This window comes from Pseudotabrizicola sp., from assembly GCF_030684215.1.
Taxonomy (GTDB): domain Bacteria; phylum Pseudomonadota; class Alphaproteobacteria; order Rhodobacterales; family Rhodobacteraceae; genus Pseudotabrizicola.
Genome location: NZ_JAUXOV010000021.1, coordinates 1 through 54,353, shown reverse-complemented (window position 1 = coordinate 54,353; position 54,353 = coordinate 1). Strand labels below are relative to the sequence as shown.

The following is a 54,353-nucleotide window of genomic DNA, read 5'->3' as shown; positions in this document are numbered from 1 at the left end:
TTGTCGATCCGTCGATCACCCTTGCCACCTTGGCACCCTTTACGCGGGTCGAGGCGGGAACGCTGGTCGGCACCGTCAAGATCATCAGTTATGGCGTGGCCGCAACGGCCCTGAGCCGTGCCTGCGATCTGGCGCGGGCGGCGGTGCGGGTCTGTCCGGTGGTGCGTCCCGATGCCAGTCTGATCCTGACGCAAGTGCCGGGCCTGCCGGAAAAGCTGGCGATCAAAGGGCGCGAGGCGGTAGAGGGTCGACTGCGCGCACTGGGGATGCGGCTGGCCGATTGCGTGACTGTGCCCCATACTGAAGCGGCGATAGCGGCGGCGGTGGTACAGGCGCGGGGGGCGATGGTGCTGATCCTGACCGGATCGGCCACGTCTGATCTTTATGACACCGCCCCGCAAGCCTTGCGCCGGGCGGGCGGCCATGTGGCGCGGTTCGGGATGCCCGTTGATCCGGGCAATCTGCTGTTTTACGGAAATTTTGGTGACCGCCCGGTGATTGGCATGCCGGGTTGTGCACGCAGCCCGGCGCTGAACGGTGCCGATTGGGTGCTGGAACGGCTGGCCTGCGGGCTGGTGGTGAGCGATGCCGACATCGCGGCCATGGGGGTAGGAGGGCTACTGAAGGAAATTCCGATCCGCCCGCAGCCACGCGAACCCCGTCGCCAGACATGAAAACGGGGGCCGATTGGCCCCCGCATGTGGTCTGCAAAGATCTGCACCTTATTTCGGGCCGATCATCATCACCATCTGACGGCCCTCAAGCCGTGGCATCGATTCGACTTTTCCATTGTCGCCCACATCAGCGGCAACACGGTTCAGCAGTTCCAGACCAAGCCCCTGGTGGGCCATTTCGCGGCCCCGGAAGCGCAGGGTGATCTTGACCTTGTCGCCTTCTTCCAGAAACTTCAGGACCGAGCGCATTTTAACGTCATAGTCATGCGTATCAGTACCGGGACGGAATTTGATTTCCTTGATCTCGATGATCTTTTGCTTCTTGCGCGCTTCGGCTTCGCGCTTTTGCGTCTCATACTTGAACTTGCCGAAGTCCATGATCTTGCAAACCGGGGGTTCGGCGTTCGGGCTGATCTCGACCAGATCGAGACCCGCCTCCTCCGCCAGAGCCATCGCGCGGGCTGGCGTCACGACGCCGACGTTTTCGCCATCTGCGCCGATCAAGCGGATTTCCGGGCTGCGAATGCGATCATTGATACGCGGGCCGGTGTCACGTTGCGGCGGGGCGTTGTGGGGTCTGCGGGCTATGGTGTGCGTCCTTTTGTGGTTTACTCAAGCGCTGGCACGATAATCCTGTCGGGCTTTGGGTTCAATGCCATTCCGCGCCATTCGATGCCAATTCGGTGCCATTCTGTGCCTGAGCGGCAAGGAAAAGCGCTCACTTTTCCACCAAATTCATGCTGCGATGCGGCATTAGTCTTTTCAATCGGGTTGTCAAATGCCATATGCACGGTTCAGCCGGGCGGGACACCCGGATATGGGAGTAATAGAAATGAACAAAACAGTCATCGTTGGTGCCGTTGTAGTCTTGCTGGCAGCTGGTGGATATTACCAATTCAGCTATTTGCCTGCGCAGCAAGCAGCTGAACAAGCCGCAGCAACCGCTGCCGCCGAAGCAAAAGCTGCTGAAGAGGCTGCTGCTGCAGCTGCTGCCGAGGCTGAAGCAGCTGCCGTTGCCGCCGCTGAAGAAGCCGCTGCCGCCGCAGCAGAAGCAGCCGCAACCGTTACGGATGCAGTTGACGAAGCCGTTGTCGCAGCTGAAGAAGCTGCTGCTGCTGCGACCGATGCGGCACAGGAAGCGGCCGCCGCTGCTGCCGACGCTGTAGAAGGTGCTGCCGAGGCTGCAACCGATGCTGCTGCTGAGGCTGCCAACGAAGCCACCGCTGCTGCCGAAGCTGCTGCTGATGCGGCAAATGAGGCTGCGGCAAGCGCTGCAACCGCTGCTGCTGCTGCACTGGACCCGTCAAACTTTAACGCTGATGCGGTCAAAGGTCTGATCAACGGCTCGTCGCTGGATATCGCCACCAAAACCACGCTGAACTCGGCTGTGGATGCGGCCGCGTCCAACCCGGAGTTGCTTGAGGGCGTGATCGCTCAGGTCAAAGCAGCGCTTGGTCTGTAATCTGACCCCATGAATCGAAAAAGGCCGCGCAGTCAGCGCGGCCTTTTTTGTTTTGGGGCAGGCGGTTCAGATGCCGTCGCCGACAAAGGCCTTTTCCACCACATATTCCCGAGGCTCGGAATTGGCACCCTCACGCAGGCCAAACCCTTCGAGGATGGCTTTGACATCGACGTTGAATGCCAGCGAACCGCAGACCATGGCGCGGTCTGTTGCCGGGTCCATCGGCGGCAGGCCAAGGTCGGCAAAGACCTTGCCCGACGAAAGATTGTCGGTCACGCGGCCCATGCGGGGGAAAGCCTCGCGGGTGGTGGTGGGGTAATACAGCAGCTTGTCGCCCACCAACTCGCCGATCAGCGGGTCATCGGGCAACGCCTCGACCAATTGGCGACCGTATTCCAGTTCGGTCACCTCGCGGCAGGTGTGCATCATGATCACCTGATCATATTTCTCATAGGTGTCAGGCTCGCGCATCAGCGACGCAAAGGGTGCAATTCCGGTGCCGGTGGCCAGAAGCCACAGACGCTTGCCGGGCAGCAGTGCGTCATGCACCAAGGTTCCCACAGGTTTGGGGCGCAGGATGATCTCATCCCCCACCGTGATATGCTGCAAACGGCTGGTCAGCGGGCCATCCGGCACCTTGATCGAGTAAAACTCCAGCTCTTCATCCCATGCAGGTGAGGCGATGGAATATGCGCGCAACAGCGGTTTGCCCGTGTCGCCCATCAGGCCGATCATCACGAACTCGCCCGACCGGAACCGCAAGGTGCGCGGGCGCTCGACGCGGAACGAAAACAGACGGTCAGTCCAATGCGTGACCGAAGTCACCTTTGCCGCATCGGGCAGGTGGGGTTTTGCGGTCGGGGCGGCGGCGGGCTGTGCGTCTGTCATCAGGGTCACTTCGGTCATGAGATTTGTGTCCGGCAGTAAACCGGCATCTTCCTTCTAGCTATGATCCAGATCAGTGGAAAGCGGCGGAAAGTCTCAGGCGCGCAGGCGGGCCTGATAGTGATGGGCCTGCCAATCGGCGCGGAACACCCATTGATCGGCAGGTTGGCGCGCGGCCAGGTCGTCTGGAATTTCTACGCTGTCAAAGCCCACCCGACGGGCCATGGCGTATTGATCGGCAATCACCGGGCCGGTGGCGCGCAATTCGCCCGCATAGCCAAACATCCGCAACCGCCGCGCGACCGTAAAGGCGCGGCCATCGCTGAAGGCGGGGAAAGAAATGCGGATCAGGTGCAGGCCGTCCAGATGCGGCTGAACCGCTGCCGGATCATCGGTATGGGTCAGATCCAGCACGCCCTGATGGCTTGCAATATCCGCAAACGTGACCCCTGCAAGGGGGCTGGCGGGCGCAAAGCCCGTATCGGTGACGATCACGCTCATGCGGCGGTGTCCTTTGTAATGCGAACCGGCTTGCCATCAATGAAATGGATACCGCATTCGGTTTTTTGCGTTCCGCGCCAACGGCCTGCACGCGGGTCTTCACCTGGTTTCACTGGGCTGGTGCAAGGCGCGCAGCCAATGCTGGGATAGCCCTTGGCCACCAGAGGGTGACGCGGCAGGCGGTTGTTGACGATGTATTCTTCAAGGTCTTCGCGGCCCCAATGCGCCAGCGGGTTGACCTTGATCCGGGTGTCGCCTTCGGCCTCGAAGAAATCGACGGTGCCGCGTGTGTTGCTTTGAAACCGCTTGCGCCCGGTGATCCAGCCATCAAAGCCCGACAGCGCGCGCTCCAGCGGTTCCACCTTTCGCACGGCGCAGCAGGCATCGGTGTTGAACTGGTGCAAGGTGCCATCGGGGTCTTCAAAGGCCACACGCGGTTGCGCCGCACGGATGGTGCGCACGTCGCACAGCGGCAGCTTGTCGGCCAATTCGCGCTGATACTCCAGCGTCTCATTGAACAGCATCCGGGTGTCGATGAACAAAACCGGGGTTTCGGGGGCGATCACCGAAACCAGATGCAGCAGCACCACCGATTCTGCACCAAAGGACGACACCAGCGCCACATGGCCCAGATCATCGTCCTTCAGGCTGTGTTCCAGCACGGCGGTCGCAGAGTGGTGCTTGTAGCGCGCGTTCAGCGCCGCCACCCGCTCTGCCACCGGGCCAGAGTGCAGATCACGCGGCATCCTGTGCGCCTTCGGTTTCATAAAGCGCGGCCTTGAACGGGTCCATCCCCAGACGGCGGAAGGTTTGCAGGAAGGTTTCTTCCTGCGTGTCGCGCACCGAAAGATAGGCGCGCACGATGCGTTCAACTGCGGGCACAATCTCGTCATAGGCAAAGCCCGGACCGGTCTTGTCGCCAATCGCGGCTGTTTCCGACCCGTCACCGCCAAGGGTGATCTGGTAGTTTTCCACGCCGGCGCGGTCCAGCCCCAGAATGCCGATGTGGCCAACATGGTGATGCCCGCAAGCGTTGATGCAGCCAGAAATCTTGATCTTCAGCGGGCCGATCTCATGCTCCAGATCCAGTGCCTTGAAGCGGTCTGCGATCTGGGTGGCAATCGGAATCGAGCGGGCGGTGGCCAGCGCACAGTAATCCATGCCGGGGCAGGCGATGATGTCAGAGATCAGGCCGACATTGGCCGTCGCCAGGCCAACCTGCGCAAGCGTCGCGTGAATTGCGGGCAGGTCGGATTTGTGAACATGCGGCAGGATCACGTTCTGCTCATGGCTGATGCGCAGATCGTTGTGACCATAGCGCTCGGCCAGATCGGCCATCACGCGCATCTGGTCGGACGACGCATCACCCGGCGTCTGGCCATGGGCTTTGACGCTGATGGTCACGATGGCGTATTGGTCATTGCGATGTGCGGCAAGGTTGGTATCGGCCCAGGCGCGGAACACGGGGTCTGCCTTGTAGAACGCGTCATAGGCTTCCACGGACGCGTTGCGAAACGCGGGGGGGGCAAAGGCCGCGCGGATATCATCCAGCAATGCCTGATCCGCGCCGCCAAACAGCGGGCGCAGTTCAGCGAAACGATCCTCGATCATCCGGGAAATCTCTTCTTTCCCAGTCTCATGCACGGTGATCTTGATGCGCGCCTTATACTTGTTATCGCGCCGCCCAAGGGTGTTATAGACGCTCAGAACCGCCTCGACATAGGGCAAAAGGTCAGCCGCGGGCAGGAAATCGCGCACGGTATGGGCGATCATCGGCGTGCGGCCAAGGCCACCGCCCACCATCACCTCAAACCCGGAGTCGCCTACGGCATTCTTCACCATGCGCAGGCCAATATCATGCGCGCGCGTTACGGCACGGTCATTGGGCGCGCCGGTGATGGCGATCTTGAACTTGCGCGGCAGGAACTGAAACTCCGGGTGGTCGGTGGACCATTGGCGCAACAGCTCGGCATAGGGGCGGGGGTCTTCGATCTCATCCGCGGCGGCCCCGGCAAAATGGTCGGCGGTGACGTTGCGCACGCAGTTGCCAGAGGTCTGGATGGCATGCATTTCCACATCGGCCAAAGCCGACAGGATCGCAGGCACGTCGGGCAGCTTGGGCCAGTTGAACTGGATGTTCTGCCGGGTGGTAAAGTGGCCATAGCCTTTGTCGTAGGTGTCGGCAATCATTGCCAGTTGCCGCATCTGGTGCGGGCTGATCGTGCCATAGGGAATGGCCACGCGCAGCATATAAGCGTGCAGTTGCAGATAAAGACCGTTCATCAGACGCAGAGGCCGGAACTCCTCCTCGGTCAGTGACCCGTCAAGGCGGCGCTCCACCTGATCGGTGAACTGGGCAACGCGGGCGCGGACAAAGGATTCGTCAAAATCGGAATAGGAATACATCTTATGCCCTCAGGTCTGCTTGCTTGCCGTGGTCATAGTTCGACGGGCCACGCGTGCGGAACGCCTCGCGGAAATGCACAGGCTCCGGTCCGTTTGGTCCAGCCTTTGCATCGGCCAGATAGGCGCCGACGATCAGCAACTTCTGGGCTGACGCGTGCAAAAGGCGCATTTGCGCGTGGGCCTCATCTTCGATCAGCTCGGCCTCATGGTGATGCTGGGTCCATTGGTCATCAGCGGTAAGGTAGACCACATCCCCTTCGCGCAGGCGGTTGGCGGTGACGACTTTGGCGGTGAAACGGCGGCTCATGGTCAGGCTTCTTTCAAATGGGAAAGGGAGTGGCGGGCCGCACGAGGGGCCAGGCCGAACAGAATGACGGCAGGCCCGTCACAGATGGCAATCGCTTCGGGCAAATGGGCCAGCGTGGTGCCGATGATGCGCTGATCAGGGCGGCTGACGTTTTCGACGATGGTAACATCGGTGCCCGGCGCGGTGCCATGCATCATCAGACGGCCCTGAATAAAGCGTGCGGACTTCTTGCCCATATAGATCGCGGCAACCTCGCCGGGCCGGGCCATGCCGCGCCAGTCCTGTTCGGCAAAACCGGCCATGTCATGCCCGGTGAGAATACGAAGCGACGCATTGCGCCCGCGTTTAGTCAGGCTTTGGCCGATTTGCGCGGCAGCCACAGTGGCCGAGGTCAGGCCGGGCAGGATGCGGAACGTGATCCCGGCGTCGGTAAGCGCGTCCATTTCCTCATCCAGCCGCCCGAAGATCCCGCAATCGCCGCCCTTGAGCCGGACGACCCGCGCCCCGGTCATCGCATGGGCCACAAGTGTTGCGTTGATAGCGCTTTGCGGGGTTGTGGGGCCGAACCCCTCTTTGCCCGCATCCACCCGCAGGGCGGTTGCCGGAATCAGGGCCAGCACCTCATCACCGACCAGACGGTCATGGATCACCACATCCGCCTCTTGCATCGCACGGTAAGCCCCCAGCGTCAGATGTTCAGCCGCACCGGGACCGGCGCCGATAAAAGCGACGACGGGCAGCGTTGGCTGATGCAGTTGGGTCATGGCAAAGTCCTGTCTCTGGCTGGGTACAATATAGGATATTTTCCTGCCTTTGGGCCATGGGGGCTTGCAGATAAGGATGTTTGTTCCAATACTGCGCCAAAGCGGGGCCGGGGTTCTGCAAAACAAGGGAAATGGCGAATGGCGGCCCAACTGGACGAACTGGACCGGAAAATCCTTGGTGAATTGCAGTTGGATGCTAGCCAGTCGCTGGATGAAATCGCGCGCAAGGTGGGGTCATCGAAGACCCCGGTCTGGAACCGTATCCGCCGGATGCGCGAGCAAGGCGTCATCACGCGCCAGACCGCCATTCTGGATGCCGAAGCTTTGGGGCTGGAGGCGTGTTTCTTCGTCTTGATCCGCACCTCTGAGCATGAGGCCGAATGGCAGCGCAAGTTCCTGAAAACCCTGCGCGACCGCCCCGAGGTGCTCGAGGCGCATCGGCTGGCGGGCGATATCGACTATATCCTGAAAGTCCGCGTAAAGAACGCCCGCGCCTATGACCAGTTCTATCAGGCGCTGATTTCCGAGGTGAAGATCTATAACGTCACAGCACTCCTGAGCATGGAAGAAATCAAATCCACCACGATTCTGCCGCTCTGACGTCGCCCTTGCCCATCAGAAGTGGTCGCGCGTTCTGGCATTGCTGCTTTGCAAATACTCCCGCCGGAGGCGTCAACAGCGCAGCTTGCGTCCGGCGTGCAGAAAAGGATCAGCGCGCCAGCACCAGCCGTTCCAGCCCGTGAAAATGATACACATCGCCATAGCGCGGCGGTTCGGCCAGATGCAGGCCGGGCAGGCGACGGAACAGTATCGGCAGGGCGATTTGCAGCTCCAGCCGGGCCAATGGTGCGCCGACACAAAAATGCAGCCCCGCGCCAAAGGTCAGGTTGGGCTTGTCGGGGCGCTCTGGCAGGAACTGATCGGGGCGGTCCCACATTTGCGGGTCGCGGTTGGTGGCCGCCAGAAGCAGCCCCACCTGATCGCCGCGCCGAAAGGTGTGGCCCATCACCTCCACCGTTTCATAGGCGGTGCGGGTGAACATGTGCAGCGCGGGGTCAAAGCGCAGGATTTCCTCGACCACGCGCGGAACGGTGTCGGGCGACAGGATCTGCGCCACCGACCCGGTTTCCAGCAGCGTCTTCACGCCATTGCCGATGGTATGCACCGTCGCCTCATGGCCCGCGTTCAAGAGCAGGATACAGGTGGTGATCAGCTCATCGGTTGACAGCCGCTCGCCTTCGGATTCTGCCGCAATCAACTGGGTGATCAGGTCATCGGCGGGGGCTTTGCGGCGCTGTTCGACATAGCCGCGCAGGAAATCGGCAAAGTCGCGCGCGGCGTCGCTGGCGGCCAGTTCCATCGCATAGGTGCGGCGGGCCTGATACATGCCGACCATGGCGTTTGACCAGCGCAAGAGTTGTCCCGCCATGTCTTCGGGCACTCCCAGAAGCCGCGCGATGATGATCACGGGCAGGGGTTGGGCAAAGCCGGTGATCAGGTCAAAGTCACCCTCGGGCAGGGCGTCAATCAGGCTGTGGCTGAGGCTTTCGACATCGCCATGCAGCCCGGCAATCCGGCGCGAGGTAAAGGCGCGTAGCACCAGTGAGCGCAGCCTTGTATGGCGGGGCGGTTCCAGTTCCAGCATCGAATGCGCCTCGACCGCATAAAACGACGCGGTGTGCGGTGCGATGGGGCGCGCAAGTTCGGACGGCACCTCACGGCCAAACCGGCGGTCGCGAAAGATGGCGTTGGCGGCCGCCGCGCGCGGCGTGCAGATCAGATCATAGTCCTGCCAGTGAAAAAACGGCCCCGCCGCGCGGGCACGTTCATAAAACGGATAGGGGTTCTGCACGAAGGCGGGGTCGGTCGGGGATTGGGTAAGGCTTTGCATGGCCAAAGGCTTAGCCGCGCGTGCGGGCCGGGTGCAAGAGCCCTTGTGCAATCATTACCCCCAGCACCACAAGGGCGGCGCCAAACACCTGATGCCAAAGCCACGGTCCCCCCACGGCAAACAGGATCAGCATGACATAGAACGGGGTAGCGTTGATGTGCAGGGACGCAAGGCCGATGCCCAGCCGGCCAACCGAGATGATCCACAACAGTTGCGACAGGGCCAGTGCGGCGAAGGCATAGACCAACATCGCCCCGGCCTCGGGCAGCCCAAGCGAGTCCCAGTCGGGTGCAGGCAGGCCAAAGGCGCTGGCCAAAGCCAACATGACCAGCGATGCAAGCGCTCCGCCGCACAGGGTGATCGTGGTGCGGCCCAACGGCGAAAGCCCCGGATAGGCGGTGACGGTCAGGCGGGAGCCAAAGGTGAAAATCACGATTGACCCAAAGGCCAGAAGCGCGCCCAGTACTGTGCCACGACCCGCCGCGCCCCCGTCCAGCGCGATCAGCCCTCCCAGCAGGCTAAGCCCGATCCCAAGGATCAGCGCCGGAGTGATCCGGCGGCCGTCGAACACCACCTCGATGCCCATGCCAACGATGGGCATGACCGCAGAGATGATGGCGACGGTCACGGCGTCAGAGCGGGCTTGTCCAAGGATCAGCCCAAAGGCCCCAAGGCTGTTGACCGCCCCGATCAGCAGCCCGATGCCCCAGGCCGCACCCAGCACCGCGCGCGACCCGTCGATCAGCCACCACAACGGCAGCAGCGCAGCCGCCGCCAGCCCCATGCGGGCGGCGGTCAGGGTCAGCGCGGGCATATGCGGGATCAACAGATCGGCGGCAGGCAATCCCGCCGCCCAGACCAGCATGGACGCAGCACAGGCCAGATGCGCCAATGGCAGGGACGAAGGCGGCAGAGTGGCGGGGGTGACTGTCATTCCCCCTTGATGCCCGTTGATCCACCTGCGGGCTTGTCCGACTGCGACGGCGCGGATGCCGCTATCAGGCGGCGGACAATGCCGCGACAATCGCCCCGAAGTCAGCCGCTTTCAGACTGGCACCGCCGACAAGCGCGCCATCGACATGTGGCACCGCGAAAATTTCGGCTGCATTTGATGGCTTGACCGACCCGCCATACAGCAGCCGCACGCTGTCTGCTTGCGCGCCGATCCGGGCGGTCAGGCGGGCGCGGATAAAGGCATGCACCTCGGCAATCTCGTCGATCGTGGGCGTGCGCCCGGTGCCGATGGCCCAGACCGGTTCGTAGGCCACGACCAGATTGGCGGCGGTCGATGCGTCCGGCACAGACCCGGCAAGCTGGCGACCGATCACATCCAGCGTGTCGCCCGCGTCGCGCTCACCTTCGGTTTCACCAATGCAGACCACCGCGACCAGCCCGGCCACCTGTGCCGCCTGTGCCTTTGCCAGCACCTGTGCATCCGTTTCGGCGTGGTCGGTGCGGCGCTCTGAGTGGCCCACGATCACATGGCTGGCCCCGGCATCGGCCAACATGCCCGCCGACAGATCGCCCGTATGCGCGCCGCTGATATTGGCGTGGCAATCCTGCCCGCCGACATGCAAGGCGCTGCCCTTGGCCAGATCGGCCATCTGCGCCAGCAAGGTTGCAGGCGGGCACAACAGCATCTCGCAGCCCGGAGCCGGATGTGCCTTCAAAAGCGTCACCACCTCTGACAGGCTGGCACCCGTCCCGTTCATTTTCCAGTTTCCAGCCGCCAGCTTGCGCATGTCCTGTCTCCTTGGTTCGCATGTGTCGGGCGCGATCATAGAAGCGGGGCCCTCTGATACAAGCGTCAATCACGCACCCAAAGGCTGTCAGAGCGCGCAGGCGACTGGTCGATTGAATAATGTAAAAATGTTTTACATCACCTCTTGAACGGCAGGCAGGCCATGCGCATCTTGCATCATGTGAAGGGTATTCACATCGTGTCATTCAGGCACGTTGCCGCCGAGATGGAGAGACGCTTATGACTTATTCCCCTAATACGACCGCCAAAGCGCCAGCGCTCGGCGGCCTGACGTCCCGACTGTATTCTGCCGAAGACTGGCTTGATTCCAAAGGTCGTGGCGCGTGGATCGCTGCCATGGTGCTGGGCTTTGTCTTCTTCTGGCCAGTCGGGCTCGCACTCGTAGCCTATATGACTTACGCAAATAAATGGAGCAAAAGCATGTTCAAAGGGAAATTCTGCGCCAGTCGTCGTGAGGGTGGCCATAACGGTGGCATGAACCGCCACAGCGCATGGCGGACTTCGGGCAACTCTGCCTTTGATGCCTACAAGGCCGACACGCTGCGCCGTCTGGAAGATGAACAAGGCGCGTTTGAATCCTTCCTGCAACGTCTGCGCGATGCCAAGGACAAGCAGGAATTCGACAGCTTCATGGAAGACCGCGCCAAGGGTGCGGCCCGCCCTGCAGGCTCTGCCGAAGACCAGCCACGCGGCGAATACTAAACCAAAGGCGACAGCGGTCCCTTATGGGGGCCGCTGTCGCTGCCTTGGTATTATCTTTCAAGATCCCTTGTTTCAGGACCACGCCCATGCGCACTGTTTCACCGATGATGATGTCTGATATGCAACCCGACCCCGAACGTCATGCCGCGTTTTACGAAGGCGTCTTGCCAAAGCGACTTTTGGCATGGGTGATTGATCTTGTGCTGATTGGCCTGGTCACCGCGCTGATTGTGCCATTCACTGCCTTTACCGCTTTGTTTTTCCTGCCGTTCCTGTTTCTTGTGGTGGGCTTTGTCTACCGTTGGTTCACCCTGAGCGGGCGCTCGGCCACATGGGGGATGCGGCTGATGAACATCGAATTTCTGGACCGCAACGGCCAGCGGTTTGATAGTGCCACTGCGCTGTTGCACACGCTGGGGTATACGGTGTCGATGGCCTTTGTGATGCCGCAGGTGCTGTCGGTGGTCCTGATGCTGACCTCATCGCGGGGGCAGGGGCTGAGTGATCTGGTGCTTGGGTCGGTCGTAATCAACAGCCCGGCCTCGCGCTGACTTTAGTGTGATTGGCAAGGTTTGGCCCGCGTCAAATGCCACCTTGGCGTCTGGCGCGCGGCTTGCTAACGTATGTCATCCTTTCCCAACCTGACAGCCATGCGCCACACCCTTCCCATAGCGCCCCAGTTTTACGTGACGGCTCCGCAGCCCTGTCCCTATCTTGAGGGACGGATGGAACGAAAGCTGTTCACCGCACTTCAGGGCGAACATGCGCAGCGGTTGAATGATACGCTTTCAAAGCAGGGGTTCCGGCGCAGTCAGAACGTGCTGTATCGCCCGTCCTGTTCCGAATGCTCGGCCTGCATGTCGGCGCGGATCCGGGTGGCCGATTTTCAGCCCAGCCGCACGCAGCGCCGGATCATGCGCAAAACCGGGCAAATACGGCGCAATGCGACAAGCCCTTGGGCCACCGAAGATCAGTTCGCCTTGTTCCGCCGGTATCTGGATGCCCGCCACGCCGATGGCGGCATGGCCGATATGGATATCTTCGAATTTGCCGCGATGATCGAGGAGACCCCGATCAAAAGCCGGGTCATCGAATACAGCCGTCCGCGCATGCCGGGTGAGCGGGCAGGCAGTCTTGCCGCCGTTTGCCTGACCGATGTGTTCGATGACGGGCTGTCGATGGTCTACAGCTTTTACGACCCCGATCTGGTCGATCTGTCGCTTGGCACGCATATCATCCTTGACCATATCGCCATCGCGCGTGAGGCGGGCTTGCCCTATGTCTACCTTGGCTATTGGGTGCCGGGCAGCCGCAAAATGGGTTACAAGGCCGGGTTCTCGGCGCTGGAGATCTATAAGGGCGGGCAATGGCAGGACTTGGGCGATCCCGCCGCACACCGGGCCGAATTGCACCCGCTGTCGATGGACCCGATTGCCGAACAGGTCGCCCGCATCAGCCTGCCCGAAGCCCGCCCGCACCGGGATTGAATCGGGCCGCTGCGCGTGCGTTTGGGCAACGCCACTGGACGGGGCGGGTGGGATTCCCTATATAATCTCTCAACAACTCCTGATGAGGCCGGAATGAACAGCGAAGCACAGATCGAGGGCACCCCGCTTATCAAGCCCTCCAGCACCGATCATCCTTTGTATGACAGCGTGGTCGATGCCTGCCGCACGGTGTTTGACCCGGAAATCCCGGTGAATATCTTTGATCTGGGGCTGATCTATACCGTAGAGATTGATACCGAAAACGCAGTCAACATCACCATGACCCTGACAGCCCCCGGATGTCCCGTCGCGGGCGAGATGCCGGGCTGGGTTGCCGATGCGGTAGAGCCGCTGGCGGGCGTCAAGCAGGTGGATGTGCAGATGACCTTTGATCCGCCGTGGGGGATGGAGATGATGAGCGACGAGGCCCGGCTGGAACTGGGCTTTATGTAAGCCACCCCTCCGTGGCGTGTCATTGATGCAAACCTTTTGGCTTGCATTTTTCATTTGCAGGCCATTTGACTTGCAATTTTTAAATGCAAGCCTTACGGCTTGCGCTATGGCCCAATTGCACGCAGTCCTGACCGGCGATCTGATCCACTCCACCCGCGGCACGCCTGCGCAGGTGGATGACACCATGGCGTTGATCGAGGCAGCGGCGCACCGGTTCAGCGATGAAGCCCGCTTTCACCGCTATCGCGGCGATGGCTGGCAGGTTTATGTGGGCGCGGCGGGGCGGGGGCTTGGTGCCATGATCTACATTGCCGCCCGACTGATCCAGGACGAAGGATTGGCCAGCCGCATTGCGCTGGGCATTGGTGATGCGCAGGGTCTGGCAGAGCCTACGCTTGCCAGTGCTGGTGGCGGGGCCTTTGTGGCCTCTGGCCGGGCGCTTGACGCGATGACGGGTGGGCGGCGTCTGGCGCTTGCGGGGGCCGTGTTTGATCCGTTGCACCACGCGCTGATGGCCAGTCTTGATGCTCAGGTTCAAGGATGGTCGCCGCAACAGGCCGAAGCGGTGGCGTGGACATTGACGCCCGGACTTGATGTGCCGCAACAGGCACTTGCCGACATGCTTGGCATTTCGCGTCAGGCCTTTGCCGCACGGCTGAACGCGGCGGGGTTTGCCCTGATCGAACAGGCGATCCGCGCCTTTGCCACCCATTTCACCGCAGAGGCTTCCCATGGCTGAAACCCTTGCCCTGCTGTTGTTGGCACATGTGCTGGCCGATTTCGTGCTGCAACCGGGTCGCATGGCGCAGGCCAAGGCCGCGGGGCATCCGGGCTGGATGCTGGCGCATGTCGGGATTGTGGGCGCGGTGACGGCGGTGTTGCTTGGCGTGCAGACCGCTGAGGCTGCGTGGGTTGTGGCGGGGCTGACGCTGGCGCATCTGGTGATCGACGCGGCCAAGGTGGGGTTAAGCGCGCGCCTGTCCGGCATCGCGGGGTTTGTCGCCGATCAGGTGGCACATCTGGTCACGCTGCTGCTGGTTGCGGGCCTGTGGCCGCAGATGTGGGCGAATGGCCTTTGGGCCGCACATGCGCCGCTCTGGCTGCCTGCCGCCGTGGCGCTCATGGCGGGGGCGGTGCTGGCCACACGGGCCGGTGGCTTTGCCCTTGGCCTGCTGATGCGGCCTTGGGGAGAGGTGGGTCTGGATGGCCTGCCGGGTGGGGGCCGCATCATCGGGATGCTGGAGCGTGGGATCATCTTTCTTTTGATCCTTGCCGGAGAACCGGGCGGCATCGGCTTTCTGATCGCGGCCAAATCGGTGCTGCGCTTTGGCGCGGTCAAGGAAGAGTCGCGGCTGTCGGAATATGTCATCATCGGCACCCTCGCGTCCTTTGGTTGGGCGATGCTGATGGCGATCGGCACAGTAATGCTGCTTTCCGCACTGCCACCGCTTGGAATTCCCGACCTTTCACCCTAGATTGGAAAAAGACACAGGAGAACCACATGTTTGGCATCCCCGGCAAAGCCGCCGTCACCCTGACCCCCCTTGCCGTCCGGCAGATTGCCCGGCTGATGGAAAAAGATGGCCGTCAAGGCTTGCGCATCGGTGTGAAAAAGGGCGGCTGTGCGGGGATGGAATACACCATGGATTATGTGTCCGAGGTCAATCCGCTGGACGAGATCGTGGAACAGGACGGCGCACGGGTGATGATCGCACCGATGGCGCAGATGTTCTTGATCGGCACCGAGATCGATTACGAGGTGGATTTGCTGCACGCCGGGTTCAAATTCCGTAATCCCAACGTGTCCGAGGCCTGCGGTTGTGGCGAGTCGATCAAGTTCAAAGACGCTTCGGCAGCCTGACTGCCCCAGACCGGGCGCCAACAATCAAGACAGCGGAGCGGCTGACGCCGCAGTGTTTTTCAGTCGCCTCTGGCCTGCGGCCAACCGGCTCCGCCGCGCCTCCGGCGGGAGTATTTTAGAACCAGCAATTCCAGCTTTCTTGGATTTCATCGTGGCCGAAATACGCCTGGGGAGCAGAAGGCGGGGGCGGAGCCCCCAGCGTGGTTTGACTTATGCAAGCGGTGTCAGGAATTGACGATGGCTGCGACCTTGGTCAAAGCTTGCGCCATGATGACAGATTTTTCAGCGCGGCTGACCCGAACTCCGCTTCCCTATGACCGTGCCTGTGGCGATGAGGTGTGCGCGGCTTTTGCCGATGTGGGGCCCGCGGTCGCAGGGCTTTTGGCGGCCGTCGCTGGGTGCAGCCCCTATCTGAAAGGGCTGATGTCGCGCGAGGACGCGTGGTTGCGCGCAGCCTTGGCACAGAGCCCTGAGGCTGCATTGGCGGCAGAGTTTGCGCGGATTGAGGCGTTGACGCTAGAGGATCTGGGGCCGGGGCTGCGGCAGGCCAAGCGCCGGATTGCCCTGCTGACCGCGCTGTGTGATCTGGGTGGGGTTTGGCCTCTGGAGACCGTGACGGGGGCCTTGACGGGCCTTGCCGACCGCGCGGTGCATCTGGCGATGGTGCGGCTGGTCGCCGACGAGATCCGCCGCGGCAAGATCCCCGGCGCAGTGCCTGAAGATGCGGCGACGGCTGCGGGCATGGTCAGTCTTGCCATGGGCAAGATGGGGGCGGGGGAGTTGAATTACTCGTCCGACATCGACCTGATCTGTCTGTTTGACGAGACCCGCTATCCTGGGGTCGAGCAAGAGGCGCGGGCGGCGTTCATTCGCGTGACGCGCAAGATGACAGCGATTCTGTCGGATCTGACTGGTGAGGGCTATGTGTTTCGCACCGATTTGCGGTTGCGCCCCGATGCTTCGGTCACTCCGGTGTGTTTGTCTATGGCGGCGGCTGAGTCCTACTATGAAAGTGTGGGCCGTACATGGGAGCGCGCGGCCTATATCAAGGCGCGGCCCTGTGGTGGGGATCTGGCGGCGGGGGAGCGGTTTCTCAAGACATTGGTGCCGTTTGTCTGGCGCAAGCATCTGGATTTCGCCGCCATTCAGGATGCGCATGACATGCGGTTGCGTATCCGTGAGCATCGCGGGTTGAATGGCCGGGTCACGGTTGAAGGCCACAACATGAAGCTGGGTCAGGGTGGCATCCGTGAGATCGAGTTTTTTACCCAGACCCGCCAGTTGATTGCGGGCGGGCGCGATCCGCACTTGCGCGACCGGACCACGGTGGGCGGGCTTTCGGTTCTTGCTGCCAAGGGCTGGGTGCCACCGGAAGTGGCGGCAGAGTTGACCACGCTTTACCGCGCGCATCGCGAGCTGGAGCATCGCTTGCAAATGGTGGGGGATGCACAGACCCACAACCTGCCGGTGACGGCGGAAGGGGTGGCGCGGATTGCCGCGTTTTGTGGCGAGAGTGAAGCCGCGTTCCGCACCGGGCTGTTGGAGCGGATCGCCCGCGTGGACACGCTGACCGATGGGTTCTTTGCGCCCGCAGAGGCAGAGGCGGGGCCGGAGTTGTCTGAGGCGGCGGCCAAGATCGTGGCGGGGTGGATTCACTATCCGGCATTGCGATCCGAACGGGCGCAGGCGATTTTCCGGCGGTTGCGTCCTCAGTTGCTCAAGCAGTTGGACCGGGCGGCGAATGCGGATGAAGCCTTGCGCGCGCTGGATGGTTTTCTTGCGGGGCTGCCTGCGGGGGTGCAGATATTCTCACTTTTCGAGGCCAATCCGACGCTGATTGAGTTGATCATCGATATTGCGGGTACTTCGCCCGGCCTCGCGCGGCACTTGTCGCGCAATGCGGGCGTGCTGGATGCGGTGATCGGGGGCAGTTTCTGGACGGCCTGGCCGGGGACGGCATCGTTGCGGGCCGATCTGGTCAAGGCGCTGGATGAGGTGCCCGATTACGAGAAAAAGCTCGATACGGCCCGGCGTTGGGTAAAGGAATGGCATTTCCGGGTTGGTGTGCATCATTTGCGCGGGCTGGTCGATGCCTTTGAAGCCGGGAAATCCTACGCCGATCTGGCCGATGCGGTGGTGGGTGCGCTGTGGCCTGTTGTGGTGGCAGAATTTGCGCGCAAATACGGGCCGATGCCGGGGCGGGGGGCGGTGCTGATCGGCATGGGGTCGATGGGGGCGCAGCGGTTGAATGCGGGGTCTGATTTGGACCTGATCATGGTTTATGATGCGGCGGGGGTGGAAGACTCTGCCGGGCCAAAGCCGCTGGCGACGCGCCCCTATTATGCGCGGCTTACGCAGGCGATGGTAACGGCGCTGACCGCGCAGATGCCAGAGGGGCGGCTGTATGAGGTGGACATGCGGCTGCGGCCCTCGGGTCGGCAGGGGCCGGTGGCGACCAGTTTGCAAAGCTTTACCAGCTATCAGGAAGATGAGGCCTGGACATGGGAGCATCTGGCGCTGACCCGCGCGCGGGTGCTGGCGGGGGATCCTGATCTGGCGGGCGAGGTCGAGGCGTTCCGCCGTGATCTGTTGCAGCGCAAGGGCAAGGGGTCGACGGTGCGCGCAGATGTGGCCTCTATGCGTGAGCGGCTGCAGGCGGCCAAACCCGCCAAGGGCAGTTGGGAGGCCAAGAACGGTGCCGGGCGGCTGATGGATGTGGAGTTGTGCGCGCAGATGGCCGCGCTGATCGCGGGCAGCCCGGCGCGTGGGGTGGAACGCCAGATTGCGGCGGGCGCGGTGGCTGGTCTGTCGCAATCGGATCAGACGGCGCTGCTGGATGCCTACAGGTTGCTCTGGCGCCTGCAATGCGGGGCGCGGCTTTTGACCGAAGGCCCGCTGGAGATGGACAGCCTGGGCGAAGGCGGGCGGGCGTTCTTGCTGCGTGAGACGGGTGAGCCAAGTGCCGAGGCGCTGACAGCGCGGCTGGAAACGGTGACGGGCCTTGCCGAGGCCGTGATCGCAGCCCAGATGGAACAGGAGGCGTGAATGGGGAGACGCATGATGCGGCTGGATGAAGCAGACCCCAAGGGGCTGGTGCGCGAAAGCTACAGGATCGACGGGATCTCCGGGGGCGAATGCCGGTCAATTTTCATTGACTGGGCGCTGAGCCTGAAGCCGGGGGTGGAAAGCGACGAGGCGTTACGTGTGGTTCTGGCGGAATACGCTATGGCCGCACCTGACCATCCGATGACGAAGGTTCTGACCGAGGCACTGGTCCGGCCAGAGCCGCCACGGCGTCGTGGCGGGCGGGCGGCGCGGCTGGGGGCCTGAGGGCCTTTGGCGAATGCGACCTGTCTCTTGGATGTTGTTCGGCCTTAGGCTAGGAATTGGGACAAAGCCATGGTCTTGTGTGTCGCCCGCATCGGTTGGCATTGGCCAAGGGGTAACGTTCCTTAGGCGGGAGAGCAGACAGTGCAAACCTATCATGATGCGCTTCGGACCGTGCTTGCGCATGGCACGCGGTCAACTGACCGTACCGGAACCGGCACGATTTCACATTTCGGGATGCAATGCCGCTATCCGCTGGCCGACGGCTTTCCGCTGATGACCACCAAAAAGCTGCATCTGCGGTCCATCGTGTATGAGCTGTTGTGGTTCCTGTCGGGCAGCACCAACATTCGTTACTTGACAGAAAACGGCGTCTCTATCTGGAATGAGTGGGCCGATGAGAATGGCGAGTTGGGGCCGGTTTACGGCCATCAATGGCGGCATTTCCCGGTGGTGCGCGAGGCTGATGGCCGCGTCGTCACCGGCGAGATTGACCAGATCGCTGAACTGGTGCGGCGGATGCGTGACACACCAGACTCGCGCAGACTGATCGTCTCGGCATGGAATCCGGGAGAGGTGGACCAGATGGCCCTGCCGCCCTGTCATACGCTGTGGCAGGTGCGTTTGCAGGATGGAAAGCTGCATCTGCAACTCTATCAGCGCTCTGCCGACATGTTTCTGGGGGTGCCGTTCAACATCGCGTCTTATGCGCTGCTGGCGCATATGCTGGCCCATGTCAGCGGCCATACTCCCGGCGATTTCATCCACACCATGGGGGATGCCCATATCTATCTGAACCATATGGATCAGGTAGAGACCCAGCTAGCGCGCGCGCCAAAGCCGTTGCCACGCTTGGAGATCACGCGGCAGGTCAGTTCGATCTTTGACTTCCGCTATGAGGATTTCAACTTCGTGGGCTATGATCCAGACCCTGCCATCAAGGCCCCGGTGGCGGTATGATCACGCTGGTTGTGGCGCGCGCCCGCAATGGAGCGATTGGCAAGGACAATCAGATTCCATGGCATGTCCCCGCAGATCTGAAGCTGTTTCAGCGCGAGACGATGGGCGGGGCCATCATCATGGGGCGCAAAACATGGGAAAGCCTGCCGGTCAAGCCGTTGAAAAACCGGCTTAACATCGTTGTGTCGCGCGATACGGGGGTGGCGGACCATGTTGTGGCATCTTTGGATGAGGCGATTGCCCTTGCCCAGTCACAGGGTCATTGCCGGATTTACGGGATAGGCGGCCAGCAGATCTATACCCAGATGCTTGGCGCGGCCCACCGCTTGCTGATCACCGAGGTTGATCTGGACATCCCGGAGGCCGACGCTTTCTTTCCAAGGGTCGATGAAGCGCAATGGCGGGAAATTGCACGGCTGGACCTGCCAAGCGACGGCCCCGCCTGCACGGCGCGCGAATTGCTCCGGCGCTGACGCGTGGGAGCCAGCCCGATAGCGTTGGTTTATTGCGTTCAACAGGGCAGAATGCCGGAACTGGGATGTCCCAGCGGCGTTGCCGGATATGCCGTTGAAAATACAGCGCATGACATGTTGGAGTGCCCCCTGAATTGACCCAAGCTCAAATCCTGTTGTTTGCTTTGTTCGCGGCCATTGTTGTGCTGATGGTGTGGGGCCGGTTGCGCCATGACATCGTGGCCTTTGGCGGGGTGATTGCGGGCACGCTTTTGGGTGTTGTTCCGGTTGAGGAGACGTTTTCCGGCTTTGCGCATCCAGCAGTGATCACGGTGGCGCTGGTTCTGGTCGTCTCGGCCGGGCTGATCCGTACAGGGGCGATCAATGCGCTGGCGCGGGTGTTGTCTGATCCTGATCTGCCGGTGTCCTTGCATGTGTTGCGGCTGGGGCTGGTGGGGGCACTGTTGTCTGCGGTGATGAACAACGTGACCGCATTGGCGCTACTGATGCCGGTGGATGTGGCAACCGCGCGCAAGGCGGGGCGGGCGGCCGGGTTGACGCTGATGGCCTTGGCCTTTGCGACCATTCTGGGCGGGATGTTGACGCTGATTGGCACGCCGCCCAACCTGATCGTTTCCAGCTTCCGCGCCGAAGCCATGGGGGCGCCCTTTGGCTTTTTCGATTTTGCCTATGCGGGTGGGATCGTGGCCGTGTCGGGGCTGTTGTTTGTGGCTTTTGTCGGCTGGCGCTTTGTGCCGCAGCGCGATGACAGCGGGGTGGCCGAAGATGCCGAGGCGCGGATGCGCGATTACGTGGCCGAACTGGTGGTGCCAGACGATTCCAAGAGCATCGACAAGACCAAGGCCGACATGCGCAAGGCTATCGAAAAGCTGGGGGCCAGTCTGGTGGCGGTCAAGCGCCGGGGGCGGCGGGTCTACGGCGCGCCTGCCGGTATTGTGCTTGTGGTGGGGGATATTCTGCTGATCGAGGCCACGCCGACCCTGCTGGAAGAGGTCAGGGTCGAGATGCAATTGGCCTATCCTGACGGGCTGTCGGCCGACGCGCCCCGGATTTCACTGGCCGGTGAGGCGATGGTGGAATTTGTGGTCACAGACAACTCACGCATTGTCGGACGCACGGCGCGGCAGGCGCGGCTGGCGGTGGACCACGATTCGGTGCTGCTGGGCATTTTGCGGCGCGACCGGACGCTGACCGACAACCTGCGTGACACACGGATTTTGGCGGGCGACATCCTTTTGGTGCTGATCCCCGAGACCGCCGAGGAAAGCATCGCCGACGCGCTGCGCTTGCTGCCGTTGAACAGGCGCGAGTCGGTGACGATGGAAAAGCGCGCGCTGGGCGCTGTGGTGATGTTCGCGCTGGCGATTGCGGCGGTTAGTCTGGGGCTGGTGACTATGCCGGTTGCCTTGGGTGCGGTGGTGGTGGGCTACGTTCTGACGCGCGTGCTGGGGATCGAGGATCTGTATGAACACATTGACTGGCCGGTGATCGTGCTGCTGGCCGCGTTGATCCCATTGGGTATGGCGATGGACAGCACCGGGGCCTCGGGTCTGGTGGCCGTGGCGCTGGCGCAGGCGACCGAGGGTCTGCCGGCCTGGGTCGGGCTGTTGGTGCTTATGGTGTCCACCATGTTCATCTCGGATGTGCTGAACAACAACGCCACCGCCATTCTGGCGGCTCCGGTGGGGATCCGGCTGGCCGAAACCACAGGCACCAACCCCGACGCCTATCTGATGGGAGTGGCGATTGCGGCATCCTGCGCGTTTCTGACCCCGATCGGGCATCAGAACAACACCATCGTGATGGGGCCAGGGTCGTATCGGTTCTCGGACTATTGGCGAATGGGGCTGCCGCTGGAGGCGATTGTGGTCGCAGTCGGGCTGCCTGCGATCTTGGTGTTCTGGCCGTTGTAACTGCAGTTGCCCTGGCTGAACCATATGCGCGACATTGCTGATTTCATGCAACCTTTGGCCCGGTCGTGGCGTTGTCGGTGGATGTCATAGTTTACGACAGCCGGACAAGCGCGCGACAGCCGCGTTTGCCGCATGTCCCGGAGACCGCTGATGAGCGACCAAGCGCCAGACCCGATACGCGACCCAGAGGCGGCCCCCCCGCTTGCCATCGTGCTGGCCGGTGGCCGGGGTGCGCGGTTGCACGAGCTGACAGACCGCAGCCCCAAGGCCGCATTGCCCTTTGTGCGGCGGCGCAGGATCGTGGATTTCACCATGGAGAACATCGCGCGCTCTGGCCTGCCACGGGCGCTTGTGATCACCCAATACCTGTCCGACCAGCTGAAGACCTATCTTCAGCGCGCATGGTCGGGCCGGATGGGCGGCGCTGCTGGCCTGATCTTGGCGAATGGCACAACCGGGACGGGCGCATCAGAAGGCTATGACGGCACAGCGGATGCTTTGTGGCAAAACGCGGCTCAGATTGACGCATCCGGCGCGCGTGACGTGCTGATCTTGTCAGCCGATCATGTTTACGAGATGGACTATCGCCCCTTGATCGCCGCTCACCGTGCATCCGGGGCCAGCATGACGCTGGCGGTCACAGCGGCGGATCATCAGCATGTGGCGCAGGGTTTGGCGGTGGTCGAGGCCCGTCGCGATGGTGTGATCACCCGTTTGGCCACGGCGCCAGATTTGCCTGCGGCCTTGCCCGACACCACAAAGCCTGCCCTTGCCAGCATCGGCGTTTTCATCTGCGACTGGGCATGGTTGCGTGCGCAACTGGCCAAAGACGCGCAGGCACCAGACAGCCGCCATGATTTTGACCATGATATCGTGCCGATTGCCGTCCGGGATGGTGTCGCCAGCACCTTTCTTTGGCAAACCGAGCGCGGGCGTGCGGTGTTCTGGCGCGCAATCTCGACGCTCGACACCCTACGCGAGGCGGCTTTGCTGTTCGAGACAGGGGATGCGCCCTGCGCGCTTCCTTCGCCGGATCTTGGCAGTGTAGAGCCGTCGTTGTCACGCTTTGGCATGTCAACGACGGTGGGTGGCTTGCGGCTGTTTGCGCCGCTGCGCAGCCGTGACGGACGCGCTGACTGGGGCGTGGTGGAAGCTTCGGTACTGATGGAGGGTGCGCGACTGTCGCCCGGTTGCCGTCTGACGCGCGCGCTGATCGCACCCGGGGTCACGCTGCCCGAGGGGCTGGTGGTGGGCGAAGACCCTGCCGAAGACCGCCGCTGGTTTCGGGTGACACCGACGGGCACCACCTTGGTCACCACGCAGATGCTGTCGCGCCGGGCGGCCCTGATGCCCCGGCGTTTCGGCGGGATAATGCGCGGGCTGTTCGGGCAGACGATGCGGTGATCCTTTGGCCTTGGCGGGGTGGGATTTTGACGGCGGCAGTGGAACCCCCGGCCGGGTTCAGGGGTTGACCTGGCACAAAGGGCGCGCTGTCTGACAGACCAGATCGCCCCAGCCGTTATGAAATGATGTGGCCAGGCCCTGACCGGAACCGGCAGAGATGGCCCCTAAAGTGAGAGGATCGCACCATGCTGACGCCGACCACCGCCGCAATGATGTTGGACACCGAGGAAAGCGAGGCGCCTTATGCTGCGCCGGACGCGGATGACGCGTTGCTGACCTTGCAACGCCGGACCGCTGATGCCTTGGCAGGCTATGTGACCATGGTGGATAAGGCAGAGCCTGCGTTCCGCCCGGTAGCAGAGCGTTTTCGTGCGCTGCACGACCGCCATAACGCAGCCCTGACCGCGATTTTGATCCGTCATGGCGTAGAACCCGATGCCGATGGCAGTTTCATGGGCACGGTGAACAAAGCGGTTGTCAGTTTGCGGGCGCTGTTTGACGACATCGACGCCGATGTGATGGACAGCATCCGCGACGGTGAAAACCATGTGCTGGAGGCCTTTGATGCAGCGATCACCGCTGTTGGCATGCCGCCCGCCGATGTGACAGAGCTGCGCGAAATGCGGGATGAATTGACCGTTCTGCTGCAAGACACGCGGCATCTGGACTGACGACAAATTTGGACTGACGACAATCAGACAGTGACGACACGGAACCGCCGGGGCAGAAAATGTCCCGGCGGTTTGCTGTGTGAGATGCGGGAGCCTCCGGCGGGAGTATTTTTGCCAAGATGAAATCGGTGACACAAGAGACGGCTGCTGGCGAGGCTGCGGGGCGCGCGCGCAGTGCTGCGCCCCGGAAACGGGCTGTTATCAGCCGCGCAAAGCCTTTGCCTCGGCGGCCAGTTTGGTGATGGCTGCCCAGTCGCCGCGTGCCATTGCGTCTTTCGGGGCGACCCATGAGCCGCCGACGCAGAGGATGTTTTTCAGCGACAGATACTCCATCGCGTTTTTCAGGCTGATGCCGCCGGTGGGGCAAAAGCTGACCTGCGGGATCGGGGAGCCAATGGATTTCAGGAACGCCGCCCCACCAGATTGTTCGGCGGGGAAGAACTTCTGCACGGTGTAGCCCATTTCCAAGAGCGCCATGACTTCGGAGGCAGTGACGGCACCGGGCAAGAGCGGCAGATCATATTCGGCGCAGGCGTCGAGCAGGCGTTCGGTTGCGCCGGGAGAGACGCCGAAGGTGGCGCCTGCGGCTTTGGCGGCCTTGACGTCGGCAGGCGTCAGCAGGGTGCCTGCGCCCACCATGCCGCCCGGAACTTCTGCCATGGCGCGGATCGCGTCGAGTGCGCAAGGGGTGCGCAGGGTAACTTCAAGCGCGGGCAAGCCGCCTGCGACCAGCGCCTCGGCCAGCGGGCGGGCATGGGCCAGATCGTCGATCACCAGCACGGGGACAACGGGGGCGAGGAGGCAGACTTCCAGCGCGCGGGCGGATTGTTCGGTGGGGGTCATGGCTTGGTCCTTTGGCGGCAGTGCAGCGGAGAGTTGGGGAGCCTCCGGCGGGGATAATTGAGAACAGAAAATGCAGCAAGGCTTTGATGCGGGTCAGATGACCACACCCGCGCCGGTATCTGAGGTGCCGACGTTTTGGCGAAAGACGGTGAACAGTTCGCGTCCGATCCCGTGGCTGTTGGCAGACAGGTCTGCGGTGACGGGGGGGCGGCTGTCGAAATCGGCCGCCAGCACGGTGAGCGTGCCGTTGATGGCATCAAGCCGGATGATGTCGCCGTTACGCAGGCGGGCAAGGGGGCCGCCCTTTGCCGCCTCGGGCGATACGTGGATGGCGGCGGGAACCTTGCCGGAGGCGCCAGACATGCGGCCATCGGTAACGAGGGCGACGTTGAGGCCGCGGTCTTGCAGCACCATCAGCGTGGGGGTAAGCGAATGGAGCTCGGGCATGCCATTGGCGCTGGGGCCTTGGAAGCGGACCACAACGATGGTGTCAGAGGTGAACTCGCCCGCTTTGAAGGCAGCTTTTACAGCGTCTTGGGTGTGGAAGATGCGGGCGGGGGCTTCGACTATGTGTCGTTCGGGCGCGACGGCGGAGACCTTGATCACGCCGCGTCCGAGATTGCCGGTGAGCTGTTTCAGGCCGCCGGTTGTGGCGAAAGGGTTTGCGGCGGGGCGCACGATTTTGTCGTTGAGCGATTGGCGCGGGCCGTCTTGCCAGCCAAGTTTGCCGTCTTTGAGTGTGGGCTCCTGACGGTAGGCGTTGAGGCCATTGCCGGAGATGGTTTTGGCATCGGAGTGCAAAAGGCCCGCATCCAGCAGCTGGTTGATCAGGAATTGCAACCCGCCTGCCGCGTGGAAGTGGTTCACGTCGGCCAGACCGTTGGGATAGACCTTTGCCATCAGCGGCACCACATCGGACAGATCGGCGAAGTCTTGCAGATCAAGGATCACGCCGGAGGCGCGGGCCATGGCGGGCAGGTGCAGCACGAGGTTGGTGGAGCCGCCGGTGGCCATCAGGCCGACAAGGCCGTTCACATAGGCGCGTTCATCCAGGATCTCGCCCGCCGGGCGGAAGTCGTTGCCAAGGGCGGTGATCTGGGCCGCGCGCTCAACCGCCGCCGATGTCAGCGCCTCGCGCAGCGGTGTGCCGGGATTGACGAAGCTGGAGCCTGGCAGGTGCAGGCCCATGAATTCCATCAGCATCTGGTTGGTGTTCGCCGTGCCGTAGAAGGTGCAGGTGCCCACCCCGTGATAGCTGGCCATTTCGGCCGCCATCAGGTCTTCGCGGGTGGCCTTGCCTTCGGCATAGGCGTTGCGGACGGCGGATTTCTGGTCGTTGGGGATGCCCGAGGTCATTGGGCCTGCGGGGACAAAGACGGCCGGGATATGGCCGAAGGCGGCGGCGGCGATGATGAGGCCCGGCACGATCTTGTCACAGACGCCGAGGTACAGGGCCGAGTCGAAGGTGTTGTGCGACAGCGCCACCCCGGCGGCAAGGGCGATCACATCGCGCGAGAACAGCGACAGCTCCATCCCTGGCTGGCCTTGGGTCACACCATCGCACATTGCGGGCACGCCGCCCGCCACTTGCGCCGTGGCCCCGGCGGCGCGCGCGGCGGTGCGGATCAGGTCGGGGTAGCGTTCAAACGGCTGATGCGCCGAGAGCATGTCGTTATAGGCGGTGACGATGCCGATGTTGGGGGCGCGACCGGCAACGAGTGTGGATTTGTCTTCCTCCATCGCGGCATAGGCATGGGCCTGATTGCCACAGCTGAGGTGGCTGCGCGCCGGACCAGCCGCCACGGCAGCAGCCATCTGGCGCAGGTAGTCGCCCCTTGGGCCATGGCTGCGTTCGCGGATACGGTCGGTGACGCGGGCGATGGCGGGGTGCAGGGTCATGGCGGGCCTTTGGGTTTGTGGCGTGCGTAGCGGAAGTATAACAGAATGTGTTAGCGCTAACAAGGGTTGGGTGGGGCGAGGCACCTGAGGGCGCTGAGTTTTGTCGGATGTATGATTGTGGGGCAAGCCTTGCATTGGCTATGCCCTGCTCAATGAGAGACCCGCATCGGCAGGATCAGGCCCCATTTTGTCGCTTGGGGTGCGCCAAAAGCCTCAAACCCCAGTTTTTTGTAGACGGCAATCGCCCGAGCATTTTCAGGATGTGGATCGGTCACGATCACGGGTGCGCCTTGCTCAAACAAAACCTGAATTCGCGCTGCAATAAACGCTGAGCCATGGCCAATTCCGATCATAGCCGGATCTCCGATGAACTGGTCGATTCCTCTGGAGCCTTTGGGAAGTCGAAAAAAATGGTGATCGTTCCAGCCATGCACTGAATAGTCTTGCATGAATGCAAAGGGGCGTTCGTTCGCGGTGACAATCCATCTTGCGACGAGGGGATCTTTTAATTTGCCTTCGTCGAAAGGGTGATCAGAACCCCACCATGCGCTGACATGAGGATGCGATTGCCACTGGGCGAGCATGTCGAGGTCTTCGACCGTCGCCTTGTGAAAACGGTAGTCATCGGTCTGTGTCATCTGAGCAGTTTAGCATAGCCTTCGTTTGCAGGCATCGGCTCTTGGCCTTCGTTTGCGGGTTCCTGCCATCGCAAAAGGCCGCGGCTGCCTTTGCGCCTGCACCTTCCACGTTATGCCAGTATGCCACTGCAAAACCCTCATTTCGCACGCTTTCGCGCGCAATGTTGCCACTTTTGGCCGGTATTTCTGTCATCGCAAGGGGAAGAACTCCCCCGGAGGTTTTGGTGATGAAGACGCTTCTTTTACCGATGTTGGCCGTGGTGATGGGCCTGTCTGCCTGTGCGGGCGGCGGGCCGGATGTCATGCGATCGGACCGGGCGCAGATGACTCTGGCAAGTCAGGGCCGGGTTGATGTGGTGTCGGGCGATGTGCGTCAGGTGCTCGCGGCACAATATGATGTGGAGGATATCCGCATCTCGGTGCCGAGCAAGCTGAAGGTGTCGGAAGCCAACATGTTTTATCCGGTCGCAGATATCGTCTGGCGCGGAGAACCTATGGGCAACCGTCATGCGCAGGTGATGTCGATTTTCAAAGAGGCGATGGACCGGGGCACCCACACGATGAACACAGGCCGCAAGGTTGTTGTGGATGTTGAAGTGGCGCGGTTTCATTCTGTAACGGAAAAAACCCGCTACACGGTCGGAGGCACGCATTCGATGCGCTTTATCCTGACCGTGCGGGATGCAGCGACGGGTGCGGTTATTGACGGGCCACGTCTGGTTGCGGCAGATGCCAAGGCTGCAGGCGGCGCACAGGCGGTGGCCGAGGAGCAGATGGGCCGCACGCAGCGGGTTGTGGTTGTAGAGCGCTTGGCCAGTGCGATCCGGGCCGAGTTGTCAGCCCGGGTGAGAGACCCGTTGCTGATTTCGCAAGCCCTGTCACAGCCAAGCGACGTAACGCTGCGCTGAGGGGCATTTCCCAAAGGAAGAAGTTCGGGTAAGGGGAGGGGATGATGACCCCTCCCTTTGCGCATGACGCCCCCGCCCTCGCTTCTGAAACTGCCATCCGTGGCCTGCCTGTGGTGCGGCTGAAACCCAAGGCCGAGGCGCGGGCGATCCGCCATGGCTTCCCTTGGGTGTATAGTGATGAGCTGGTGACCGACCGGCGTACCCAAGGGCTGGAGCCCGGCACTTTGGCTGTGCTGGAGGATGGTGAGCGGCGCGCGCTGGGGCTGGTCACAGTCAACACGAAATCGAAGATCATTTGCCGGATGCTGGATCGTGACCCAGAGGCGGTGATTGATCACGCATGGTTTGAAGCGCGGATTGCCCGTGCGCAGGATATGCGGGCGCGCCTGTTTGACGCGCCGTTCTACCGGCTGGTCCATGCCGAGGCAGATGGCTTGCCCGGCGTGGTGATTGACCGTTTTGGTGATGTTGCGGTGGTACAGCCGAATGCGGCTTGGGCCGAGGCGCATCTGGAGATGCTGATTGCAGCCCTTGTTGCCGTGACCGGGGTTGTGTCGGTGGTCAAGAATGGCTCTGGCCGGTCGCGCGTGCTGGAGGGTCTGACCGAGGAGGTGGCCGTGGTGCGGGGCGCGGTGGACGGTCCGGTGACGGTGCCGATGAACGGCGCGTTGTATATGGCGGACCTTTTGGGCGGGCAGAAGACCGGGTTGTTCTATGATCAGCGGCCCAACCATGCCTTTACCGCGCGTCTGGCAAAAGGCGCACGTGTGCTGGATTTGTTCAGCCATGTCGGTGGGTTCGGGCTGGCCTGTCTGGCCGCCGGGGCTGAAAGCGCTTTGGCGGTTGACGGATCCGCGCCTGCGCTGGCCCTTGCCGCGCAAGGGGCGGCGGCGATGGGCGTAGAGGCGCGCTTTGCCACGCGGCAGGGCGATGCTTTTGATGTGCTGGAGGCGTTGGGAACCGAGGGCGCGCAGTTTGATCTGCTGATCTGTGATCCGCCATCATTTGCGCCGGCAAAACCGGCGCTGGAGGCAGGGTTGCGCGCCTATGAGCGGGTGGCGCGGCTGGCGGCGCCATTGGTGGCACCGGGGGGCTATCTGGTGCTGTGTTCGTGCTCACACGCCGCTGATCTGGCGTCTTTCCGCAACGCTTCGGGGCGCGGGATCGGGCGTGGCGGGCGGCGTGCGCAGTTGATCCACACCGGGTTTGCCGGGCCGGATCACCCGATGCTGCCTCAGTTGGCGGAGTCGGGCTATCTCAAGGCGCTGACCTTCCGGCTGGATGGCTGAGAGACATAGCCGATGCGGGCGGTTCTGGATGCTTGTGTGCTCTACCCCACGGTGCTGCGCGAAATCCTGATGGGCTGTGCAGCGGCGGGGTTGTACGAGCCGTTGTTTTCAGAACGCATCCTGCGCGAATGGGTGCGCGCGACGGCCAAGCTTGGCCCGGCGCAGCAAGTGTTCGCCGACGGTGAGGCCGCGATGCTGCGGGCGAATTTTCCCAAGGCCATGGTGCGCGAACATGCCCACATAGAGGCCCGGCTGATGTTGCCAGACCCCAATGATGTGCATGTGTTGGCGGTGGCGATTGGCAGTTCAGCCGATTGCATCGTGACATTCAATGCAGTGGACTTTCCGCGTCACCTTCTGGCCGAAGAGGGCGTCAAACGCTGCGATCCGGACGGGTTTTTGCGAGATCTGCACCTGCGTGACCCTCACACCGTGGCGCGGGTTGTGACTGCGGTTCACACCACAGCCTGCTGCCTGTCGGGTGAAGCGTTTACCCGCAAGTCATTGCTCAGGCGGGCAAAGCTGAACCGTCTGGCCAAGGCGCTTGACGCCGCCGAGGCGTGACGCCTCAATAGGTCGGAGCGACTTCTTCGCCGGTGCGGCCGTCAATCTGGGTTTCAGACCCTTGTGGAGGATTGCTTTGCGCCACTTCATAACTGACCCACCACAGATACCCCAGTCCAACGCCAAGCACGACAACGATCATGCCGACAATAGGGCCACGGTGGCGGCGGTGTTGTTTTTCAATGTTGGTTTGTGGGGCGGACATGGGGCCTCCTGCTGATTTTAAACTATGACATTTAACAAACGCAGTTCAATTGCGTTGGGTTCCAAAACGAGTGCAGCGCAACTGCCCGTTGCAGGTCAACGGGCTTGCCAGCGGATTTCGGCGGCCTCGATTGCTTTGATCCGGTCATCGGTCTTGGGGTGGCTGAGCAGCCAAGCGGGCACGCCTGCGCCTGCGTTATTCGTCAGCGCCTGCAATTTACGGAACAGCGATTTTTGCGGCGCGGTGCCGATGCCTGCCTTGACCAGCAGCGCGCTGGCATAGGCGTCGGCCTCGAACTCATCGCGGCGCGACATCCGGGCCATCAGCGCGGTAGAGATCAGGTTGGCGATCCATACGCCAAGGATCGGGATAAAGCGGTTCAGCAGCGCCGACAGCATGACAAACACCGCATTTTGCCCGGTGAAATCGATCATGCGGCGGCGGGTATGGCCAAGGGCGACATGGCCCAACTCGTGCGCGATCACGCTTGCCAGTTCCTCGGCGCTGACCTCGCCCCGTGCCTTGCGGTTCAGAAAGCCGCGCGTCAGGAAAATGCGGCCATCGGGGGCGGCAAGACCGTTCACGGCGTCAATCTCGAACACGTTGACCTTGATCTGGGGGATGTCCAGCGCGAGCGCCATCCTTTCGGCCAGCCGGGTGATGGCGGGGTCGGTCAGGGGCTGGGATTGCTCGTCCAGCATCTTCGACGTGCGCCACACCGAAAAACGCCACATCAAGAGGGCGTAGCCGATGGCAAGAATGACGGGAAGGAATTTGATCATGCGTTGGAATATGGGGCGACGGGGCGCAAAGGGAAAGGGTCAGCGTTCACGTTTTGCCAGCGTCCAAAGCCACCAGCCCAGGCCTGCCGCCACAGCCCCTGCCGCCAGAAAGCCAAGGATCGAGCCTGCAAATTCGGTTGCGGCCTCCAGATTGTCGCCAAAGGCATAGCCCGCTCCGACATAAACACCGACCCAGACCAGTTCTCCGGCAAAGGCCGCAGTGGCAAAGGGCAGCCAGCGCATGCGCGTGGCTCCGGCGATGGCATTGGCGTAGGGGCCCAGCGGGCTGACCAGCCAGCGACTGAGAAACACCGCGATTGCGCCCTTTGCCGCGACAAAAGCGCGGGCACGGGCAAGCAATTGGGCGCGTTTACCGGTGGCAAACCGGTCAAGCAGATGCGCGCCGCCTTTGCGCGCGATCCAATATCCGATCTGATCGCCGCAAAGCGCGCCCAGCAGGGCGGCCAGTGCCACCTGCCAGACCGACAGATCGCCCGACGCGGCAAAGCCGCCTGCCGCGAGCATCAGCATGGACGCGGGCACGGGCATGGCAAGGCAGGACATGAAGGTGACAATCGCCACCAGCCAAGGCCCATAAGTGGGCACGGCAGAAAGCATCCAATCGGTCACTGTCCCGGCACTCCGTCAACGGGGCTTTCACGGGTCAACTGGTCGATCCCGGCTTTGACCTCGGCAATCACCTGCGCCAGTGACACGTTGCGCTCTTCTGCCAGTTGTTCCAGCGTGCGACGACCGCCGCGTTCAAGCGGGGTCATGCCCGCGGCTTCATACAGATCGGGTGCAGACAGGCGCCAGCTTTTGGCGACATAGCGCAGAGTCATCCAGCCCTCGACTTCTTGTTCCTGACGGGCGGGGTCGGACCAATAGACCACTTGTGCGACAAACCGGCCAGCGAAGAACAGGGTGAGCGCGAGGGCAAGCGCAAAGAGGGTGGCCAGAACGGGGTGACGGCGCAACAGGGTCATCTGATCTCCTTTATGCCGCGCGTGAGACCTTCCAACGTCATCGGCACCATGCGGTTTTGGAAGATATCCGCGATCAGGCGGGTGGAGTGGGTGTATTGCCAATGTGGTTCCGGCACCGGGTTGATCCAAAGGTGATGCGGCCATTGGGCGCAGGCGCGTTCCAGCCAGACATGGCCTGCCTCGGGGTTCCAATGCTCATTGGCCCCGCCGGGGTGCAGGATTTCATAGGGTGACATCGCGGCGTCACCGACAAAGATGCAGCGGTAATCGGGGCCATAGCTGCGCAGCACCTCCCATGTCGGGGTCTGCGCATCCCAGCGCCGGGCGTTGTCGCGCCAGACACCTTCATACAGGCAGTTGTGGAAGTAGAACGGCACAAGGTGTTTGAACTCTGACCGGGCGGCAGAAAACAGCTCCTCCATCACGCGGATATAGGGGTCCATGCTGCCCCCGATATCAAAGAAGATCAGCACCTTGACGGCATTGCGGCGTTCGGGCCGGGTTTGCACATCCAGCCAGCCATTGCGGGCGGTGGATTGGATGGTGCCGTCTAGGTCGAACTCCTGCGCCGCGCCATCACGCGCCCATTTGCGCAGGGCACGCAGGACGATCTTTATGTTGCGGGTGCCAAGATCGATCTGGTCATCAAGGTTGCGAAACTCGCGCTTGTCCCAGACCTTGACCGCGCGCTGGTGGCGCGATCTATCCTGCCCGATCCGCACGCCTTCGGGATTGTATCCGTAAGCGCCGAACGGGCTGGTGCCTGCGGTGCCGATCCATTTGTTGCCACCCTGATGGCGGCCCTGTTGCTCGGCAAGGCGCTTTTTCAGCGTCTCCATCAGGGCATCAAAGCCGCCAAGCGCCTGAATTTCGGCGCGTTCTTCTGGTGTCAGGTGCTTTTCGGCCAGACGCGCCAGCCAGTCGGCGGGCAGGTCGATTGCGTCCAGCACCTGTTCGGGTGTGATCGCCTCCAGCCCCTTGAACGCCTGTGAAAAAGCGCGGTCAAAGCGGTCGATGTGGCGCTCGTCTTTGACCATCGCAGAACGGGCGAGGTAGTAAAACGCGTCGACATCATAGGTTGCAAGACCGGCAGCCATCGCTTCCAAAAACGTCAGGTATTCGCGCAAGGATACCGGCACGCCCGTCTTTCGAAGGGCTTCGAAAAACGGCAAAAACATTGGTCAGGCCGTCCGCGCGCCGGCCATCAGGTCAGCGCACGTTCGAGAAAGATGGTCACGAACAGACCGACAAGCATGAAGGCGATGGCAAAGCCTGCCGCATACTGCGCCATGTCGCGCTTGTTGCCGCCCCGCTTATAGGCGGTATAGGCTCCGAATATGGCCCCAAGCGCCAAACCCAGCAGAACAATCATGTGCTTCCCCTTGCCTGTCACGCGGCGCGTTTGCGCGTGGAAAAGGGGGGCAGTTTTGCCTTACCCCCGCCCACCGCGCCGGGCCAGCGTCGCAATATCCGACAACCGCGCCCGCACCTGTGCATCTGAGCCGAAGGCATAGCGCGCCCAGCCCTGACTGTCGAGACGGACCGACCGCGCCTCGGCACCACGACCTGTCGCCTCCAGCGCCTCAGCCCGCATGGCAAGCAGCGAGGCCAGCAAAGAGGCGTTCTGATGGCTGCGGGCAACCGGAATGGACCTGTCGGTCAGCAGCAACACACTCTCGAACTGGCCCGAGGTCAGCGCGAACGCACCCAATTGCATATCGACATGTGCGGCGTGGATCTGCGCGCCGGGAATGTTGCGCCAAATGCGGGCGGCCTGGCTATAGGCCTCGATCGCGGCAGGCACATCGCGCGCTGTCAGCGCACGGCCACGGGCAAACAGGCTGAACGCCATACGGGTGTCGGTCCAGCCTTGGGCCTTGGCAATAGAGATCATGCGTTCTGCCGCATCAATCCGGTTGCCGCCGCGCGCACCAAAGGCCGCTTCGGTGGCCGAAATCCACGACCGGGGGCTGATCTGCTTGGGCGTGCCGCCAATGCCCTGACCGCGCGGGTTCAGCCGCGCCAAGAGAGCGGGCAGGCGGGCGGCCACCTCGGCTTCGTTCATACCCGACCGCAGTTCCGGGGCGTAGTGGGCGCGCAGCATCAGCATATCAAACCCGGTCAGAACCGAGTGAAAGTTGTCATCGTTGAACACGGAATCGGGCAGGCGGAACAGATCGTTCAGAGGCCCCATGGCTTGGGCCAGTTCCTCGTGCAGGCAATCGCGCACCTCTTGCGGGCTGGCATCAGACGGCGCCATGATCGCGACCTTGTCGCGACGGTTCATCCTTGCCCAATCCACGGCGGCGGTGTTGCGCTTTTTGACGTAATCGGCAAGTCCGGTTACATTGGGCACCACAAAGCACGCCGCTGTCGGCACGGCGCGGCGCAGAGCGGATTTCGGCTGGAAATCAATGGTGATGGACGCAGGTCCAGAGGTTTGCGAAATATTCAAGCCCGCCTCGGCACGGAAACGCGAGATCAGCCGCGCAAGTTCACTGCGCGCGCTTGGCGGCACATCCCCCGTCATCGCGACGGTGATCGGCCCCTCAAACCGGGTCAGCACAGGCAACGCCCGCCCGCTTTCCATACGAAACTGAAGGTCTAGGAAATCGTTTGCCAGTTCCACATTGCTGCGCATGACCCCGATCGCCGGCCCCGACGGGAAGGCATGCATTGCAACAACGCCCGGATTGGCAAGGGGGGCATCAAATGCGCCTTTGGTTACATCGGCCGTGTTTGCAGGAACGCAAGCGGCGAGTGTGGTGGTGAAGGCCAGGGCGGCAAAGATCGAGAAAAGGCGCATGAGAGTGGCAGCTCTTTTGCATGAGGCGGCGCGGCAAACGCCCCCGGTTTCATTGCGGCCCGGCTGTCCGGGCAGAACCGGACAGCCGTAGCCTGCGGATTGATACGGGAATCCCCCGATTCCCGCCCTCCGTCCGGCACGGCACTTGCGCGCACAGCCAGCAGAGAGATTGGTCGGGCAAACTCTGCGGCCCCCGCCGCAGATGCGCCCTTGCCGATAGAAACCCAAAGCGCGCAGCCCGACCCTGACGTGTCGCGCAAAGCGACAACGGCCTGAGTCTGGAAGCGATTGGCAGAGGTCATGGAAAGCGCCTTTGGGTCATATCGGACAATTCCGAAAGAACAGGCTCCGAATGTCGGCAAAGGGGCGGCACTGTGTCAATGATGTGAAAAGCACGGCCCAAGGACGAGTCTACCCATGGCGGGGAAAGCGACGCCAGACACCTTATCTATCTCATGGAGATCGCGAAATGTTTCATAATATTTCACTAAAATTAGATATCGTGATCACTTTGTGGCAGAGCTATGGCTAAACCACGGCAAACACGCCCGATTCGTGCCTTTGGCGTCAACAATCGGTTACCGATTCCCGCGCGCCATAAAGGCGAGCCGTTCGAAAAGCTGCACATCCTGTTCAGTCTTCAGCAGCGCCCCATGCAGGCGTGGCAGGGCGGATTTGGCATCGCGGCGCAGGTCTTCGGGGCCAAGGTCTTCGGCCAGTAGCAATTTCAGCCAATCCAGCACTTCAGAGGTGGACGGCTTTTTCTTCAGCCCCGGCATCTCGCGGATTTCATAAAATTGGGTCAGTGCGGTGGTCAGCAGCGATTCCTTGATGCCGGGAAAATGCAAATCTACGATGGCGCGCAGCGTGTCGGGGTCGGGGAATCGGATGTAGTGGAAAAAGCAGCGGCGCAGAAAAGCGTCGGGCAATTCTTTCTCGTTGTTCGAGGTGATGATGACCACGGGGCGGTGCATGGCACGTACTGTTTCGCCCGTCTCATAAACGTGAAACTCCATTCGGTCGAGTTCTTGCAACAGATCGTTCGGAAATTCGATATCTGCCTTGTCCACCTCGTCGATCAGAAGCACAACCCGAGCGGGTGAGGTGAAGGCTTGCCACAACTTTCCGCGCCGAATGTAGTTCGACACCTCATGCACGCGCGGATCCCCCAACTGGCTGTCACGCAATCGGCTGACGGCATCATACTCATACAGGCCCTGCTGCGCCTTTGTCGTTGATTTTACATGCCATTCTATCAGTTCCATCCCTAAGGATGCCGCCACTTGCCGTGCCAGTTCGGTCTTTCCGGTGCCCGGTTCGCCCTTGACCAGCAGCGGGCGTTGCAGAGTGACGGCGGCATTTACAGCAACTGTCAGGTCTTTGGTGGCCACGTAACTGTCGGTTGAAGTAAAGGTCATTGTGGGTGCGGCCCTTGTTTGCATCGGTTGGGCGCACGCTATCCACGACCACAAAATGTCGCAACAGCTAGTGACATTGTCTGCAAAACGGGCTAGGTGCTGCGCCAACAGGAGTGCGCCATGACAGAAGCCCACCTGTCGGTGCGATCCGACAAACTGGAGAGTGCTGCAATGAAGCCAGAAGCCTTCCTCCCGGATGATTACCGTCCCGCCGAGAGTGAGCCTTTCATGAACGACCGGCAGCTGGAATATTTCCGCCGCAAGCTGGTCAACTGGAAGCAAGAGTTGATGGATCAAAGCGCAGAAACTCTTGGAAACCTGACTGAAAGCGGGCGCAATGTGCCTGATCTGGCGGACAGGGCATCTGAGGAAACCGACCGCGCTCTGGAACTTCGCACACGCGATCGTCAGCGCAAGCTGATTTCCAAGATCGAGGCCGCGCTGCGCCGGATCGACAGTGGCGAATTCGGATACTGCGAAATGACCGGCGAGCCGATCAGCCTGAAGCGGCTGGATGCGCGACCGATTGCCACAATGACGCTGGAAGCGCAGGAAAAGCACGAGCGCCGGGAAAAGGTGCATCGCGAAGACTAAGCCCGTCGGGGTATTTTCCGGCCCATGCGCGGGCGGGGTAAACACATGACGCCGGGCCTTAGGTCCGGCGTTTTGCATGTGTAGGCTTTTTGAATGTGCCAGCTTTTTTGAATTTGAAGGACGGGGCAGCGGATGAGCCTGATCGGGCAAAATGTGACGGTGTTGGGCGCAGGGGTGGCCGGGCTGGCGGTGGCGCGGGCTTTGGCCTTGCGCGGGGCGCAGGTAACGGTGCTGGAACAGGCGGACGCAGTGCGCGAGGTGGGCGCGGGCCTGCAGATCAGCCCGAATGGCGCGGCAGTGTTGCGCGCGCTTGGGTTGGAGGAGGCATTGGTTGCGGTGGCGACCCGCGCCCAAGCGGTGGAATTGCGCGACGGGTTGTCGGGAGATGTGGTCACGCGGCTGGATGTGGCCGGCGCGGGCTATCACTTTGCGCACCGGGCCGATCTGATTGCGTTGTTGCTGGACGGCGCGCGTGAGGCTGGAGTGGACTTGCGGCTGTTGCAAAAGATCGACTCGGTCGATCTGTCGGGTGCACGGCCCGCGTGGCGCAATGTGCAGGGCGGCACCGGCGAGACAGGCTTGCTGATCGGGGCAGATGGCTTGCATTCCAAAGTGCGGCTGGCGCTGACCGGCAAGGTCGCGCCGTTCTTCACCCATCAGGTGGCATGGCGCGCGATGATCCCCGAATCCCCCGGTGTGCCGAATGTGGCCGAGGTGCACATGGCGGCGGGGCAACATCTGGTCAGCTATCCGCTGCGCGGTGGAACCATGCGCAACATTGTAGCGGTCGAGGAGCGGCGGTCTTGGGTTGAAGAGGGCTGGACCCTGCGCGACGACACGATGGATATGAAGCTGGCCTTTGCCGGGTTTTCGCCCCGCGTGCGTGCTTGGCTCGATCAGGTAGAGGATGTCTGGCTTTGGGGTCTGTTCCGCCATCCTGTGGCGCGCGACTGGTTCCGGGTGCAGGATCAGGGTGCTGCGGTGATTCTTGGCGACGCCGCACACCCCACGCTGCCGTTTCTGGCGCAAGGCGCCTGCATGGCGCTGGAGGATGCCTGGGTGCTGGCGGACTGTCTGGCCAGCCATGACAGTGTGGCGGCGGGGCTGGCTGCCTATCAGGCGACACGGTTGCCCCGGTGCAGCCGGATTGTGGCTGCGGCCAACACCAATGCGCGGCTTTATCACCTGTCAGGCGTGGCACGCGGGGTTGCGCATCTGGGGCTGCGCATGGGGTCGGTGGTGGCCCCCGGTGCTGCGATCAAGCGGTTTGACTGGCTTTACAAACACGATGTCACGGCCGGCTGAAGATCAGCCCAACACTGCCTTCACCGCTGCGGCTGTGACGCCGGTGATGATATCTGCCTCGGCCCGTGTCAGGCACAGGGGTGGGGCAAAGCCCAGAATGTCGCCCTGTGGCATGGCGCGTGCGATCACGCCGCGATCAAGCATGGCGGACGCGATGCGGGGGCCGATCTTGTCGGCGGGGTCGTAAAAGCGGCGGCTGTCGCGGTCTGCGACCAACTCGACTGCGGCCAGCATACCTTCGCCCCGGATGTCGCCGACATGGGGGTGCGAGGACAGCGCGTCCTGCAATCCCTCGCGCAGGTAGGCGCCCACGGTGCCAGCGTTTTCGACCAGCCCCAGATCGTCGATCAGCTTGAGGTTGGCCACCCCGGCGGCGGCACAGACCGGGTGGGCGGAATAGGTCCAGCCATGGCCCATCGGACCAAGCCTGTCCGCCCCTTCGACAATCACCTGCCATATCTTGTCTGACACGATAGACCCTGACAGCGGCGCATAGGCCGAGGTCAGGCCCTTGGCGATGGTGATCAGGTCTGGCGTCATGCCATAGTGATCTGACCCGAACATGCTGCCCAGACGGCCAAAGCCGGTGACAACCTCATCCGCGACCAACAGGATATCGTATTTCGTCAGGACTGCCTGAATGGCAGGCCAATAGCCTGCGGGCGGGGGCACGATGCCCCCTGTGCCCAGAACCGGCTCGGCCCAGAAGGCGGCGATGGTATCGGGGCCTTCCGCCAGAATCATCTCCTCCAGCCGCTGCGCACAGCGGGCCGAGAACTGGTCTTCGGTCAGGGACAGATCGTCGCGGTGAAAGTAATAGGGCGCGTCGGTGTGCAAGATCGGCGCGCGCGGCAGATCAAAGTTTGTGTGGAACAGGTGCAGCCCGGTCAGACTGCCCGTCATGATCCCCGATCCGTGGTAGCCACGCCAGCGGCTGATGATCTTTTTCTTTTCGGGCCGGCCAAGGATGTTGTTGTAATACCAGACAAGTTTGATGTTCGTCTCATTCGCATCAGACCCTGACAGCCCGAAGTAGACCCGGCTCATGGTCTTGGGTGCGCGCTCGATGATCATGCGGGCAAGAGTGATGCTGGCCTCGGTCCCGTGGCCAGCATAGGCGTGGTAATAGGCCAGATCGCGGGCCTGATCGGCCATTGCTTCGGCAATCTCGGTGCGGCCATAGCCTACGTTCACGCAATACAGACCGCCAAAGGCATCAAGACTGCGTTTGCCTGTGGAATCAACGATATGCACCCCTTCGCCGCCCACGATCCGCCGCGCCGGGGTCTCGCCGCGGGCATGTTGGCCAGCGGGGGTAGAGGGGTGAAAGAAATGATCACGGTCCCATGCGGGCAGGTCGTTTTCGCGGTCGAACATGGGGAAGCTCCTGTGGGTTGGGCGCAGGATGGCCCGGACATCGCAGGAAAGGGGACCAAACATCGCGCCGTTTCGCGTGGTTTGGTCTGTTTTGATGTGGGTTTACAGAGAGTCTCTCTGCACCAGCAGAGAAATCGGGAAATCAGCATCATCGCGGACCGTGCGGGTGACGACATAGGTGAAATAGCGGTTAATCCCGATGTCAGCGGCAAGCCAGTGATCGACAAGACTTTGATATGCCTCGATATCCGGTGTCAGGATCTTGGCGAAGTAATCTACCTTGCCACCCACGGACCACAGCGCCACCACCTGCGGCGCGGCGGTAAGCGCCCGTTCAAACCGGTCAAAATCGCTTTGGCGGTGGTTGGCAAGTGTCACCTCCATGATGACGGCGGCAAAGGGGGTGACTTTGCGCGGGGCAAGGCGCGCGTGATAGCCCGCGATCAGGCCCGATTGTTCCAGCCGGCGCAGCCGTAGCCAGACCGGGGTTGGCGACAGGCCGGCCACCTCGGCCAGCCGAAGCTTGGTTATGCGGCCGTCACGCTGCACCGCGTCAAGGATTTTCAGATCAATGGCATCCAGCCGCATGGTTGCGCCCCTTTGGCGACAGCGAACACCATCGCGCAGCGGCGTGCAAGCAGGTGCTTGACGACGCGCGACAACGGGCCAAACCTTGTGCGCATACGCATGTGTGAGGGGCCGATGATTACGCCAAAGCTGAAGTTTACCCGCGATGAATTTGATACAAGGCTGGCCCGGACCCGCGCCGAGATGGCGGCGCGCGATCTGGATTGCCTGATCGTGTCTGACCCCAGCAACATGAACTGGCTGACCGGCTATGACGGCTGGTCGTTCTATGTGCATCAGGGCGTGGTGGTGCCGCTGGAGGGACCAGTGCTCTGGTGGGGCCGGGGGATGGACCGCGAGGGCGCAACGCGCACCGCATGGCTGTCGCCGGATGACATGCTGTCCTACGCCGATCATTACGTGCAATCGACCGAGCGGCATCCGATGGATGATCTGTCGGCGCGTTTGGCAGACCGGGGGCTGGCGCGTGGCCGCATCGGGGTCGAGATGGATAATTACTGGTTCACCGCGGCCGCTTACCGCGCGCTGATTGCGGGTTTGCCAGGGGTGGAGCTGGTGGATGCAACCGCGCTGGTGAACTGGCAGCGCGCGATGAAATCATCGCAAGAAATCAGCTATATGCGTGATGCAGCTAAAGTGGTTTCCGAGATGCACCGCCGCATTCAGCAGGTGGCCGAACCGGGGATGCGTAAATGCGATCTGGTGGCAGAAATCTATGACGCCAGTTTGCGCGGTGTGCCGGGGATCGGCGGCGATTATCCGGCGATTGTGCCGATGTTGCCCTCTGGCTCTGATGCCGCCGCCCCACATCTGACATGGGATGACAGCCCGTTGAAATCGGGCGAGGGCACGTTTTTTGAAATCGCAGGCTGTGTGAACCGGTATCATGTGCCGCTGTCGCGCACGCTGTTTCTGGGGCGGCCCACGGATGCCTTTCTGCGCGCTGAGGAAGCGGTGCTTGAGGGGATGGCGGCAGGCCTTTCGGCGTCCAAACCGGGCAATACCTGCGAGGATATTGCGGTGGCATTTTTTGACACGCTGGCGCGGTTCGGGTTCCAGAAGGACAGCCGCACGGGCTATGGCATTGGGGTCAGCTATCCGCCAGACTGGGGAGAGCGCACCATGTCGCTGCGCCGGGGCGATCGTACGGTTTTGCAACCGGGGATGACATTTCATTTCATGACCGGGCTGTGGCTGGAGGATATGGGGCTGGAGATCACCGAAAGCATCCTGATCACCGAAGACGGTGTTGAGTGTCTGGCCGATGTGCCGCGCCAGTTGTTTGTGAAAGGCTAGGGCATGAAACCTTCGCCCATTACCGCCTCGGTGGATTTTGACGCGGATGGCGTACAGCACGGGTTTTTGCGCCTGCCCTATAGCCGTGACGATGCGGCCTGGGGGTCGGTGATGATCCCGCTTTGCGTGGTGAAAAACGGGGCAGGGCCGACGGCGCTGCTGACCGGGGGCAATCATGGTGATGAATATGAGGGGCCGATCGCGCTGTTTGATCTGGCCCTTAATCTGTTACCCGATCAGGTGACGGGACGGGTCATCATTGTGCCTGCGATGAACCAGCCTGCCTTTGGCGCGGGCACGCGGACATCACCCATTGACCGGGGCAACTTGAACCGCGCCTTTCCGGGGCGGCCGGATGGCTCGGTTACCGAGAAGATCGCTGATTATTTCCAGCGCGTGCTTTTGCCGATGGCAGATGTGGTGGTGGACTTTCACTCGGGCGGCCGCACGCTGGATTTCCTGCCGTTTTGCGCGGCCCACATCCTGCCCGACAAGGCGCAGGAGGCCAAGGCATTCCGGCTGGTGCAGGCCTTCGGCGCGCCTTACTCGGTCAGGATGCTGGAGATTGATGCGGTGGGCATGTATGACACCGCCGCCGAAAATATGGGCAAAGTGTTTGTAACCACCGAACTGGGTGGCGGAGGCACAGCAAGCGCCCGAACGGTGGGGGTCGCGATTGACGGCCTGCGCAACGTGTTGATCGCGGCGGGGGTGGTGCGCGGGGGGGTGCAGGAGCGCCCGACGCAATGGCTGGATATGCCGGATGGCGATTGTTTTACCTTTGCCGAAGACGGCGGGCTGATCCGGTTTTGTGCGGATCTTGGCGATCGGGTCAGCGCGGGGCAGGTGATTGCGCTGATCTACCCCACGGGTCGCACTGGGGCTGCGCCAACGGAATTGCGCCTGCGCCGGGGCGGTCTGTTCACCGCACGGCATTTTCCGGGGCTGGTCAAGCCCGGTGATTGCGTGGCGGTCGTCGCTGATGAGGTGGGTTAGCGGAAGATCCGCGCGACAATGGGGGCGAGCAGGATCACAAGAATGATGCGCAACAGGTGGTGGCTGACCACATAGGCCAGATCCGCGCCCGCGATGATGGCAATGATCACCATTTCTGCTTGCCCGCCGGGCAGGAAGGCAAGGAACGCATCCAGCGCGGGGGCAAGTCCGGCCAGATAGATCACCTCAAAAAACGCGAGCGAAATGGCGGCGAGGATCAGGGCATAGACCACGCCCGCGCCCACATCTATGCGCAGTTCTTTCCAGGTGATGCCGGAGTATTTCACCCCGACCGCGATGCCGATGAAGAATTGCGCAGCCCAGATGATCTCCGCAGGCGGGCGGGTGGTGATGATACCAGTCAGCGAAAGTGTGGCGGTCAGGATCATCGGGCCAAGGATGGATGCACCAAACAGGCCTACCTTTGCCGCAATTTTCCAGCCTGCAAAGCCCGCAAAGATCATCCACGCGATTTGCGCCGGGTCAGAGTCCAACGCAGGTCTACCGGGGGGTTGGGTCAGGTCTATGCCCCAATACAGCGTCATGATCAGGGGCGCCGCAGTCACGATCACCAGAACGCGGGTGGCATGGATCAGCGACAGCGCGCGCACATCGCCGCCCGCTTCCTCGCCAAACACCAGCATATCCTGCAAGCCGCCGGGCATGGCGGCATACCATGCGGTCGCGTGGTTGAAGCCAAAGACAAAGCGGAACAGCGGATAGCCAACCGCACCGATCACCACGATAAACAGCGGCACAAAGGCCAGCGACCACGCGAAATCAGGCAGATGACCAAGGGTCTCGGGCGTGATTGAAGATCCCACTGCCACGCCCAGAAAGGTGCGCATGAAAGCGCCAAGCTGGCCCGCATCCTGCATTTTTGCGCCGATCAGCGCCGCAATCAGGCAGGCTGCCATCGGGCCAAGCAGCAAGGGCAGCGGCAGGCCGAGCAGTACGAACCCGGCCCCGCCCGCTGCAGCAACGCCAAAGGTGGTCAGGCGCGGTGGGGTCAGAAAGCTCACACCAGCATCTCATCCAGCAAATGCGCCCATTGGGCGCCGTGCATGTCGCGATCTGCCGCCGCCCCCTGCACCACCGGGCGGGGGATCGAGAATTTGATGACATGCAGATCGGGAATATCGAAGCGTTTGACCAATTGTTCCGGCGTGCCGTACAGGCGGCCCACATCTGCGGTGCGAACACGTGGCAGGATCGACGCGTAAGCCTGCGGCGATCCACAGAAAATGTCGATGGTAACCCAGAACGGCCCTGCATTTTTCGACCGGACCTTCAGCACTTGTTCGCCCAGAGTTTTCATTGCGGCAGTCATGCGCCCACCTCGGTTACAGTCAGGCGGAAGGCCGACATCGGTTCATCCAGTTCCATCACATGATTGAGCGCAAATTCGTAAAGCGCGCCGCGGTCGGTGGTGGCGGGGGAATAGGGAAAGGCGAATGTTGGCAATTCCTCATCCTCGGTCAGGGGATAGTGCAGCACGAACGGGTTGATCAGCTTGCCGATTTCGGCAGCGATGGCTTGGCTCTGCGCGGTCACAAGCCCCAGCATGCCAACCTCGACCGGGGTGCCGGTGCGGTTTTCCAAGGGGCCAAGTGCGCCGTCAACGCCGATCAGGCGAAAATCGAGGCTGTAGCTGTCGGGCGACAGGTCCATGCGGCGGGTGATGGTATCGGTGAGAAAGGTCGTCAGCTTGGCCACCCATTGCTGCGCGTGGGCGGCGTAGTGAGCGCCCCGCAAGATGGCGAGGATCGTGGTCTGATAGCCCGCAATCCGCGCGCCTTCTAGCTTCACCGTATAGCGGCCCGGCACCCACTCTGACCCTTCGACCCGGACGCGGCGGGCGTCCAGCGCGGTGTAGTGCGCGTTTGTCACGTCCAGGTGGCCGCCGGGTTCATACAGGATGAAGGGGTCGGTGTTTTCATAGAGCATATGGGCGGAGACGGAATGCGGGGTGCATAGGGCGGTCTCGTGCATGGCTTCCACCGTGAAGCCGGTCTCATCAAAATCGACCACGATCACGCCGGAGGTTGGGTTGGTAGAGCAAAGCGCCCCACACTCGGCGATTTTTGCGCCATGCCATGCCCCGCCGGGATGATCGCCGCGCATCAAGGGCAGGGCGGCGATGGTGGCGGTATCGGTGGTGCGGCCTGCGATGATGATATCGGCCCCGGTCTTAAGGGCCTCCTGAATATGCTCGGCCCCCGCAAGGGCGACGATATTGCTCATGCTGTGCAGCGTCTTGGCGGAAACTTCGGGCGCTGGGGTCAGCGGGGTAATCCGGCCTTTGTCCAACGCGGTGCATACACTTTCAGCGCTTTGGCTGGAGTATAGCCGGGCAACGCGCAGGGTTTGGCCCAACTCGGCCGCCAGTTCCACGGTGATGTCGAACATCCAGTCCACGGTGGCATCTGCGCCGCAGGTGCCTGCGGTGCCAATCAGCAGCGGCACCCCGGCTTGGGCGCGGGCCAGCATCAGGTCGCGCCACTCGGATTTGGTGGCGGCGCGCGCATATTTTGACTGCCCAGCGCCAAGGCTGAAGGGCCCACTATCCGTGGACCCCCCGTCGATTGCGATGATGTCAGGGGCCATTGCCACCCCGCGTGCCAGTGCTGATCGGTCAAAGCCGAGGCCAAGGACGCCTGAAGGCACGAGTACGCGGGTTGGCATGGCAGTATCCTTAATCAGGGGTCCCGACGTCTGTGACGGGCTGTGGTGGTTTCTTCAAGATCCCACGCAGGAACATCGGCGCCACAAAGCCGACCACGGCGGCGATCCACAAACCAATCGCGATGGGCGACGAGAACAGGTAGGTCCAGTCGCCATCCGACAGCACCATCGCACGGCGCATGTTGTCTTCCATCGCGTTGCCCAGAAGGATGCCAAGGATGACCGGCACGGTCGGGATATCCAGCTTGCGGAACAGCCAGCCCATGACACCAAAGGCAACCATCAGCATCAAGTCAAACGACGATCCGGTCAGCGAGTAGATGCCGACAAAGGCGATCATCGTCACCCCCGGCAGCAAGATCCAGCTTGGCACCTGCAGGATTTTCACAAACACCTTCACCATCGGCACGTTGAGGATCAGCAACATGATGTTGGCGATCATCAGCGATGCGATCAGCGACCACACCACCTCGGGCCGTTCGGTGAACAGCAAGGGGCCGGGGGTGATGTTGAGCGTGAGGAGCAGCGCCAGCAGAACGGCGGTGGTGCCCGATCCGGGAACCCCCAGCGTCAGCATCGGGATCAGCGCGCCACCGGCGGCGGCGTTGTTGCCAGCCTCGGGGGCGGCTACGCCGCAGGGGTTGCCCTTGCCGAAGGTGGATTTGTCCTTGGCCGAGGATTTCTCGGTCATGTAGGCAAGGAATGATCCCAGCGAAGCACCAGCTCCCGGCAGGATCCCGGCAACAAAACCAATGCCGGTGCCGCGTGCCATGGCCCAGCGTGTGGACCAGAGTTTCGCCCAGTTGATCGTGATCTTGCCCAGCTTGACGCCGATAGAGCTGTCCTTGCCATGGGTCTCGATAAAGTGGAACACTTCGGCCACAGCAAACAGGCCAACGATGGCAACCAGAAAGTCGATGCCATCCATCAGGTGCATCTCGCCAAAGGTGAAACGCGGCATGCCGGTGGTTTTATCAAGCCCGATCATCGAGATGCCCAAACCAATAGCGGCGGCCAAAGCGGCCTTGGCCTGATTGTTCGACCCGATCCCGCCAAGGGTGCAGAAGGCCAGCATGTAGAGCGCGAAGTATTCCGCAGGGCCGAATTTAAAGGCGACAGTCGCCAGAACCGGCGATAGGAACATCACACCGATGGTTGCCACCATTGCGCCAACAAAAGAGGCGACGCCCGAGATTACCAGCGCATCTGACGCAAACCCCTGTTTGGCCATCGGATAGCCGTCCAGCGTGGTCATCATCGCAGGCTCGTCGCCCGGAATGTTCAGGAGGATCGAACTGATCCGCCCGCCATACATCGCGCCGTAATAAACGGCGGTCAGCAGCACCAGCGCCGAGATGGCGTCCAGCCCCATGGAAAATGAAATCGGGATCAACAACGCCACGCCGTTTGACGGGCCAAGGCCGGGCAGCGCACCAACGATGGTGCCGACAAAGCACCCGATCAGCGCAAGAAACAGGGTATAAGGTGAAAGGGCGATGCCGAAGCCCATCGCCAGATTGGCCATAATGTCCATGTGATGTTGTCCTCTGGGTCAGCCCATCAGGGCGCGGGGAAGGCCCTGAAGACCCAGCCCGAGGATGAATTTGAACAGCACGAACAACCCGATGCCAAGGCCAAGCCCGGCCAGTGCCGCCGGAACCGGGCGGGGGTTGATCTGCCATGACAGGATGCCGGCGGCGATCACGGTGGGGATGATAAAGCCCAAGGGCTGAATCAGCATGGCGTAACCAAACAGCACGATCAGCGCGAGGCCCATCTGCAACAGCATGCCACCAACGGGCCATTCCACATCGGGGTCGGGCCGCAGGATCATGACCAGCGATGAAATCAGCACGACAGCGGCGACCATATAGGGAAACACGCGCGGGCCAACCGGGTCTGAAAGGAACGAGGTCTGGATGGTCGCAGCGCTGAGGATATACCCCAGCGCCACAATCACCATGACCACACCAAAGATGCGGTCAGCACGGATCATTGGATGATACCGATTTCTTTCGAGATTTCGGTCACTTCGGCAATGTTGTCATTGACGAATTTCTCGAAATCGGCGCCGATCAGGGTATAGGGGGCCAGACCGTTGTCGGTCATTACCTTTTGCCACTGCTCGGAGTCTGCCACTTTTTGCAAAGCATCGGTCCACTTGGCGAAATCGTCATCAGAGATGCCCTTTGGCACATAGATGCCGCGCCAGTTCATCGCGACCATGTCAATGCCCTGCTCTTTGGCGGTCGGGATGTCTTCGAACCCGGCCACACGCTCGTCAGACAGCACAGCCAGCGCGCGCACGTCGCCCGAGCGGATGAAGCCCTGAATTTCCGAGATATCGCCGGTCATTGCCTGGGTGAAGCCACCAACAGTCTGGGTGATGGCATCTGCACCACCGTCAAGGCCGATGTATTTCACTGAGCGCGCTTCGGAATAGCCGGCGCGGTCCAAGAGCATCAGCACCTTGAGGTGGTCAAAGCCACCAACGGCGGAACCGCCTGCAAAGGCTACCTTGGCCGGATCGGTTTTCACGGCCTCGACCAGATCATTGATGGTCTGGAACGGGCTGTCCTTGGCCACAACGATCACACCCGGATCACCGCCGATGGTGCCGACCCAGCGGACCTGATCTGCGGTCATGCCGGCAAAAGCGTTCTGGGCCAGACGGGTTGTGGTGGCCGACGATGCAGCGATAAAGACATCGGCGTCAGTGTTGCGCTGGCCGACGACATGGGTATAGGCGACGCCGCCACCGGCACCCGCCATGTTGGTGACCTGCACCATGTTCGACGACAGGCCGATTTCCTGCATGATGTTCGCGATCTGACGGCAGGTGAAATCCCAGCCACCGCCGGGGTTGGCAGGCGCGATACATTCGGTGGCCAGTGCCGAGGTGGTCATCCCCATAAGAGCGGTTGCGCTGAAAGCCAGCGCCTTGACGGTGATACGCATGTAAGTCCTCCCGAGACTTTTGATGTCAGGCAGCCCGTGTTCTCCTCGTGACGCACGGGTCTTGCGGGGATCACTCAAAGCTGGAAAGCTGACACGAACCTGTCATGCGCAAATTTTCTGTGCAGGTTGAAAACAGGAATTGGGGGCGACGTGCGGTTCTTGCTGGTCGAAGACAATGCCGAATTGTCCGCAAGCGTGGCTGCAAGGCTGGGGCTGGAAGGGCATGGCGTGGACTGTGCGGGCACGCTGGCGGAGGCAGAGGAATTTCTGCTGGTGGCGTGTTATGATCTGATATTGCTGGATATCATGCTGCCTGATGGTGACGGGCGTGACTTTCTGGTCCGCCATCGGCGGGCGGAACGCACGACCCCGGTGATCGTGATGACGGCGCGCTCTGCGGTCAGTGACCGGGTGGATGCGCTGGACACGGGGGCCGATGATTACATCACCAAGCCCTTCGATTTTGCCGAGCTGGAGGCACGCTGCCGAGCGGTGTTGCGCCGCCGGGGTGGCAGTGCCCAGACCCTGCGCAGCTTTGCCGACCTGTCATTCGACCCTTTATCGGCCACGGTCAGCGTTGCGGGCGAATCGCGTGACCTGCGTTCGCGTGAGGTGCGGCTACTTGAATTGTTCCTGAATGCGCCGGGGCGGATCCTCTCGAAAGAGCACTTGTGCGACCGTCTGTTCTCGTTTTCCGAACCCGTGACCGACAATGCGATCGAGGTGTATGTGGGCCGCTTGCGCAAGAAATTGGCGGGGGGGCGCGCCCGGATTGAAACCGTGCGGGGCCTTGGCTACCGCCTGACCGATGGCTGACGGGATGGCGTTTTCGCTGCGGCGCAGGTTGGTGGGGCAGCTATTGGTGTTGGCGGCAGTGTTGGCGCTGGTGTTGTCGCTGGCGGTGCGGATCGGGGCCGAGCGCGCGTCCGAGGCGACGCTGGATGCGGTGCTGGGTGCTGCGGCGCAGGGGCTTGCCGAAGAAATGCGCGCCGAAGAGGGCGGCGTGGTCATCGACATGCAGCCTGCCACATTCTCGATGCTGGCTGCCATGGGGGAAGAGCGGATCTTTTACCGGGTCGATGTGGGGGAGGTGACGGTAACGGGTTATGGGGATCTGCCCTTGCCGGGGATGTTGCCCTCAGCCCTTGCCCCGGTGTTCTATACGGTGCCGTTCCGGGATGCTGAAATCCGGGTGGCGGCGGTGGCGCGTTCTCTCAGGGTCGATGGCCGGGCCTCGCCGGTGCTGGTGTTGCTGGGGCAGACCCGCGAAGGGCAGGGGGCAATTGCTTCGCGGCTGGGGTTGCAGGCGGCGGGGCTGGGGCTTGCAGTGTTTCTGGCGGCCATTCCGCTGGCGTTGCTGGTCGCGCGCAGCCTGACTCGCCCGATTGACCGGCTTGCCGAGGCGGTGGGGCGGCGCGGACCGCGTGATCTGCGCCCGGTGCGCCATCCGGCCCCGCGTGAGCTGGTGCCATTTGTCACCGCGCTGAACAGTTTCATCGGGCGGCTGCGCGGCACGCTGAGCCAGACTGAAACCTTTATTGCCGAGGCTGCACACCATATCCGCACGCCGTTGGCGGTGATGCGCAACGAGGCCGAGCTGGCGCTGCGCCAGTCGACCGAGGAAAGCACCCGCGCCCGGTTGCGCGGGCTGATCCGGTCGGCGGATGATGCGGCGCGTTCTGCCGGGCAGTTGCTTGACCATGCGACCGTACTTTACCGTGCCGATCAGGCGGATTGGGCAAAGCTGGATCTGGCGGCAATGACGCGGGCGGTGGCTACCCGTCTGGCCCCGGCGGCAGAGATGAAGGATATGGACCTTGCGCTGGACATTCCCGCCGTGCTGACCTGTGAGGGCGACGCGGTGCTGATCGAGGCGGCATTGCGCAACATCATCGACAACGCGATCAAGTACTCACCGCCGGATTCGGTGGTGGAAGTGTCTGCGTTGGCCACTGACCGGATGGCCGTGGTCGCTGTCGCCGACCGGGGCAGGGGCCTGGGTCAGGCCGAGCCTGCGCGCCTGTTGCACAGGTTCCGGCGTGGCGACAATGTGGGCGATGTCACCGGGTCGGGCCTTGGGCTGACCATCGTGGAACAAGCGGCAGGCGCGATGGGCGGCACGTTCCGGCTGCGCGCAAGAGAAGGAGGCGGCACATGCGCAGAATTCTGTTTGCCCTTGGTCTGAGTTTGGGGCTGGCGCAGTCTTTGGCGGCGTTCGAGGTGGAATCCACACAAGATTTCGGTCCAGAGGCCCCGCCACGGGTGCTGTCCGTTTTGTCAACGACAGACACGGCTATTCTGGCCCCGGTGATCACCGCCTATCTGGCCCAAACCCCCGGTCTTGGCCTGCGTTATGTGATGGCCAGCAGTCAGGAAGTGCACCGCGCCATTGCCGATGAGGGCGCGGCGTTTGATCTGGTGATCTCTTCCGCGATGGATTTGCAGATGAAGCTGGCGAATGACGGCTTTGCGCTGTCACTGCCCGCCGATCTGGTCGCAGATCAGCCGGTCTGGTCGCGGTGGCGCGATCTGCTGGTGTCGGTGGCGCAAGAACCGGTGGTGCTTATTCTGGCGGATGGCGTGTTGCGCGCGGGTGAAGATGTGCCGCGCACACGGCGCGATCTGATCGCCTTGTTGCGCGACAACCCCGACCGTTTTCGTGGGCGCGTCGGCACCTATGATCCGGCGGTATCGGGGGCTGGCTATCTGTTCGCGGCACAAGATGCACGGTTGTCGGATACGTTCTGGCGGCTGGCCGAGGTGATGGGGCGGCTGGATGCACGGTTGTTTTGCTGCTCGGTCGATATGATCGACGAGGTGCGGGCAGGGCGCCTGCTGGTGGGCTACAATGTGCTGGGCCTTTATACGCAGGCGCAGGGGGCCGAAGGAATAACGGTGGTGGAGTTGGAAGATTTCACACTGACCCTGCTGCGCACAGCCCTCATCCCGCGCACGGCACCCGAGCCTGAGGCTGCGACCGATTTCATGCGCTTTTTGCTGTCAGCAGAGGGACAGGCGCTGATTGCCAGTGGTGATGGGCTGGCCGCCGTAGAAGAAGCCGCATTCGAGCGAAACCCGCATCTGCGCCCCATCCGTCTTGACCCCGGCCTTCTGGCCAATCTGGACGCGGTTTCACGCAACCGCTTTCTGACAGAATGGCGCGCGGCGATGGAACAGCCCTGACCGGACGGGGTTGAACAATATTTCCATGCAAGCCCCTTGCCCCCGCTCGTCTGCGTCTTTAAACGGGACAACGGAGTGGTGGCCGAGTGGTCGAAGGCACACCCCTGCTAAGGGTGCAGACGGCAACGTCTCGAGGGTTCGAATCCCTTCCACTCCGCCATTGACCCTTGATTTTGTTGGTTGTTTTCCATCATTAGGAAATAACCCGCCATACAGCCCGCCATAGGGGAAACGCTTGGCGGTGCTTGGTCTCGCGCGCGTATTGCGTATTAACTTTTGCGGCGCACCTCCTATCTTTGCGCGTCCCTGTGATCTGCCCAGCCTCGAAAACTGGCATTGCCCGATTTTTCTGGGGTCACTACGCGGGGAAACTGTCTGCGATGCGAACGCGACCGGGTGGCCCTTTTGAGGGTGCAAAATCCCCCGGCGCTGGGCTTGGACCTTGGGGTAATCTAAGGGTGCTCAGAATGGGCAGGGAACGCGGTGCAGTTAGCGCCAAGGTGTCAGACCGTGCGTAGCCGCAAGCCCCCTTAGCCGCCTGTCCTGAAACCCTGTGCCTATGGCTAGATGTATATATGTCCGAACCTTGGGGACAGGCTGGGTGCTGAAAAGGCGGTTTGCCGTCCCGATATCTCGGACGGTTTCCCCTAATGACGGGAAAATCTCTAGAAGATGTCCTTATTTTCCGGACGGGGTGGCCGGATTATCGGGACGGGGTTTTGTTTTTGACGCCATGCCATAAAGCCTTTGGTGGCCGACTTCCCGTTGATCGGTTCTTCTTGCAGCGCCCACTTGGCGGCCTGTCCGATGCCAGAGGGGCCAAGGTGGCCCCCCTGTGTCATGGTGATGAAACCGCGCTCTAGCAGATCACGGAAATAGGCGGTGGCGGTGTCCTTGTTGACGTTCAAAGCCTTTGCCGCGTCCCTTTGGCTTAGGAATATCTCGCCATTGTTGGACCCCGTGAACCGCCTTTTCAGTTCAAGATACAGCGCGCGTGGCCCCGGTTTCATGGTGGCCCATGCCTCGGACCTTTGCAGCCATTCGGGCAACATCACAAACTGGGGCGTAGATCGGCCTAGTTTGCGGTTTCGGCGGGCTTGGGTGGCCTTCATGAGAAGCAACTCCAGTATTCCCGCAAGAGGAACAGCTTGACGGATATGGACAGGGACAGGACTGCGAAGGCCAAGAACCAAAGGGGCAGGGGGTCATCCTCATTCATGCTGTGCCCTCCGTCGCGCGCGTCACGCGGTCTTTCAGGACGTAGCGGGCATGGTGTCCGGCAAACGGGCCTTCATGGGTTTCCGTGATGGTCTCGATGTGAAAGCCCAGCCGCCGCAATGTGAAGACATAGGCCGACCAGCGCGGGCCGGGATGATCTATCGGGGTGCAGCCCTTGCCCTTGGTGGCCATAAGACATTCCAGCGCCCAGCGCTCACGGCCCCCTATAAGGTGCTGTGTCGCGGTTCCGTCGCTGTGGTGCAGGTAATAAGGGGCGTTACCCCAAGAGGGTTTAAGTGCCATCTGGCAACTCCTTTTCTATTGTCGGAAAAGGGCGATGCGCGCTAAACTATCGGTATCGCGACCGAAACAGTTTGAACCGCCGCCCTAGGTGATGGGGGGCGGTTCTTTAATTTCGAGCGGGTTTGGCTTTGGCGCTTTCCCATGCCTCGATATCCGAGATCCGCCATCTTGTGCAGCCGGGGGAGAGTCGGACAGGCTTAGGGAATGTCGGATTAGCCTTTAACAGCGTTGTCTTGCCACAACCAGAGGGGCCCAATAAGGTGAAGAACTCATTGTCCATGATCGACATCGAAACGCTGTGCAGCGCCGTAAAGGTGCCGAAGGTCTTGGTCACCTTGCAGATGTCGATGGCGGTTTTCATGCGTTTGGTCCATACCCCCGGAATATGCAGTGAAAGGCTAATCTTCGGATTTTTCGGGGTATATACCCCTAACGAGGTATGACACTGCGATGATGGCGCTACCCAATCTGGCTGAAACGCAACTTGCGGAAGCGATCCGGTTGAATGGGCATCCAGGGTTTGAGCAGGCTCTGGCATCATTCTTGCGCGCGACCTGTGCACCTGACAATCTGATCATTCTTGCCTACCGCAGCGCGGGTCCGCCGCTTGTGCTGTATAGACAGACGGATCACCCGCAGGTGTTTTCCGAACTGAACCGGACCTATCTTGCCGGTGCGTACAGGCTTGACCCTTTCTATGATCTTCACTTGCGCCGCGCGTCCGCAGGGGCATACCGAATTCAGGATATTGCCCCCGATGCATTTCAGCGCAGCCGCTATTTCATCGAATACTACGACCAGACAACTCTGGTTGATGAAATCACCTTTGTCGCCTATCCGTCACCTTGGGTCACTTTGAACATCTGTGTTGGCCGGGATGCGTCTTCGGGTAAGGTCTTTTCCATGCGTGAAGTGGAAACCTGCACCCGCATCGCGCCGATTGTTCAGGCTTTGTCAGAAGTTCATTGGGCATCCGTCGCGCGGTCCACAGGGCCTGCCGAAGACACATCCGCGCTTTTGGCTGCCGCCGCGCGGAGCAGGCTTGGCATCCACCTGTCCCCCCGTCAGGCCGAGGTAGCACTGCTGATCCTGCGCGGGCATTCCACTGTGTCGATCGGGCTGCGGCTGGGAGTGTCGGCGCAGACGGTCAAGGTGTTTCGCAAGCAATTATACTCTCGCTGCCAAATCTCGTCACAGGCGGAACTGTTTGCGTTGATGTTGCCCTTACTGAAAGATGGTGCGGATATTACTCAAAGTGCCTGATGCGCTCTGCTTCCACCACAAATGGTCAGAGCGATGGCCGTTGTACCCAAAAACCGTTCAATTGTCCGGGATGTATTTCGCGACTGTTCAGGGTTCACTCTAGTGTTCGCCGTTTGACACAAGATACCCACTGACGGCTTGGAGCCCTCAGCGACATTCAGGAAGGCCGCAGCATCGGAGAAACCTTCGCAGGCGCAGCAACGTGCGTAAGCGTTCTCTGGCTCCCACCTTCTGCCTATCCGTCTGATCTGCGATTCCGCCGGTGATGGAGATCGGGTTGGAGTTTCGCGATGGCGACTACGGTGGAGTTTCTCAGGGACTATGGGGTGGAGATACGGGCGAACGG

At 61.8% G+C, this 54,353-nt stretch carries 59 protein-coding genes, 1 tRNA gene and 1 pseudogene (1 of these 61 running past the window's edge); 29 read left to right on the top strand and 32 right to left on the bottom strand.

Annotated elements, in window-relative coordinates; all coding sequences use genetic code 11:
* Positions 1-674, top strand: the 3' portion of a protein-coding gene (locus Q8K08_RS02405; RefSeq protein WP_305249091.1) for a molybdopterin-binding protein. Its footprint begins 337 nt before the window's first position; 674 of the gene's 1,011 nt are visible here — the last part of the coding sequence; its start codon lies beyond the left edge, outside the window; the stop codon is at positions 672-674.
* Between the two features lie 48 nt (positions 675-722).
* Here Q8K08_RS02405 and infC read toward each other — a convergent pair whose 3' ends face one another.
* Entirely contained in the window at positions 723-1,262 is a 540-nt protein-coding gene (gene infC / locus Q8K08_RS02400) for a translation initiation factor IF-3 (RefSeq protein WP_370654098.1), read from the bottom strand.
* A gap of 244 nt (positions 1,263-1,506) precedes the next feature.
* Here infC and Q8K08_RS02395 point away from each other — a divergent pair, with 244 nt between their 5' ends.
* On the top strand, positions 1,507-2,136 hold the full coding sequence (locus Q8K08_RS02395) for a hypothetical protein (protein ID WP_304797435.1): 630 nt from the start codon (positions 1,507-1,509) through the stop codon (positions 2,134-2,136).
* A gap of 66 nt (positions 2,137-2,202) precedes the next feature.
* On the opposite strand, the gene Q8K08_RS02390 is transcribed toward Q8K08_RS02395, so the two are convergent.
* From Q8K08_RS02390 to cobA, 6 genes are all read right to left on the bottom strand, one after another.
* Positions 2,203-3,024, bottom strand: coding sequence for a ferredoxin--NADP reductase (locus tag Q8K08_RS02390; RefSeq protein ID WP_304797439.1), 822 nt, complete (start codon positions 3,022-3,024; stop codon positions 2,203-2,205).
* Positions 3,025-3,117: 93 nt separating this feature from the next.
* Positions 3,118-3,522: a DUF934 domain-containing protein gene (locus Q8K08_RS02385; protein ID WP_304797433.1), complete on the bottom strand. Its 405-nt coding sequence runs from the start codon at positions 3,520-3,522 to the stop codon at positions 3,118-3,120.
* Positions 3,519-4,268, bottom strand: a complete 750-nt coding sequence (locus tag Q8K08_RS02380; protein ID WP_305249090.1) for a phosphoadenylyl-sulfate reductase — start codon at positions 4,266-4,268, stop codon at positions 3,519-3,521. The genes Q8K08_RS02385 and Q8K08_RS02380 overlap by 4 nt, the downstream gene beginning before the upstream one ends.
* Positions 4,258-5,928 (bottom strand): nitrite/sulfite reductase, encoded by a 1,671-nt coding sequence (locus tag Q8K08_RS02375; RefSeq protein WP_305249089.1) that lies wholly within the window; start codon positions 5,926-5,928, stop codon positions 4,258-4,260. The genes Q8K08_RS02380 and Q8K08_RS02375 overlap by 11 nt, the downstream gene beginning before the upstream one ends.
* A 1-nt stretch (position 5,929) precedes the next feature.
* The gene (locus Q8K08_RS02370; RefSeq protein WP_304798485.1) at positions 5,930-6,235 is read right to left on the bottom strand and encodes a DUF2849 domain-containing protein; all 306 of its coding nucleotides are present in this window, start codon (positions 6,233-6,235) and stop codon (positions 5,930-5,932) included.
* Positions 6,236-6,237: 2 nt separating this feature from the next.
* On the bottom strand, positions 6,238-6,999 hold the full coding sequence (gene cobA / locus Q8K08_RS02365) for a uroporphyrinogen-III C-methyltransferase (protein ID WP_304798488.1): 762 nt from the start codon (positions 6,997-6,999) through the stop codon (positions 6,238-6,240).
* Positions 7,000-7,137: 138 nt separating this feature from the next.
* Here cobA and Q8K08_RS02360 point away from each other — a divergent pair, with 138 nt between their 5' ends.
* The gene (locus tag Q8K08_RS02360) at positions 7,138-7,599 is read left to right on the top strand and encodes an Lrp/AsnC family transcriptional regulator (RefSeq protein WP_304798492.1); all 462 of its coding nucleotides are present in this window, start codon (positions 7,138-7,140) and stop codon (positions 7,597-7,599) included.
* A 109-nt stretch (positions 7,600-7,708) separates the two neighbouring features.
* On the opposite strand, the gene Q8K08_RS02355 is transcribed toward Q8K08_RS02360, so the two are convergent.
* From Q8K08_RS02355 to tpiA, 3 genes are all read right to left on the bottom strand, one after another.
* The gene (locus Q8K08_RS02355) at positions 7,709-8,890 is read right to left on the bottom strand and encodes a cytochrome P450 (protein ID WP_305249088.1); all 1,182 of its coding nucleotides are present in this window, start codon (positions 8,888-8,890) and stop codon (positions 7,709-7,711) included.
* 10 nt (positions 8,891-8,900) lie between these two features.
* Entirely contained in the window at positions 8,901-9,824 is a 924-nt protein-coding gene (locus Q8K08_RS02350) for a DMT family transporter (RefSeq protein WP_304798498.1), read from the bottom strand.
* A gap of 64 nt (positions 9,825-9,888) precedes the next feature.
* Positions 9,889-10,632, bottom strand: a complete 744-nt coding sequence (tpiA, locus tag Q8K08_RS02345) for a triose-phosphate isomerase (protein ID WP_304798500.1) — start codon at positions 10,630-10,632, stop codon at positions 9,889-9,891.
* Positions 10,633-10,871: 239 nt separating this feature from the next.
* On the opposite strand from tpiA, the gene Q8K08_RS02340 reads away from it, so the two are divergent.
* From Q8K08_RS02340 to Q8K08_RS02275, 14 genes are all read left to right on the top strand, one after another.
* A complete protein-coding gene (locus Q8K08_RS02340; protein ID WP_305249087.1) occupies positions 10,872-11,354 on the top strand; it encodes a DUF2852 domain-containing protein in 483 nt (160 codons plus the stop codon).
* Between the two features lie 86 nt (positions 11,355-11,440).
* On the top strand, positions 11,441-11,905 hold the full coding sequence (locus tag Q8K08_RS02335; RefSeq protein WP_305249086.1) for an RDD family protein: 465 nt from the start codon (positions 11,441-11,443) through the stop codon (positions 11,903-11,905).
* A 99-nt stretch (positions 11,906-12,004) separates the two neighbouring features.
* Positions 12,005-12,841: an arginyltransferase gene (locus tag Q8K08_RS02330; protein WP_305249124.1), complete on the top strand. Its 837-nt coding sequence runs from the start codon at positions 12,005-12,007 to the stop codon at positions 12,839-12,841.
* Between the two features lie 93 nt (positions 12,842-12,934).
* The gene (locus Q8K08_RS02325; RefSeq protein ID WP_304797562.1) at positions 12,935-13,294 is read left to right on the top strand and encodes an SUF system Fe-S cluster assembly protein; all 360 of its coding nucleotides are present in this window, start codon (positions 12,935-12,937) and stop codon (positions 13,292-13,294) included.
* 106 nt (positions 13,295-13,400) lie between these two features.
* On the top strand, positions 13,401-14,033 hold the full coding sequence (locus Q8K08_RS02320; RefSeq protein ID WP_305249085.1) for a hypothetical protein: 633 nt from the start codon (positions 13,401-13,403) through the stop codon (positions 14,031-14,033).
* Positions 14,026-14,769 carry a DUF3307 domain-containing protein gene (locus Q8K08_RS02315; protein WP_305249084.1) on the top strand — a complete coding sequence of 248 codons (744 nt, stop codon included), beginning with the start codon at positions 14,026-14,028 and terminating at the stop codon, positions 14,767-14,769. Before Q8K08_RS02320 ends, Q8K08_RS02315 begins: the two co-directional genes overlap by 8 nt.
* 26 nt (positions 14,770-14,795) lie before the next feature.
* Positions 14,796-15,155: an iron-sulfur cluster assembly accessory protein gene (locus Q8K08_RS02310; RefSeq protein ID WP_304797556.1), complete on the top strand. Its 360-nt coding sequence runs from the start codon at positions 14,796-14,798 to the stop codon at positions 15,153-15,155.
* A 270-nt stretch (positions 15,156-15,425) separates the two neighbouring features.
* On the top strand, positions 15,426-18,200 hold the full coding sequence (locus Q8K08_RS02305) for a glutamine-synthetase adenylyltransferase (RefSeq protein ID WP_305249123.1): 2,775 nt from the start codon (positions 15,426-15,428) through the stop codon (positions 18,198-18,200).
* A gap of 15 nt (positions 18,201-18,215) precedes the next feature.
* On the top strand, positions 18,216-18,485 hold the full coding sequence (locus Q8K08_RS02300; protein ID WP_304800137.1) for a hypothetical protein: 270 nt from the start codon (positions 18,216-18,218) through the stop codon (positions 18,483-18,485).
* 141 nt (positions 18,486-18,626) lie between these two features.
* Positions 18,627-19,442 carry a thymidylate synthase gene (locus Q8K08_RS02295; protein WP_305249083.1) on the top strand — a complete coding sequence of 272 codons (816 nt, stop codon included), beginning with the start codon at positions 18,627-18,629 and terminating at the stop codon, positions 19,440-19,442.
* A complete protein-coding gene (locus Q8K08_RS02290; RefSeq protein ID WP_304800134.1) occupies positions 19,439-19,915 on the top strand; it encodes a dihydrofolate reductase in 477 nt (158 codons plus the stop codon). Before Q8K08_RS02295 ends, Q8K08_RS02290 begins: the two co-directional genes overlap by 4 nt.
* A gap of 155 nt (positions 19,916-20,070) precedes the next feature.
* On the top strand, positions 20,071-21,828 hold the full coding sequence (locus Q8K08_RS02285; protein WP_322573387.1) for an SLC13 family permease: 1,758 nt from the start codon (positions 20,071-20,073) through the stop codon (positions 21,826-21,828).
* A 150-nt stretch (positions 21,829-21,978) separates the two neighbouring features.
* Positions 21,979-23,232, top strand: a complete 1,254-nt coding sequence (locus Q8K08_RS02280) for a sugar phosphate nucleotidyltransferase (RefSeq protein ID WP_304801890.1) — start codon at positions 21,979-21,981, stop codon at positions 23,230-23,232.
* Between the two features lie 185 nt (positions 23,233-23,417).
* Positions 23,418-23,903, top strand: coding sequence for a DUF2383 domain-containing protein (locus Q8K08_RS02275; RefSeq protein WP_304801892.1), 486 nt, complete (start codon positions 23,418-23,420; stop codon positions 23,901-23,903).
* Positions 23,904-24,104: 201 nt separating this feature from the next.
* Here the strand turns inward: Q8K08_RS02275 and Q8K08_RS02270 are convergent, their stop codons facing one another.
* From Q8K08_RS02270 to Q8K08_RS02260, 3 genes are all read right to left on the bottom strand, one after another.
* The gene (locus Q8K08_RS02270; protein WP_304801894.1) at positions 24,105-24,746 is read right to left on the bottom strand and encodes a bifunctional 4-hydroxy-2-oxoglutarate aldolase/2-dehydro-3-deoxy-phosphogluconate aldolase; all 642 of its coding nucleotides are present in this window, start codon (positions 24,744-24,746) and stop codon (positions 24,105-24,107) included.
* A 93-nt stretch (positions 24,747-24,839) separates the two neighbouring features.
* On the bottom strand, positions 24,840-26,645 hold the full coding sequence (gene edd, locus Q8K08_RS02265; RefSeq protein WP_304801898.1) for a phosphogluconate dehydratase: 1,806 nt from the start codon (positions 26,643-26,645) through the stop codon (positions 24,840-24,842).
* A gap of 149 nt (positions 26,646-26,794) precedes the next feature.
* Entirely contained in the window at positions 26,795-27,283 is a 489-nt protein-coding gene (locus Q8K08_RS02260; protein WP_305249081.1) for a GNAT family N-acetyltransferase, read from the bottom strand.
* 227 nt (positions 27,284-27,510) lie between these two features.
* Here Q8K08_RS02260 and Q8K08_RS02255 point away from each other — a divergent pair, with 227 nt between their 5' ends.
* Genes Q8K08_RS02255 through Q8K08_RS02245 form a run of 3 tightly spaced genes read left to right on the top strand, consistent with a single transcriptional unit; the run spans position 27,511 to position 30,044 of the window.
* Positions 27,511-28,191 (top strand): DUF6778 family protein, encoded by a 681-nt coding sequence (locus Q8K08_RS02255; protein WP_305249080.1) that lies wholly within the window; start codon positions 27,511-27,513, stop codon positions 28,189-28,191.
* Between the two features lie 44 nt (positions 28,192-28,235).
* Positions 28,236-29,480: an RSP_2647 family RNA methyltransferase gene (locus tag Q8K08_RS02250; RefSeq protein ID WP_304801904.1), complete on the top strand. Its 1,245-nt coding sequence runs from the start codon at positions 28,236-28,238 to the stop codon at positions 29,478-29,480.
* Between the two features lie 12 nt (positions 29,481-29,492).
* The gene (locus Q8K08_RS02245) at positions 29,493-30,044 is read left to right on the top strand and encodes an RSP_2648 family PIN domain-containing protein (protein WP_305249079.1); all 552 of its coding nucleotides are present in this window, start codon (positions 29,493-29,495) and stop codon (positions 30,042-30,044) included.
* Between the two features lie 4 nt (positions 30,045-30,048).
* On the opposite strand, the gene Q8K08_RS02240 is transcribed toward Q8K08_RS02245, so the two are convergent.
* From Q8K08_RS02240 to Q8K08_RS02205, 8 genes are all read right to left on the bottom strand, one after another.
* Positions 30,049-30,249: a hypothetical protein gene (locus Q8K08_RS02240; protein WP_304801909.1), complete on the bottom strand. Its 201-nt coding sequence runs from the start codon at positions 30,247-30,249 to the stop codon at positions 30,049-30,051.
* A gap of 95 nt (positions 30,250-30,344) precedes the next feature.
* On the bottom strand, positions 30,345-31,031 hold the full coding sequence (locus tag Q8K08_RS02235; RefSeq protein WP_304801911.1) for a M48 family metallopeptidase: 687 nt from the start codon (positions 31,029-31,031) through the stop codon (positions 30,345-30,347).
* A gap of 39 nt (positions 31,032-31,070) precedes the next feature.
* On the bottom strand, positions 31,071-31,661 hold the full coding sequence (locus Q8K08_RS02230) for a DedA family protein (protein WP_304801913.1): 591 nt from the start codon (positions 31,659-31,661) through the stop codon (positions 31,071-31,073).
* A complete protein-coding gene (locus Q8K08_RS02225; RefSeq protein WP_305249078.1) occupies positions 31,658-32,017 on the bottom strand; it encodes a hypothetical protein in 360 nt (119 codons plus the stop codon). Before Q8K08_RS02225 ends, Q8K08_RS02230 begins: the two co-directional genes overlap by 4 nt.
* The gene (locus Q8K08_RS02220) at positions 32,014-33,195 is read right to left on the bottom strand and encodes a VWA domain-containing protein (protein WP_305249076.1); all 1,182 of its coding nucleotides are present in this window, start codon (positions 33,193-33,195) and stop codon (positions 32,014-32,016) included. Before Q8K08_RS02220 ends, Q8K08_RS02225 begins: the two co-directional genes overlap by 4 nt.
* A gap of 26 nt (positions 33,196-33,221) precedes the next feature.
* Entirely contained in the window at positions 33,222-33,389 is a 168-nt protein-coding gene (locus Q8K08_RS02215; RefSeq protein WP_305249075.1) for an apolipoprotein acyltransferase, read from the bottom strand.
* Positions 33,390-33,449: 60 nt separating this feature from the next.
* Positions 33,450-34,823, bottom strand: a complete 1,374-nt coding sequence (locus Q8K08_RS02210) for a DUF2927 domain-containing protein (RefSeq protein ID WP_304800050.1) — start codon at positions 34,821-34,823, stop codon at positions 33,450-33,452.
* A gap of 578 nt (positions 34,824-35,401) precedes the next feature.
* A complete protein-coding gene (locus Q8K08_RS02205) occupies positions 35,402-36,241 on the bottom strand; it encodes a MoxR family ATPase (RefSeq protein ID WP_305249074.1) in 840 nt (279 codons plus the stop codon).
* 171 nt (positions 36,242-36,412) lie between these two features.
* On the opposite strand from Q8K08_RS02205, the gene dksA reads away from it, so the two are divergent.
* Together dksA and Q8K08_RS02195 are read left to right on the top strand one after the other, a co-directional pair.
* The gene (gene dksA / locus Q8K08_RS02200; RefSeq protein WP_304800058.1) at positions 36,413-36,835 is read left to right on the top strand and encodes an RNA polymerase-binding protein DksA; all 423 of its coding nucleotides are present in this window, start codon (positions 36,413-36,415) and stop codon (positions 36,833-36,835) included.
* Between the two features lie 132 nt (positions 36,836-36,967).
* Positions 36,968-38,140, top strand: a complete 1,173-nt coding sequence (locus tag Q8K08_RS02195) for an FAD-dependent monooxygenase (RefSeq protein ID WP_304800054.1) — start codon at positions 36,968-36,970, stop codon at positions 38,138-38,140.
* 3 nt (positions 38,141-38,143) lie between these two features.
* Here the strand turns inward: Q8K08_RS02195 and Q8K08_RS02190 are convergent, their stop codons facing one another.
* Both Q8K08_RS02190 and Q8K08_RS02185 read right to left on the bottom strand, forming a co-directional pair.
* Complete coding sequence (locus Q8K08_RS02190) at positions 38,144-39,517, bottom strand: aspartate aminotransferase family protein (RefSeq protein ID WP_305249073.1); 1,374 nt, start codon at positions 39,515-39,517, stop codon at positions 38,144-38,146.
* Between the two features lie 102 nt (positions 39,518-39,619).
* Positions 39,620-40,105 carry an Lrp/AsnC family transcriptional regulator gene (locus tag Q8K08_RS02185; RefSeq protein ID WP_304797443.1) on the bottom strand — a complete coding sequence of 162 codons (486 nt, stop codon included), beginning with the start codon at positions 40,103-40,105 and terminating at the stop codon, positions 39,620-39,622.
* Positions 40,106-40,219: 114 nt separating this feature from the next.
* Between Q8K08_RS02185 and doeA the strand changes: the two genes are divergently transcribed.
* Positions 40,220-41,401, top strand: coding sequence for an ectoine hydrolase DoeA (gene doeA, locus Q8K08_RS02180; protein WP_305249072.1), 1,182 nt, complete (start codon positions 40,220-40,222; stop codon positions 41,399-41,401).
* A 3-nt stretch (positions 41,402-41,404) separates the two neighbouring features.
* Complete coding sequence (gene doeB, locus Q8K08_RS02175; protein WP_305249071.1) at positions 41,405-42,397, top strand: N(2)-acetyl-L-2,4-diaminobutanoate deacetylase DoeB; 993 nt, start codon at positions 41,405-41,407, stop codon at positions 42,395-42,397.
* Here doeB and Q8K08_RS02170 read toward each other — a convergent pair.
* From Q8K08_RS02170 to Q8K08_RS02145, 6 genes are read right to left on the bottom strand one after another with little or no spacing between them, the layout of a single operon-like run.
* Entirely contained in the window at positions 42,394-43,419 is a 1,026-nt protein-coding gene (locus tag Q8K08_RS02170; RefSeq protein ID WP_305249070.1) for an AbrB family transcriptional regulator, read from the bottom strand. The two genes, doeB and Q8K08_RS02170, sit on opposite strands and share 4 nt — an antisense overlap.
* The gene (locus Q8K08_RS02165) at positions 43,416-43,727 is read right to left on the bottom strand and encodes a DUF4387 family protein (RefSeq protein WP_304797451.1); all 312 of its coding nucleotides are present in this window, start codon (positions 43,725-43,727) and stop codon (positions 43,416-43,418) included. Before Q8K08_RS02165 ends, Q8K08_RS02170 begins: the two co-directional genes overlap by 4 nt.
* Entirely contained in the window at positions 43,724-45,082 is a 1,359-nt protein-coding gene (locus tag Q8K08_RS02160; RefSeq protein ID WP_305249068.1) for an acyclic terpene utilization AtuA family protein, read from the bottom strand. The genes Q8K08_RS02165 and Q8K08_RS02160 overlap by 4 nt, the downstream gene beginning before the upstream one ends.
* A gap of 10 nt (positions 45,083-45,092) precedes the next feature.
* Positions 45,093-46,616 (bottom strand): tripartite tricarboxylate transporter permease, encoded by a 1,524-nt coding sequence (locus Q8K08_RS02155; RefSeq protein ID WP_304797455.1) that lies wholly within the window; start codon positions 46,614-46,616, stop codon positions 45,093-45,095.
* Positions 46,617-46,634: 18 nt separating this feature from the next.
* The gene (locus Q8K08_RS02150; RefSeq protein ID WP_304797457.1) at positions 46,635-47,078 is read right to left on the bottom strand and encodes a tripartite tricarboxylate transporter TctB family protein; all 444 of its coding nucleotides are present in this window, start codon (positions 47,076-47,078) and stop codon (positions 46,635-46,637) included.
* Positions 47,075-48,040, bottom strand: coding sequence for a tripartite tricarboxylate transporter substrate binding protein (locus Q8K08_RS02145; RefSeq protein WP_304797459.1), 966 nt, complete (start codon positions 48,038-48,040; stop codon positions 47,075-47,077). Before Q8K08_RS02145 ends, Q8K08_RS02150 begins: the two co-directional genes overlap by 4 nt.
* Positions 48,041-48,190: 150 nt before the next feature.
* On the opposite strand from Q8K08_RS02145, the gene Q8K08_RS02140 reads away from it, so the two are divergent.
* The 4 genes from Q8K08_RS02140 to Q8K08_RS02125 all read left to right on the top strand — a co-directional run bounded on the left by Q8K08_RS02140 (position 48,191) and on the right by Q8K08_RS02125 (position 51,383).
* Positions 48,191-48,856 carry a response regulator transcription factor gene (locus Q8K08_RS02140; RefSeq protein WP_304797461.1) on the top strand — a complete coding sequence of 222 codons (666 nt, stop codon included), beginning with the start codon at positions 48,191-48,193 and terminating at the stop codon, positions 48,854-48,856.
* A complete protein-coding gene (locus tag Q8K08_RS02135; protein WP_305249067.1) occupies positions 48,849-50,225 on the top strand; it encodes a sensor histidine kinase in 1,377 nt (458 codons plus the stop codon). Before Q8K08_RS02140 ends, Q8K08_RS02135 begins: the two co-directional genes overlap by 8 nt.
* The gene (locus Q8K08_RS02130; protein ID WP_305249066.1) at positions 50,195-51,223 is read left to right on the top strand and encodes an ABC transporter substrate-binding protein; all 1,029 of its coding nucleotides are present in this window, start codon (positions 50,195-50,197) and stop codon (positions 51,221-51,223) included. The genes Q8K08_RS02135 and Q8K08_RS02130 overlap by 31 nt, the downstream gene beginning before the upstream one ends.
* A 72-nt stretch (positions 51,224-51,295) precedes the next feature.
* Positions 51,296-51,383, top strand: a tRNA-Ser gene (locus Q8K08_RS02125).
* A gap of 505 nt (positions 51,384-51,888) precedes the next feature.
* Here the strand turns inward: Q8K08_RS02125 and Q8K08_RS02120 are convergent.
* The 3 genes and pseudogenes from Q8K08_RS02120 to Q8K08_RS02110 form a co-directional block, all read right to left on the bottom strand.
* Positions 51,889-52,335 carry a hypothetical protein gene (locus tag Q8K08_RS02120; RefSeq protein ID WP_305249065.1) on the bottom strand — a complete coding sequence of 149 codons (447 nt, stop codon included), beginning with the start codon at positions 52,333-52,335 and terminating at the stop codon, positions 51,889-51,891.
* A 103-nt stretch (positions 52,336-52,438) separates the two neighbouring features.
* A complete protein-coding gene (locus Q8K08_RS02115; protein ID WP_305249064.1) occupies positions 52,439-52,744 on the bottom strand; it encodes a hypothetical protein in 306 nt (101 codons plus the stop codon).
* 217 nt (positions 52,745-52,961) lie between these two features.
* A pseudogene (locus tag Q8K08_RS02110) lies at positions 52,962-53,105 on the bottom strand (ATP-binding cassette domain-containing protein); the annotation flags it as partial.
* An 89-nt stretch (positions 53,106-53,194) separates the two neighbouring features.
* Between Q8K08_RS02110 and Q8K08_RS02105 the strand changes: the two are divergent.
* A complete protein-coding gene (locus tag Q8K08_RS02105; protein ID WP_305249063.1) occupies positions 53,195-54,007 on the top strand; it encodes a helix-turn-helix transcriptional regulator in 813 nt (270 codons plus the stop codon).
* The last annotated feature ends 346 nt before the right edge of the window (positions 54,008-54,353 follow it).

Excerpts from the sequence above, each read along its gene's own strand:
- Q8K08_RS02205 (WP_305249074.1), bottom strand. The coding sequence starts at position 36,241 with ATGACCTTTACTTCAACCGACAGTTACGTGGCCACCAAAGACCTGACA.
- Q8K08_RS02270 (WP_304801894.1), bottom strand. The coding sequence starts at position 24,746 with ATGACCCCCACCGAACAATCCGCCCGCGCGCTGGAAGTCTGCCTCCTC.
- Q8K08_RS02225 (WP_305249078.1), bottom strand. The coding sequence starts at position 32,017 with ATGACCCTGTTGCGCCGTCACCCCGTTCTGGCCACCCTCTTTGCGCTT.
- Q8K08_RS02390 (WP_304797439.1), bottom strand. The coding sequence starts at position 3,024 with ATGACAGACGCACAGCCCGCCGCCGCCCCGACCGCAAAACCCCACCTG.
- Q8K08_RS02245 (WP_305249079.1), top strand. The coding sequence starts at position 29,493 with ATGCGGGCGGTTCTGGATGCTTGTGTGCTCTACCCCACGGTGCTGCGC.
- Q8K08_RS02355 (WP_305249088.1), bottom strand. The coding sequence starts at position 8,890 with ATGCAAAGCCTTACCCAATCCCCGACCGACCCCGCCTTCGTGCAGAAC.
- Q8K08_RS02335 (WP_305249086.1), top strand. The coding sequence starts at position 11,441 with ATGCGCACTGTTTCACCGATGATGATGTCTGATATGCAACCCGACCCC.
- Q8K08_RS02240 (WP_304801909.1), bottom strand. The coding sequence starts at position 30,249 with ATGTCCGCCCCACAAACCAACATTGAAAAACAACACCGCCGCCACCGT.
- Q8K08_RS02275 (WP_304801892.1), top strand. The coding sequence starts at position 23,418 with ATGCTGACGCCGACCACCGCCGCAATGATGTTGGACACCGAGGAAAGC.
- edd (WP_304801898.1), bottom strand. The coding sequence starts at position 26,645 with ATGACCCTGCACCCCGCCATCGCCCGCGTCACCGACCGTATCCGCGAA.
- Q8K08_RS02235 (WP_304801911.1), bottom strand. The coding sequence starts at position 31,031 with ATGATCAAATTCCTTCCCGTCATTCTTGCCATCGGCTACGCCCTCTTG.
- Q8K08_RS02120 (WP_305249065.1), bottom strand. The coding sequence starts at position 52,335 with ATGAAGGCCACCCAAGCCCGCCGAAACCGCAAACTAGGCCGATCTACG.
- Q8K08_RS02380 (WP_305249090.1), bottom strand. The coding sequence starts at position 4,268 with ATGCCGCGTGATCTGCACTCTGGCCCGGTGGCAGAGCGGGTGGCGGCG.
- Q8K08_RS02315 (WP_305249084.1), top strand. The coding sequence starts at position 14,026 with ATGGCTGAAACCCTTGCCCTGCTGTTGTTGGCACATGTGCTGGCCGAT.
- Q8K08_RS02195 (WP_304800054.1), top strand. The coding sequence starts at position 36,968 with ATGAGCCTGATCGGGCAAAATGTGACGGTGTTGGGCGCAGGGGTGGCC.
- Q8K08_RS02105 (WP_305249063.1), top strand. The coding sequence starts at position 53,195 with ATGATGGCGCTACCCAATCTGGCTGAAACGCAACTTGCGGAAGCGATC.
- Q8K08_RS02395 (WP_304797435.1), top strand. The coding sequence starts at position 1,507 with ATGAACAAAACAGTCATCGTTGGTGCCGTTGTAGTCTTGCTGGCAGCT.
- Q8K08_RS02370 (WP_304798485.1), bottom strand. The coding sequence starts at position 6,235 with ATGAGCCGCCGTTTCACCGCCAAAGTCGTCACCGCCAACCGCCTGCGC.
- doeA (WP_305249072.1), top strand. The coding sequence starts at position 40,220 with ATGATTACGCCAAAGCTGAAGTTTACCCGCGATGAATTTGATACAAGG.
- Q8K08_RS02310 (WP_304797556.1), top strand. The coding sequence starts at position 14,796 with ATGTTTGGCATCCCCGGCAAAGCCGCCGTCACCCTGACCCCCCTTGCC.
- Q8K08_RS02145 (WP_304797459.1), bottom strand. The coding sequence starts at position 48,040 with ATGCGTATCACCGTCAAGGCGCTGGCTTTCAGCGCAACCGCTCTTATG.
- Q8K08_RS02350 (WP_304798498.1), bottom strand. The coding sequence starts at position 9,824 with ATGACAGTCACCCCCGCCACTCTGCCGCCTTCGTCCCTGCCATTGGCG.
- Q8K08_RS02135 (WP_305249067.1), top strand. The coding sequence starts at position 48,849 with ATGGCTGACGGGATGGCGTTTTCGCTGCGGCGCAGGTTGGTGGGGCAG.
- tpiA (WP_304798500.1), bottom strand. The coding sequence starts at position 10,632 with ATGCGCAAGCTGGCGGCTGGAAACTGGAAAATGAACGGGACGGGTGCC.
- Q8K08_RS02320 (WP_305249085.1), top strand. The coding sequence starts at position 13,401 with ATGGCCCAATTGCACGCAGTCCTGACCGGCGATCTGATCCACTCCACC.
- Q8K08_RS02360 (WP_304798492.1), top strand. The coding sequence starts at position 7,138 with ATGGCGGCCCAACTGGACGAACTGGACCGGAAAATCCTTGGTGAATTG.
- Q8K08_RS02325 (WP_304797562.1), top strand. The coding sequence starts at position 12,935 with ATGAACAGCGAAGCACAGATCGAGGGCACCCCGCTTATCAAGCCCTCC.
- Q8K08_RS02340 (WP_305249087.1), top strand. The coding sequence starts at position 10,872 with ATGACTTATTCCCCTAATACGACCGCCAAAGCGCCAGCGCTCGGCGGC.
- Q8K08_RS02250 (WP_304801904.1), top strand. The coding sequence starts at position 28,236 with ATGACCCCTCCCTTTGCGCATGACGCCCCCGCCCTCGCTTCTGAAACT.
- Q8K08_RS02155 (WP_304797455.1), bottom strand. The coding sequence starts at position 46,616 with ATGGACATTATGGCCAATCTGGCGATGGGCTTCGGCATCGCCCTTTCA.
- Q8K08_RS02280 (WP_304801890.1), top strand. The coding sequence starts at position 21,979 with ATGAGCGACCAAGCGCCAGACCCGATACGCGACCCAGAGGCGGCCCCC.
- Q8K08_RS02385 (WP_304797433.1), bottom strand. The coding sequence starts at position 3,522 with ATGAGCGTGATCGTCACCGATACGGGCTTTGCGCCCGCCAGCCCCCTT.
- Q8K08_RS02185 (WP_304797443.1), bottom strand. The coding sequence starts at position 40,105 with ATGCGGCTGGATGCCATTGATCTGAAAATCCTTGACGCGGTGCAGCGT.
- dksA (WP_304800058.1), top strand. The coding sequence starts at position 36,413 with ATGAAGCCAGAAGCCTTCCTCCCGGATGATTACCGTCCCGCCGAGAGT.
- Q8K08_RS02115 (WP_305249064.1), bottom strand. The coding sequence starts at position 52,744 with ATGGCACTTAAACCCTCTTGGGGTAACGCCCCTTATTACCTGCACCAC.
- Q8K08_RS02210 (WP_304800050.1), bottom strand. The coding sequence starts at position 34,823 with ATGCGCCTTTTCTCGATCTTTGCCGCCCTGGCCTTCACCACCACACTC.
- Q8K08_RS02375 (WP_305249089.1), bottom strand. The coding sequence starts at position 5,928 with ATGTATTCCTATTCCGATTTTGACGAATCCTTTGTCCGCGCCCGCGTT.
- Q8K08_RS02165 (WP_304797451.1), bottom strand. The coding sequence starts at position 43,727 with ATGACTGCCGCAATGAAAACTCTGGGCGAACAAGTGCTGAAGGTCCGG.
- doeB (WP_305249071.1), top strand. The coding sequence starts at position 41,405 with ATGAAACCTTCGCCCATTACCGCCTCGGTGGATTTTGACGCGGATGGC.
- Q8K08_RS02160 (WP_305249068.1), bottom strand. The coding sequence starts at position 45,082 with ATGCCAACCCGCGTACTCGTGCCTTCAGGCGTCCTTGGCCTCGGCTTT.
- Q8K08_RS02220 (WP_305249076.1), bottom strand. The coding sequence starts at position 33,195 with ATGTTTTTGCCGTTTTTCGAAGCCCTTCGAAAGACGGGCGTGCCGGTA.
- Q8K08_RS02300 (WP_304800137.1), top strand. The coding sequence starts at position 18,216 with ATGCGGCTGGATGAAGCAGACCCCAAGGGGCTGGTGCGCGAAAGCTAC.
- cobA (WP_304798488.1), bottom strand. The coding sequence starts at position 6,999 with ATGACCCAACTGCATCAGCCAACGCTGCCCGTCGTCGCTTTTATCGGC.
- Q8K08_RS02330 (WP_305249124.1), top strand. The coding sequence starts at position 12,005 with ATGCGCCACACCCTTCCCATAGCGCCCCAGTTTTACGTGACGGCTCCG.
- Q8K08_RS02255 (WP_305249080.1), top strand. The coding sequence starts at position 27,511 with ATGAAGACGCTTCTTTTACCGATGTTGGCCGTGGTGATGGGCCTGTCT.
- Q8K08_RS02150 (WP_304797457.1), bottom strand. The coding sequence starts at position 47,078 with ATGATCCGTGCTGACCGCATCTTTGGTGTGGTCATGGTGATTGTGGCG.
- Q8K08_RS02260 (WP_305249081.1), bottom strand. The coding sequence starts at position 27,283 with ATGACACAGACCGATGACTACCGTTTTCACAAGGCGACGGTCGAAGAC.
- Q8K08_RS02290 (WP_304800134.1), top strand. The coding sequence starts at position 19,439 with ATGATCACGCTGGTTGTGGCGCGCGCCCGCAATGGAGCGATTGGCAAG.
- Q8K08_RS02215 (WP_305249075.1), bottom strand. The coding sequence starts at position 33,389 with ATGATTGTTCTGCTGGGTTTGGCGCTTGGGGCCATATTCGGAGCCTAT.
- Q8K08_RS02130 (WP_305249066.1), top strand. The coding sequence starts at position 50,195 with ATGCGCAGAATTCTGTTTGCCCTTGGTCTGAGTTTGGGGCTGGCGCAG.
- Q8K08_RS02190 (WP_305249073.1), bottom strand. The coding sequence starts at position 39,517 with ATGTTCGACCGCGAAAACGACCTGCCCGCATGGGACCGTGATCATTTC.
- Q8K08_RS02305 (WP_305249123.1), top strand. The coding sequence starts at position 15,426 with ATGACAGATTTTTCAGCGCGGCTGACCCGAACTCCGCTTCCCTATGAC.